We start from the raw sequence: 57,671 nt of genomic DNA, 5'->3' as shown, positions 1-57,671 counted from the left end.
CCGACGTCCCCGGCGCGGCGGGCCGCGTCCTGCGCCAGCTCGTGGGTGGTCCGCCAGGCCTCCCACTGGGAGCGTTCCTCCAGGAACCGGGTCAACGACCGGGCCAGACGCCAGGTGACCGGCCAGACGCCGGCCCGGTGCGCCTGTTGGACGGCGGCCACCAGGTCGGCCTGCTCGGCGGTGAACCAGCACCGCGCCTGCTCGGCGTCCGGGCCGGTCAGCGCCGCGGCGGCGCGTTCCGCCGGCGTCAACCAGGCCCGCAGCGCCGAGCCGACGGCCGACCGCCGCGCCGGTTCGGGCTCGGCGGCGGCCATCTCCGCGGCGTAGACCCGAAGCAGGTCGTGCAGGCGGTACCGGTCACCGGCGGACGACTCCAGGAGTTGGGCGTCGACAAGCGACTCCAGCAGCCGTTCCGCGCCGGTCGGCGTGGTGCCGAGCAGGGCGGCGGCCAGCCACGCGGTGACGGTCGGCTGGTCCAGCAGGGCCAGCAGGCGGAACGCGCGACGGGTGTCCGGGTCCAGGCCGTCATAGCTGAGCTGGAAGCTGGCCCGTACGTCGAGGTCCCCGGCGCGCAGCTCGTCCAGCCGCCGTCGGCTGTCGGCCAGGCGCCCGGCGAACGCGGCGAGCGTCCAGTGCGGACGGGTGGCCAGTCGGGCGCCGGCCACCCGCACGGCCAGCGGCAGCCGACCGCAGAGCCGCACCACCGCCGCGGCGTCGGCCGGATCGACCCGCGCCCGGTCCCGGCCGGCGGCGGCCAGCAGCAGCGTCACCGCCGCCTCCGCGTCGAGCACGTCCAGCGGCAGGTGGCGGGCGCCGACCAGGCCGGCCAGCGGGGTGCGGCTGGTCACCAGCGCCGCGCAGCCGGCGCCGCTGGGCAGCAGCGGGCGGACCTGCCCCTCCCCGGCCGCGTCGTCGAGCAGCACGAGCACCCGGCGGTCGGCCAGCGCGCTGCGGTAGAGGTGGACGCGCTCGTCGAGGTCGCCGCCGGGCGGCGGGGCCGGCCGGCCCAGGGCGCGCAGGAACTGCGCCAGCACGTCGGCCGGATCGACGGGCCGTTCCCCGTGGCCGTGCAGCCGCACGTGGAGCTGCCCGTCCGGGTAGTGCGGTCGGAGCAGGTGCGCGGCGTGCACCGCCAGGCTGCTCTTGCCCACCCCGCCGGTCCCGGACACGGCGTGGATGCGCAGCGCGCCCGCCGTACCGCTGAGGTGGTGGGTGATCTCCGCTACCTGCGCGGCCCGCCCGGTGAAGTCGGCCAGGTCGGCGGGGAGCTGGGCCGGGCCCGGCTCGGCCGCGCGGTGCCAGGGCAGCCGGGCCCCGAGGGCCCGCAGCGCCGGACCTGGCGCGACCCCGACCTCGGCGGCGAGCAGCCGACGGAACTCCCGGTACGCGGTCGCCGCGTCGGCGTGGCGGCCGGCGGCGAGCAGCCCGCGCAGCTCGTGCTCCCGCAACGGCTCGTGCAGCGGGTGGTCGACGATCAGCCGCCGGGCCCGGGGCAGGACGGCGACCGGCCCGTACAGGCGGGCCTCCACCGCCAGGGACTCGTCGAGTGTGACGAGGTGCCGGCGCTCCAGCAGGGTGGCCTCCTCCCGCAGCAGGCCCCGGTCGACCAGGTCGGCCAGCGCGCGCCCCCGCCACGTCGACAGCCCTCGCCGGTAGGCGTCGTGGGCCGTCGGCAGGTCGTCGGCGGCGGCGGCCCGCCGGGCGGCGTCCACCAGGTCGTCGAACTCGGCGGCGTCCAGCCGGTAGGCCGCCCGGTCGAGCCGGTAGCCGCCGTTGCGGTGGCTGAGCGCCGTGCCGAGCAGCTTGCGGAGCTGGTGCACGTAGAGCTGGAGGTTCTTGACCGCCGACCGTGGCGGGTCGTCCGGCCAGAGCGTGTCGACGAGTTCGGTGACGGTCGCCGCCCGCCCGGCGCGCAGCACCAGCGCGGCAAGCAGCGCCCGCTGCTTGGGCGGGCCGAGCGGCACCGCGTCGCCCCGGTCGGTCTCGGCGGTGCAGGGTCCGAGGACGCGGACAAGCATGCTGATCACCCCGTCGGAGGCGGTCACCGACCACTCACGGTGCTCCGCGACGCAGTTTAGATCGCCCGTCGCCGATGCGTCCGGGTCCGCCCGGTCACCGGCGCAGGGCGGCGGCGAGCGCGGCCAGGTACGCGCCGGCCCGCGCCCCGTTGACCAGCCGGTGGTCGTAGGCCAGGCCGAGGTCGGCGGTGGTCCGCTCGCGCAGCCCGCCGTCGGCGTCGAGCACGACCTCGCGGTGCACGTCGGGCACCGACAGCGCGCAGGTGACACCGGGCGGGATGATCGGCCGGGCGTGGGTCACGCCCGGGGTGTCGTTGAGCGCGACCAGGAAGTTCATGCCGGCCATGTCGTCCTCGCCGAGCCGGTTGCGCAGCGCCCGCATGCGCAGCGCGACCACGGTGTCGGCGAGGTCGCCCAGGTCCAGCTTCGCGGCGTCCCGGATCACCGGCAGGAACAGCCCGGTGCCGACGTCCACGGTCAGCCCGACCGCCGGCTGCGCCGCGTCGCGCACCCGGCCGTCACCGGTGAGCGTGGCGTACAGGTCGGGGAACCGGTCGTGCAGCGCGGCCACGGCGGCGATGACGAGTTCGGTGAGGCCGACGTCGGCGCCGGTCTCCTCGGCGGTCCGGCGGGCGTACCCGAGGGCGGCCGTCACGTCGACGCGCACCACGGTGAACGCGGTCGGGATCTCCCGGTGCGAGGTCGCCACCACCTCGGCGACGCGGCGTTGCGCCGGTGACAACGGCCGTCCGACCGGCGACACCACCGGCGGCCGGACCGCGGCGGCCGACCGTGACGTCGACTCCGGGGACGGCGGCGGTTCCGGGGACGGCGGCGGTTCCAGGCCCGACGTCGATTGCGGGGGCGGCGGCGGTTCCGGGGACAGCGCTGGCTCCGGGGGCGGCGCGGTCGGGGCGGGCGCGGCCCCGACCGGCAGGACGCGGCCGATGACGCCGCCCGGAACGCAGTCCGCCCCGGCGGCCACGTCGTGCCGCAACTCGCCGGCGTGCGTCGCGGCCAACTCCTCGATCGCCTTGGCGGTCTCCACCGCCGCGATCGGCTCCCCGACACCGACGGTGGCGCCGGCCGGCACCAGCCACTCCAGCAGCAGGTAGCTCTCGTCGGTCGGGTTGAGCGTGGGCACCCGCACCGGGACACCCGGCTCGGCGGTCCCCACCGGACGCGACCCGGCCGGCGGCGGGTCGACGCCGGCCGCCCGCGGCGCGGCGGGCCCGCCGGCCGGAACCCGCATGATCCGCTCCAGGATGGTGTCCGCGCCGAGCAGGACCGCGCGTTCCAGGTGCGGGGCGGACGGGATGACCCGGTCGGCGGAGCTGACCAGCTCGACCGGCCGGCGCAGCAGCGGCCACGCCTCGGCGTGCAGCCGGGCGGCGACCTCGCCGCCCCAGGTGCCGCCCGCCGTGCTCTCCTCGGCGACGATCACCCCGGCCGCGCCGTCGAGCACGCCGCGCAGCCCGTCCACGTCGACCGGGTAGAGCCGGGCCGGCACCAGCACCTCGACGGCGCGGCCCCGCCCGGCGGCGTCCCGCGCGGCGGCGATGGCCCGGTCGGCGACCCCGCCGGGCGCGATGACGAGCGTCGGCGCGGTGTCGGCGGCCGGGTCGTGCACGCGGGCCCAGTTGCGGTCCGCGCCCCGCATCTCGACGGCGAAGCGGTCGTCGACGCGGCCGTCGACGTACCGGCGGCGGGTGTAGAGGGTCTTGTCCTCGAACAGCATCGCCGGTTCGCCCCGGCGCAGCGCGGCGGCGAGCACGTCGGCCGCGTCGTGCAGGGGCGACAGTTCGAAGAGCGCGAGGTGCGGGATGCCGATGAAGTGCTTCTGCACGCTCTGGCTGTGCGTCGCGCCGTAGCCCCGCCCGCCGCCCACCGGGCAGCGGACCACCACCCGCATCGGGACGCGCTCGCCGTACATGCTGACGGACTTGGTGAGGAGGTTGAGGATCGGGTCGAACGCGAGACCGACGAAGTCGCCGAACATGATCTCGACGATCACGGTGTCACCGCAGAGCGCCAGGCCACCCGCGACGCCGGTGATGCCGTTCTCGCTCAGCGGCGTCGACAGCACCCGGTCCGGGTAGGCGGTGGACAGCCCTCGGGTGACCTTGAACGCGCCGCCGTACGGGTCGGCGACGTCCTCACCCAGCAGCCAGACCCGGTCGTCGGCGGCGAACAGCTCGTGCAGGGCGCGGTTGAGGTTCTCGCTCACCCGTTCGGCGCGGGTCACGCCACGCCGCCGCTCACCAACGGCCGGGACAGCACCTCGGCCGAGACGTCCGCGACCCGCCGCCGGGCCCGCGCGTCCGCCGCCGAGAACTGCTCCGGGTACGCGGTGGCGTAGCGCTCCAGCCAGTCGAGCCGCCGCACCTCGCGCAGCTCGTCGGCGGCGCGGGAGTCGTCGCCCTTGCTGTGCGGGCCGAGCCGGACCGTGTGCTGCACCAGCACGTGCGGTTGCCGGGTGGCGCGGACCCGCGCGACGTGCGGCGCGGCGCCGGCCCGCACCTCGTTGAGGTCGAGCGAGTCCGACTCGCTGACGGTGATCCCGAACCCGGCCACCCGGCCGGCGATGGTGCCGGCCAACTGCGCGGTGGTCGGGGTGGACTGGGCGATCCGGTTGTGTTCCACCACCACCAGCAGCGGCACCCGCCAGAGCTGCGCCATGTTGAGCGCCTCGTAGACCGCGCCCTCGCCCCAGGTGCCGTCGCCGACGTAGGCCGCCACGATCCGGTCCTGCCCGGTGCGGTTGAGGTGCAGCCCGACGCCGACCGCGGCGGGCAGGCTCTCCCCCTGCACCCCGGTGGACAGGAACCCGTCCCGGCGCAGGTGCTGGCTGCCGCCGTGCCCGTGGCACACCCCGCCGTCCCGGCCGAGCAGTTCCGCCAGCAGGCCGTGCGGGTCGGCGCGGTGGGCCAGGTAGTGCCCGTGCCCCCGGTGGTTGCTGAACACGAAGTCCCCGGTCAGCAACGGGGCCAGCGCGACCGGGATGTGCTCCTGGCCCAGGCAGGTGTGGGTGGTGCCGGCGAGGTGGCCGTCGGCGTACAGGCGGAGCAGCTCCTCCTCGAAGCGGCGGATGAGCAGCCCGGCGTCGAGGTCGGCGTCGCCGAGCGGGGACGGCGCGACGGCCGTCATTCCTCGACGCCCCGCCGCGCCAGCAACGCGCGCAGGTCCGCCACCGACCGTACGGCCCGGATCTCCCGCGGGGTGATGGTCACCCGGTAGGCGTCCTCGACCGCCGCGACGATCTGGAGGTGACGCAGACTCACCCAGGCGGCCGTGGTGGCCGGCCCGGTCTGCGCGTCGACCTCGTCGACCGGCAGCTCCAGCACGTCGGCGACGAGCCGCACCAGCCGACTGGACATGCCGTGTCCCTTCCGGAACGGGTCCTCCGGCGGCAGCGGCGGCGCGCTGGCACACCGACCGGATGATCGATGCCTATACCGCGACGATGGTACAGGCCCAGTGCATGCCCCGGCCCAGCGAGATCAACGCGACCCGGTCGCCCTCGACCAGCTCCCCGGCGGCCAGCAGGCGACTCAACCCGAAGAGCTGGTCCGCGGCCCCGAGATGCCCGTGCTCGGCGGCCAGCTCCCGGTTGGTCCGGGCCAGCGGCACCCCGTGCGCCTCGGCCAGCGACGTCATGGCCCGCTCGTTGTCGCCGACCAGGATCAGCCGCGCCAGGTCGGCGACCGCGACACCGGCCCGGGCGCAGGCCCGCTCGGTGACCCGCACGGCCCGTTCGTCGAGTTCGCGGGCGAACTGCGCGAACTGCTCGGCGTCGTAGTCGAAGAACTCCATCACGTGCCACCCGTCGAGGGCGGCGGGTGGATCGCCGCCGGGCCCGAAGGGCGTGGCCGCGCCGCCGCTGTCGAGCCGGTGGAACCCGGCGTAGCGACCGTCGGTCACGGCCTCGGTGGCCAGCCAGCACAGCCGCGGGTGCCCCCGCCGGGCCACCGTGGCGACCGCGCCGTCGGAGAACACCATCGGCTGGGTGTCCATCCGGTTCCAGTACGCCTCACAGGTCCGGTTCGCGGCCACCACCAGCGCGGTGGCGTACCCCGGGTGGGTGGCGAACCGGCCCGCGACGGTGTCGAGGCTGAGCACGCCGGTGGTGCACGCCTGGGTGAGCAGCACCGCCTCGGCGTCCACCAGGCCGAGCCGGTGCGCCAAGTCGGCGGCGGCGTCCCAGTAGAGGTGTTCGGTGACGTCGGTGACGGCCAGCACCAGCAGGTCCAGCTCGGCGGCGGGCAGCGCGGCGGCGTCGAGCGCCCGGCGGGCGGCCCGTTCGGCGAGGTCGGTCAGGCCGACCGCCGGCGCGGCGCGGTGCACCTGCCGGTAGCCGTAGCCGAGGACCCGTTGCACGTCGTCGGTGTACTCCCCCACCACGTCCGCCACCGGCGCCGGGTCGCCGAGCGCCTCCCCGAAGGACACCAGCCCGAAGCTCATGTTCGCCCGTCCCGCCGTGGATCCCGTCGATGCCTACCATTGCCGGGTGCCCCGAGAGCATCTCACGCCCCTGACCGGAACCCCGTGGCACGTCTGGCGTTCCGCGCTGCTGCGCTCGGCCGGCTTCCCGGCCGCCGGGATGCGCCGGTTCGCCGCGCCCGCGCTCGCCGCCGTCGCCGACGCCCACCTCGCCGGGGCCTGCGACGAGGCCACGTTCGACGCCGCGTTCGACGCCGCCGCCGCCGAGCTGGGCCGGGCGGTTCACGACGTCGCCGGGGACGACGCGTTCCGCACGGCGCTCACCTGGCAGAACCCGGCGGTGCTGGTGGCCGTCGACGCGATCCGGCGGGACGGCCCGCACGCCCCGCGCAACCTGCGCCGGCGCCACCGGGAGGAGGTAATGGCGAAGTACTGGCAGCGCTACTGCCTCAAGAACGACACGGTCGGCTTCTTCGGCCCGATCTGCTGGACCGAGCTGGGCGGCCCGGGTCCGGTCGTCACCGTACGGCCGGGTCCGGCCCTGACCCGGGACCGCCGGGTCTTCCTGGAACGGTGGGGGCTGGACGCGCTCGGCGCGGCGTTCGCCCGCGCGGCCGGCGTCCGCGACTGGCTGCCGGTGCGCCTGTCCCCGGAGCTGACACTGCGGGACCGGGTGCTGCGGCACCCGCACCGCGCGCCGCAGGCGCTGCCGGCGGGGACGGCCGCGCTGCTGGCGCTGGCCCGGCGGCGACCGCGGGTCGGGGACCTCGTCGCCGGGCTGCTCGCGGACCCGGCCAGCGGTTTCCGTCGCGCCGCCGACGTGCACGCGCAACTCGACGCGCTCGCCGGCAGCGGCGTGCTGCGGATCGGCTTCGACCTGCCGGTCGACCTCACCGCCGAGGACGCGCTGCGCGACCAGCTCGCCGCGATCGGCGACGACGCGCTCCGCGCCCGGCTGCTCGGCGAGCTGGCCGAGGTCGGCGCGCTGCGCGACGCGGTGGCCGCCGCCGCCGACCCCGACACCCTGGCCGCGGCGATGTCCACGCTGGAGCGCCGGTTCGTCGAGCTGACCGGCCGGCCCGCGCGGCACCAGCCCGGCGAGGTGTACGCCGGGCGCACCCTGTGCCACCTGGAGACCGTACGCGACCTCGACATCCGCTTCGGCGACGCGCTGCTGCGCCGGCTCGCCCCGCTGGAACCGCTGCTGCTGTCGGCGCGGTGGCTGACGGCGGCGATCGGCGACGCGTACGCCGACGCGCTGGCCGCGCTGCACCGCGACCTGTCGGCCGACGCGGGGAGCCCGGACGTGCCCCTGGCCGACCTGTGGTTCCACGCCCAGGCGGTGGTGTTCGGGGCGGACCCGCCCAGCGCCGCCGTCACCGCCGACTTCCTGGCCCGCTGGGCGACCGTGCTCGGGCTGGCCGACGCCGATCCCGACGCCCGCGAGTTGCGCTTCGACGCCGCCGAGCTGACCGCGCGGGTCGCCGCCGCGTTCCCCGCCACCGCGCCCGGCTGGGCCGCCGCCCGGATCCACAGCCCGGACGTGCACCTGTGCGCCCCGGACGAGGCGGCGCTGCGACGCGGCGACGTCACCGTCGTGCTCGGCGAGCTGCACGTGGCCCTGGCCGCGTTCGACACGCACTTCTTCGCCCACGGCCACCCGGACCCGCAGCGGCTGCGCGACGCCATGCGCGCCGACCTGCCCGAGGGCCGGGTGCGGCTGCTGGCCCCGGTGGACTGGCCCCGGCACACCGCCCGCATCGCGGAGTGGCTGCACGGGCCCGCCGACGCGCAGCTCGGCTTCACCGGCGCCCCCGGCGCCGACCCGGACCGCCTCGTGCCGATCACCGACCTCACGGTGCGACCCGATGCCGACGGCGGCCTGCGGGCGTACGCCGGGGACGGGCGGCAGTGGCCGCTGCTGGAGGTGTTCGCGCCGCTCGTCGACCACCAGGTGTTCGACACGTGGAAGCTGGCCGGGAACGCCGGGCACACGCCCCGGGTCACCGTCGACGATCTGGTGCTGGTGCGGGAGACGTGGCGCACCACGGTCGGCGCGACCGGGCTGCACACGGTGAAGGGCGAGCGGGCGCGCTACCTCGCGGTGCGGCGCTGGCGGCGGGCGCTCGGCCTGCCCGAGCAGGTCTTCGTCCGGGTCGACACCGAACTCAAGCCCACCTTCGTGGACCTGACCAGCGGCGTCTACACCCGGCTGCTGTGCACGCTGCTGCGCGGCGCGCACGAGCGGGGCGGGGACCGGGTCGGGTTGACCGTCACCGAGCTGCTGCCCGGCCCCGGCGACGCCTGGCTGACCGACGCGGCCGGCCGGGCGTACGCCTCGGAGCTGCGGCTACAGATCGTCGACCCGGCGCCCGCGCGGTAGCCACCGCGTCGCGTCCGCCGGGGCGTCCGGGGTCTCGGTGTCGAAGTGGCGTAGCCGGCGCATGCCGTAGGCGCCCGCCGCCACCACGGCCAGCGCCAGGCCGGACACCACGAACGCGAACCCGAGCCCCCGGCCGGGGCCGGTCCCGATCAGCGCGCCGACGCTGCCGGCCAGGGCGCCGCCCGGGGCGAACATCGGTTCGAGCACGGCGCCGCTCAGTGGCACCAGCACGGCGAAGCCCAGCGGCAACGTCGCCCAGGTCAGCGTCTGGATGATCGCCAGCACCCGGCCGTGGAACCGCTGCGGCACCTTCACCTGGATGAGCGACAGGTAGATGCCGTTGTGCAGGCCCAGACCGAGGCCCACGCCGAAGCTGCCGAGCGCGATCAGCCACAGGCTCGGGCGTACGCCGCTGAGCACCAGGCTGATCGCGACCCCGAACGCGATGGCGATCAGCGCGGGCATCCGGCGTCGGGTCGGTCCACCCCAGACCGCGACCGCCAGCCCGCCCAGGACCGCGCCCAGCGCCTCGGCGAACGCCACGGTGCCGACCTGGCCCATGGTGCCGAACGCCAGCACCATCGGCGGCACCAGCAGCAGGCTGGCCAGGCAGAGGTTGTAGAGCGAGAAGAAGCCGAGCATGGCCCGGAAGCCCGGCTCCGCCCACGCCATCCGCGCCCCGCCGACCAGTTCGGCCAGGAACGGCTCCTTGCGGCGGCGGCCGAGCAGCCGGGGGAAGCGGACCACCGCGAGCACGCCGATGGCGACCGTGTAGCTCACCATGTCGATCACCAGCACCCCGGTCAGGCCGACGGCCGCGAGCAGGCCCGCCGCCAGCAGCGGCACCGCCAGCGAGCTGAGCCCCACGGCGAGCTGGGCGATGCCGTTGGCGTGGCCCAGGTAGCGCTTCGGCACGACCTGCGGGATCGCGGCCAGGTAGGTGATGCGTTGGAACACCGACGCCGCGCCGAGCACGCAGACCAGCGTGTAGACGGCGGCCAGCCCCAGCCGGTCGGTCCACAGCAGCGTGGCCAGCAGCGCCTCCGCCGTCACCGCGACCGCGCAGGCGGCGATCAGCACCCGACGCCTGTCGAACCGGTCCGCGACGGTGCCGGCGACCGGCAGCGCCAGCAGCGCCGGCAGGTAGGCGATCACCCCGGACAGGCCGAACCACAGCATCGAGCCGGTGCTCAGGTAGACCCAGACCGGCACCGCCCACTGGGTCAGCGCCGAGCCGGTGGCCGAGACGAGCTGGCTCGCGGTGAGCGCCAGGAACCGGCGTACGCCGGGTTGCACCCCGGCCTCGACGGCGGCCGGGTCGGCGCTGGTCGCGGCGAGTTCCCAGCCGTCACCGGCGACCGGGGCGGGCGCGGTGCCCGGCGCGGACAGACCCGGGTGGGTGAGCACCTCGGCGAGCGCCCGGGCCCGCTGCTTGACGAAGTAGTGCCCGGCCTGGTCGAGCACCACCAGCGCGGTGGAACCGCCGAGGAAGTCCCACTCGCGGTAGCGCTCCTCGTAGTACTCGGTGAGCACGTCGTGGGTGCCCACGACGGAGATCACCGGCGCGGGGACCCGGACCGGCTCGGCGTCCAGCCAGGCGGTGAACCGCTCCTGCGCCTCGGCCGCCTCGCGCCGCACGTGGTGGACGAACCGGTCGACCTGGGCCGGGTCCAGGTCGGCCAGCTCGGCGCCGATCGACCGCAGGAACGTCTCGTAGCGCCGGTCCGCGCCCCGCGCGTCGACCCAGTCGACCAGCCGGCCGAGCATGTTGTCCGGCCGGGCGGTGGGGAACACGCCACCGGCGTAGATCGCCTCGATCGGCCGGCCCCGCTCGTGCAGCCGCCGGGCGATGCCGGTCAGCAGCGCGCCGCCGACGCAGTGGCCGTAGAGGACCAGCGGGCCGTCCACCCGGTCCTCGATCTCGGCCACGCACCGCTCGACCAGCTCGTCGAAGGGCAGCTCGGTGTCGTCGACCCCGACGTCGTGCCCGGGGACGGCCAGCGAGTAGAGCGTGTGCCCGGGCGGCAGTTCGTCGGCCAGCGGCTGGTAGATGCTGGCCAGCCCGCCGCCGTAGGGCACGCACACGTAGGACCGCACCCGCTGCTCCGCCGGCACCGGCCGGGTCAGCTCGTAGAGCAGTGGACGCCGGCGGTCGTCGGCCGGAGCGTCGATCAGCGCGGCCAGCCCCGCCACGGTGGGGTGCTGGAACAGGTCCATCACGCCGACGTCGACCGGCCCGTACGCCGCGCGCAGCGTGGCCAGCATCCGGATCGCCAGCAGCGAGTGCCCGCCGAGGGCGAAGAAGTCGTCGTCGAGGCCGACGTCGGCGACCCCGAGCGCGTCCTGCCAGGCGGCGGCGACGGCCCGTTCGACAGGGGTGACCGGTGGGCGGTGCGCGGCGGTCCCGCCGCCGTCGGGCACCGGGTCGGGCAGCGCGGCGGTGTCCAGTTTCCCGTTGGCGGACAGGGGCAGCGCGTCCAGCGGCACGAACGCCGACGGCACCATGTAGTCCGGCAGCCGCCGCCGCAGCGCCTCCCGCAGCGCCGCCGGGTCCACCGCCCCGGCGCCCGCCGCCGGTGTCACGTACGCGACCAGGCGCTGGCCGGCGGGCGCGGCGCCGCGGACCGCGACGGCGGCGGCGCCGACGCCCGGCTGCTCGCGCAGCACGGCGGCGATCTCCCCCGGTTCGATCCGCAGTCCCCGCAGCTTCACCTGGTCGTCGAGGCGGCCGAGGTACTCCAGGGTCCCGTCGGCCCGCCAGCGGGCCCGGTCGCCGGTGGCGTAGAGCCGCCCGCCGGCCGCGCCGAACGGGTCGGGGCGGAACGCGTCGGCGGTGAGCCCGGGCCGGCGCAGGTAGCCCCGGGCCACCTGCACCCCGCCGAGGTGGAGCTGCCCGGCCACCCCGACCGGCACCGGCCGCATGGCCCGGTCGAGCACGTGGACGCGCACGTTGCGGATCGGCGCACCGATCGGCACCCGGGTGACGGCGGCCAGCGCGGCGGGCGTGGCCGCCCAGGCGGTCACGTCGATCGCCGCCTCGGTGGGCCCGTAGAGGTTGTGCAGCGACGCCGCCGGGAGCGCGGCCACGGCCCGGCGGGCGAGGTCCAGCGGCAGTTCCTCACCGCTGCACACGATCCGCCGCAGCGAGCCGCACCGGGCCAGGTCGGCGGCGTCGGCGGTGGCCAGGAACGCGTCCAGCATCGACGGCACGAAGTGGACGGTGGTGATCCGCTCGCGGGCGATCAACTCCCGCAGGTACGCCGGGTCGCGGTGCCCGCCCGGCGCGGCCAGCACCAGCCGCGCGCCCACCACGAGCGGCCAGAACACCTCCCACACCGACACGTCGAACCCGATCGGCGTCTTGTGCAGCACCGCGTCGTCCGGCCCCAACGCGAAGGCGTCCTGCATCCAGTCGAGCCGGTTGACCACGCCGTCGTGCGCGTTGACCACGCCCTTCGGTCGCCCGGTGGACCCGGAGGTGTAGATCACGTAGGCCGCGTTGCCCGGCCCGGCGGCCCGGCCCGGCACCGGTCCCGGCCGGTCCGGACCGGTCCGCGGCACCGGCCGATCCGGTCCGCCCGCCGGCACCGGCCGGTCCGGACCGGTCAACGGCAGCACCACGCCCGCCCCGGTGAGGCCGGTCGGCACCTCGTCGGCGAGCAGCACCTCCGCGCCGGCGTCGGTCAGCATGAACGCCAGCCGCTCCGGCGGATGGTCCGGGTCCAGCGGCAGGTACGCCGCGCCGGCCCGGTGGACGCCGAGCAGCCCGGCGACGAGACGGGTGGAGCGGGGCTCGTGGACGGCGACGACCGACTCGGGCCCCACCCCGTGGGCGGTCAGCCGCCGGGCCACCCGGTCGGCGGCGGCGGACAACTCGGCGTAGGTCAGCCGGGTGTCGCCGTCGACAAGCGCCACCGCGTCCGGCGTGCGCCGGACCTGGGCGTCGAACAACTCGGCCAGGGTGCTCCGGCGCACCGGGGCGGCGGTGTCGTTCCAGCCGGCCACCACCCGGTCCCGTTCGGCGTCCGACATGACCGGCAGCGCGCCCACCCGGGTCTGCGGCGACGCGACGGCGGTGGCGAGCAGCAGCAGGTATCGGTCCGCGAACGCGGCCATGCCGGCCGGCTCGAACAGCGCGGTGTCGTACTCCAGCCGCAGCTCGTCGCCGGCGATCTCCAGCGACAGGTCGTCCATCGCGCCGCCGAACGCCGCGCCGCGCCCGGTCGGCAGGTGGTGGAACGTCACCTGGTAGAGCGGCGGCAGACCGGGGTCGCGGCGCACCGCCAGGTCCTCGACCAGCTTCTGGAACGGCATGTCCTGGTGGTCCCACGCGTCGAGCACCACCCGGCGGACCCGGCGGACCAGCGTCCGGAACGGCGGATCACCGGAGACGTCGACGCGCAGCGCCAGCATGTTCATGAACATGCCGAGCAGCGGTTCCAGCTCGGCGCGGTCCCGGCCGGCCACCGGCATGCCGACCACGACGTCGTCGCTGCCCGACAGCCGGTGCAGCAACGCCACGAACGCGGCGAGCTGCACCATGAACGGGGTGGCGGCGGTCTGCCGGGACAGCTCGGGCAACGCCTCCGCCACGCCGTCGGGCAGGGCGCGGCGCACGTCGGCGCCGTGGAACGCACGCGTCGACGGGCGCGGGCGGTCGGTGGTCAGCCCGTGCACGGCGGGCAGGCCGGCCAGCGTCTCCCGCCAGTACGCGCGCAGCTCGCCCCGGCGGGGCCCGTCGAGACGGTCGCGTTCCCAGGCCGCGTAGTCGGCGTACTGGACTGGCAGGTCGGGCAGGTCCGGCGCGCGGCCCGCCACCGCGGCGGCGCACAGTTCGGTCAGCTCCGCGCGCAGGTTGAGCAGCGACGTGCCGTCGAGGATCACGTGGTGACCGGCGAAGAGCAGCCACCAGGTGTCCGCGTCGAGCCGCAGCAGCCGCGCCCGCCACAGCGGCAGGCCGTCCATCGGCAGGTCGAGGCGGGCGTACTCGGCGACGATCCCGACGCGGGCACGCTCCCGCTCCGGCGGCGGCAGCCCGGACAGGTCGGTCACCGGCAGCTCCACCGGCACGGTCGGGTGGATGTCCTGCCGGAGCTCGCCGTCCACCAGGCACAGCGTGGTGCGCAGCGCCTCGTGCCGTTCGGTGACCGTCCGCAGCGCGGCGAGCGCCTGCTCCGGGCCCGCCCCGGCCGGCAGGGTGACCGCGTCGGTCATCGTGAACAGCGGCTGCCCCGGGCTGAGCTGGGCGGTGAACCAGACCCGCTCCTGGGCGTACGAGGCGGCGGTGCGGTAGACGCCGTCGACCGGGGTGAGGTCCGGCGGCGACTCGGTCACGCCGGCCGCCCCGGCCGGCGCAGGCGCGGGATCGGTGCCTCCGCCGCCGTGGCCGGCGGGGAGGCGCGCAGCGCCTCGATCCGGGCGGCCATCGCGGCGACCGTCGGCGCGTCGAACAGCACCCGCATGGACAGCCGGGCGCCGACGGCCTGGCGGATGCGCAGCACCAGGTGCGCCGCCACCAACGAGGTGCCGCCGAGCCGGAAGAAGTCGTCGTAGGGGCCGACCTCGGCGACGCCCAGGACGTCGCGGAAGATCCCGGCGACGGTGGCGGTCAGGTCGCCGTCGACGGCGGTCGCGGTGGCGGTGGTCGCGGCGGTGACCGAGGCGAGCCGCCGCTCGTGGCCGGCGACCGCGGCCACGGTGTACGCGCCGATCGCGACCGAGCCGGCGCGGCCCTCGGCGAGGACCCGCCGCGCCGCCGCCGTCGCCGCCGCGGCGGGTAGCCCGTCGTGGTCGGGCACGCCGTCCTCCCGCCACGCGCCCCAGGCCAGCGCCACCACCCGGGTCGGCCAGCCGTGCGGGGCGCGGGCGTACGCGTCGAGGAACGCGTTGGCCGCCGTGTCGTCGACCCGGCCCAGGCCACCGGCGAGCGCGGTCACCGAGGCGCTGAGCGCCACGAAGTCCAGCGGCAGGTCACCGAAGACCTCGCGCAGCACCAGCGCGCCGGTGAGCTTCGGCCGCAGCTCCGCGGCGGCCTCCGCCAGCCGTGACCCGGCGGCCGGGCCGGTGTCCGGCCGCCGCGCGGCGTGGATGATGCCGTCGAGACCGCCGAGGTCGCGCAGCACCTCGGCGCGGACCGCCCGCATCGCGTCCGGGTCGGCCACGTCGGCGGTGAGGTGCCGCACCCGGGCGCCCGCCCGCTCCAACGCCTCGATCCGGGCGGCCGGCGGCGCGGTGGCGCGGCTCACCAGCACCAGCCGCGCGCCGGGCCGGGCCAGCTCGGCGGCGAACGCGCCGCCGACCAGGCCCGCGCCGCCCGTGATCAGATACCGCCCGCCGTCCCGGACGACCGGCCCGGAACCGGCCCGACCGCCGGCCGGCACCGCCGCGAACTCGCGCATCCAGCGACGCCCACCGAGCCGCAGCGCGACCGCCTCGGCCCGGTCGGCGCCGAGCAGCTCGTCGGCCAGCGGGTCGACCGCGGATTCGCCCGGGTCGGCGTCGATCCAGTGAGCACGCAGCCGCGGGCGTTCCAGCGGCGCCGAACGCACCACCCCGGCGACCGTCGCGTGTTCCGGGCGCAGCAGGTCGGCGCCGGTCACGTCGGCCACTCCGGCGGTCACCACGTCCAGCTCCACGTCGGTGTCCGACAGCGCCTCCAGCAGCGTCAGCAGCGCGAGGTAGCCGTGGTCCTGGGCCGCCGACACGGCCGCCACGTCGGAGCCGGCCGGATCCCCGTCGAGCGGCCAGGCGTGCACGACCCGGCCGGCGCGCTCGTCGTCGGCGCACTCGTCGAGCAGCCGGCGGTGGTCGGCGACGCTTGTCGGCCGCACCTGGTAACCGTCCGGGCGGACCGCGAAGGCCGGCCCGGGGCGGACCACCGTGACGTCGACGCCGCGTTCCCGCAGCCGCTCCGCCAGTGCCGTGCCCCGCCGGCCGGAGGCGAACAACAGCAGCGCGGCCGGCACGTCGGCGGACGCCGGGGCGGGCAGCTCACGCCAGAGGGGAACCTCGACGACGCCGTCGTCGTGGCGGCGGTCGGCGGCCGGCGCGGCGGGCGCCGCGGCCACCGGCGCCGGGTCGATCCAGTGCCGGGTCCGCTGGTACGGGTAGCCGGGCAGGGACACCCGGCGCGGCCGGCCGGGCGTGGGCAGGTGGACCGGCACCCCGGCGGTCCACAACCGGCCGGCCGCCTCGTGGGCGGTCTGCCGGTCGGTCAGCCGCTCCCCCGGCGCGGGCAGCGTGCGCAGCGGCGCGCGGGCCCCCGGCGGCAGGCTGAGCCGGGCCAGCCCGGCGAGCTGGCGGCCGGGGCCGCACTCCAGCAGCAGCCACCCGTCGGGCGGGCCGGTCGCCGCGAGGGCCGCCACCGTGGCCCCGAAGCGCACCGGCCGGCACAGTTGCTCCGCCCAGTACGCCGGGTCGGCGAGCTGCGCGGCGGTGAACGGCGCGGCGGTCGCCGCCGACCACACCGGACTCGCCGGCGCCCGGCGCGGCACCGCCGCCACCAGCGCCGCGAACTCGTCGCGCACCGGCTCCAGCAGCGGCACGTGCATCGCGTACGGCGTCCGCAGCGGGGTGCAGCCGATGCCGCGCCCGCGCAGCGTGTCGGCGAACGCGGTCACCGGCTCCGGCGCGCCGGCCAGCACGCAGGTCTGCGGCCCGTTGCTGATCGCCACCGCGACGCCGGCCGGCAGCAGCGGCGTGATCTCGTCGGCGCCGCGCTGCACGGCGAGCATCCGGCCCCCCGGCGCGGCCCGGACCAGCCGGCCCCGGGCGGCGGCGAGGCGCACCGCGTCGGGCAGGTCGAAGACCCCGGCGACGGTGGCCGCCACCAGCTCGCCGATGGAGTGGCCGAGCATCGCGGCGGGCGTGACGCCCCAGTGCCGCCACAGCGTCGCCAGCGCGTACCCGACCGTGAACAGCGCGGGTTGCAGCACCTCCGGCTCGGCCAGTCGCTCGTCGGCCCCGGGTCCCGCGCCGACGAGCAGCTCGTGCGGGTCCCGGCCGAGGACCCGGGCGCACTCCTCGACCGCGGCGGCGAAGACCGGCTCGGTCGCGGCCAGGTGCGCGCCCATGCCCGGGTGCGCCGAGCCCTGGCCGGAGAAGAGCAGACCCACCCGGGGCGGGTGCGCCGCGTCCCCGTCGCCCCGGCGTCGCGGATCGGTCAGGGCAGCCGCCGCCCGGGTCCGGTCCACCGCGACCACCGCGGCCCGGTGCCGGTAGGCCGGCCGTCCCTCCCGCAGCGTGTACGCCACGTCGCGCAACTCCAGCTCCGGCCGGTCGGTGAGGTGGGCGGCCAGCCCGGCGCACGCCGCCGCCAGCGCGGCCGGGGTCGCGGCGGACACCTGGAGCAGCTCCCCGCCGCCGTCGTCCGGTTCGGTGGGGGCGAGCGGTGGGGCCTCCTGGAGCACCAGGTGCGCGTTGGTGCCGCCGAGGCCGAGCGAGCTGACCCCGGCCCGCAGCGGGCGCTGCTCCGCCGGCTCCCACTTGGTCAGCGTCGACACCACGTAGAACGGGCTCGCCGCGAAGTCGATCTCCGGGTGGGGCCGGTCGTGGTTGATGCTGGGCGGGATCAGCCGGTGCCGCATCGACAGCACGGTCTTGATCAGGCCGACCACGCCGCCGGCCGCGCTGAGGTGACCGATGTTGGCCTTCGTCGAGCCGACCCCGCACCAGCCCCGCTCGGCGGTGCGCCGCCCGTACGCCGCGCTCAACGCCGCGATCTCGATCGAGTCGCCCAGGACCGTGCCGGTGCCGTGCGCCTCCACGTAGCTGACCGAGCGCGGGGCGACGCCGGCCACCGCGAGGGCCTGCACGACGACCTCCACCTGGCCGGTGACGCTGGGCGCGGTGAAGCCGGCCTTGGTCGCGCCGTCGTTGTTGACCGCGTTGCCGATGATCAGCGCCCGGATGTCGTCCCCGTCGGCCCGCGCGTCGGACAGCCGCTTGAGCACGACGACACCGACGCCGCTGCCGTAGACGGTGCCGTCGGCGCGTGCGTCGAACGGGCGACAGTGCCCGTCGGCGGAGGTGTAGCCCTCGTCCGCGACGTACCCGACGGCGTGCGGCAGCTCCACGCAGACGCCGCCCGCGAGCGCCGTGTCGCACTCGCCGTTGCGCAGCGCCTCGCTGGCCAGGTGCACCGCGACAAGCGACGACGAACAGGCGGTCTGCACGGTCATCGCCGGGCCGCGCAGACCGAGCCGGAACGACACGGTGCTGGCCAGGTAGTCCGGCTTGTTGCCCAACGACACCCGCAGCTCACCGGCGTCGGCCAGCGCGCGCGGGTTCCGCCGGACGTTGAGCCACTGGTAGAGGTCGGCGTTGCCGCCCGCGTACACGCCGATCTCGCCGTCGTAGCGGGCCGGGTCGCAGCCGGCGTCGGTCAGCGCGGCGTGCGCGTGTTCCAGGAACAGCCGCTGCTGCGGGTCGGCCAGCTCCGCGTCGCGCGGGCTCATCCCGAACAGGCCGGCGTCGAACTGGTCGACCTGGTCGAGCACGGCGGCCACCGGCACGTACGCCGGATCGTCGAGTTCGTCGGCGGCGACGCCCCGGGCCAGCAGTTCCGCGCGGCTGAACCGGGTGAACGACTCGGCGCCGTCGACCAGGTTGCGCCAGAACCGCTCCGCCGAGGCCGCGCCCGGCACGCGCAGGCTGAGCCCGACGATCGCGATCGGCTCCACTGTCTCGTTCGTCACGGCATGACCTCCGGCTCGGCGGCATCGCGGATGTGCAGGCGCAGCTCGCTGACGTAGTGGCGGTCCCGGCCGTCGGGCAGCCACGCCTGCGCCGGCGTGGGCAGCACCTCGGTCACCGTCACCGGCACGTCCGCGCCGCCCGCCCGCCGGGCCGCCCGCAGCATCAGGCAGAGCCGGTTGGCGTAGAGCGGGCTGGTCAGGTCGACGTACTCGGGTTTCAGCTCGGTGGCCACCCGGACGAAGACCCGCTCCGGCAGGCCCAGCGCGGCCCGCCACCGGCGTACCGCGAGGTAACGGCGCGCCGGGTCGACGGCGTCGGTCAGGCCGGTCGCCCCGACGGTGACGCGCCACGTCTCCCGGGCCAGCACCAGCCGGTCCACGGTGACCCGGGGGCTGTGCGGGCGTTCGGTGATGAGCTTGAACGCGTCGCCGGCGTGCACCGCGATCAGGTCGGAGAACACCTCGACAAGCGGCCAGCGGGTGCCGTCGGGGCCGGTCGCCACCAGCACGCCGGCCACCTCGGAGACCACCGCGGCGTTGGCCGGCACCAGCCGGTCCCGGCCCGCGCCGGGGGCGTCGGCGAACGCGAGCCGGTGGTCGTCCGGCCCGAACAGGGACGCCGACAGCCGGCCGCCGACCCGGGGGAAGTCGACCGGGTAGACCGGACGCAGCCGCGCCGGGCCCAGGTCCGCCGCGTACGCCCGGCGCAGCCGCGCCAGGTCGGGATGGCAGTGGGTGAACAGCTCGGCGTTGAACGTCGGGTACGCGGCGTGCAGCTCGCCGAGCACCGCGACGAACTCGGCGTCGGGCGACTCCGTCACGAGCTGGAGGTCCGGGCTGTGGATCCGGCCCGCGCTCCAGCCGGGGCGGGTCGCCGGGAACTCGGCCGCGACCCGGGGCGCCAGCTCGGCCGCGTCGACGGTCAGCCGCGCGGTGCCGGCGGGCAGGTCGGCGAGCCGGAGCACCCGTTCCCAGCGGGCGGCGAACTCGCGCGCGACCCGGTCGGCGGGCCGGTCGTCGGGACCGAACAACGGGCCCTGGGCGACGAACCACAGGTCCCCGAGCCGGACCGGCCCGTCAACGCTCAGGTCGTCGTGGAGGTCACGCAGCGCGTCGCCGTACGCCGTGGCCAGCTCGGCGGTGAGCCAGCGCGCGGCCCGCAACGGCAGGTCCAGCGCCGGGGCGAGGGCGTCGAGCAGGTCACGGCCGACGGTGAACTCGACGTCGCGGACGGTCTCCTCGTGGCACAGCGCCCGCCCGGCGTAGTTCTGCCCGGCCCGGCGGCGCGGCGGGCGGCCGGTCAGTCCGGTGAACTCGGTGTCCAGGGCGGCCAGCGCGGCGGCCAGCGCGGCGGGGTCACCGGCGGCGTCGGCGACGCGGTCGCGGGCGGCGGCGAGCCGGTCCAGTCCGGCGCGGGCCGGCTCCCGGGCCGCCGGATCGCCGACGGCGTCGATCCGCTCGCGCAGGCCCGCCTCCGCGGCGAAGCCCGGCGGCAGGTCGAAGTCCCAGCGCAGCAACCCCCGCTCGGCCAGGTGGGCGAGGAGCAGGAAGCCCTCCTCGGGCCGGCGCACGCCGGCCTGTTCGTCGCGGACCAGGTCGTCGACGATCTCCCGGGCGGGGCGGCGTCCGTCGCAGCGGGCCAGCGCGATCGACTCGGTGAGCGACACCGGGGCGGGACGCTGGGCGGGCCGGTGCACGACCCGCCCGTCCAGGTGGGCGTGCGGCGCCAGCCTGGGGGCCAGCCACGACCGCAGCAGCGGGTCCGCCACCAGCCGGTCGGCGTACGCGGACAGCGCCCAGTGTTCCAGGTGGACGACGCGCCGACGGAGCAGGTCGGGGCCGGGCCGGGCGGTGACGGCAGCCGGACCCGGCGCCACCACGCCCCAGCACACCGGGCCGAAGAAGCCGATGGTCTCGCACTTGGCGACGTAGCGCTGCCAGTAGCCGGCGACGACGTTCTCCCGGCCCCGGCGGCGGACGTTGCGTGGCCCGTCCGGGCCGTCGCGGACCAGCCCGTCCAGCGCCACCAGCACGTCCGGGTTCTGCCAGGTGACGGCCTCGCGGAACAGCGGGTCGGCGGCGATCCCGCACACCGCCGCCGACGCCGCCCGGGTGGCGTCGGCGTACGCGGCCGGGAACGCGGCGTCGTCCGCCTGGCCGGCGAGGTGCCGGTCGGCGGCGGCGGCGCACTCCGGGGCGGCGAAGCGGTCCAGGCCGTCGGCCGGGAACCCGGCGCCGCGCAGCAGCGCGTCCCGCCAGACCGACCAGCCGGTGTCGCCGAGGGGCACCAGGTGCGTCATTCCGGTTCACCCACCCCGGCCGGCCCGTCGGCGGCCCGGCGCAGCACCCGCTGGCGGCGCACCGCGCCCCGGCGGGCGGCCCGTTCCACCGCCGCGTCCTCGGCGCTGTCGCCGGGCGACCCGGCGGCGTGGCCGTTGTCCAGGTGCGCGGCGAGCGCGCGGACGGTCGGGTGGTGGAACAGGTCCACCACCCGCAGGTCGGTGCCGAGCAGCCGGTTGAGCTGCCGCTGCACGACGGCGACGGCCAGCGAGCCGCCGCCGACGTCGAAGAAGCTGTCCGTCGCGGCCACCTCGGGCACGCCGAGCACGTCGCACCAGACCGACGCGATCCGCCGTTCGGTGGCGGTGGCCGGGCGGGCGGCGGTCGCTCCCGGCCGGCTCGTGGCGCGGGTCACCGGCGCGGCCCGGGGCACCTCGCCCGGGCTCCCGGCGGGAACGGCCATCCAGGCGGGCAGCTCGGAGACCGGCCGCCCGGGATCGGCGGCCCCGGCGCGCAGCACCCGCTCCACCTCGCCCAGCACGGCCGCCATCAGCTCGCGGCCGTAGACGTCGGGGTTGAACACGATCTCCACCCGGAGCTGCCCGTCCCGGGTCACGCCGTACAGGGTGAGGTCGAACGGGGACCCGGGCGCGGCCACCGGCACCGGCTCGCTGGTCAGGCCGGCCAGCTCCAGTTTCGGCTCGTCGAACGTGTACATGTTGAACAGCACCTGCACCAGCGGGCTGCGGTCCAGCAGGCCGCCCAGGCCGAACCCGCCGACGACGCGTTCCACAGGCGCCTCCGGGTGGGCGAGCGCGGCGAGCAGCTCCGCCCAGGCGGCGCGGACGTGCGCGGCGAAGCCGGCCTCCGGGAGCGGACGCAGCCGCAGCGGCGCGATCTCGATGAAGAACCCGACCATCGGCGCGAAGTCGGCCGCGCGCCGGTCCACCGTCGGGGTGCCCACGAGCAGGTCGGGCAGGCCGGTACGGCGGGCCAGGACCAGCGCGAACGCGGCCAGCACGGTGGCGGCCGGGGTCGCGCCGAGCCCGGCGGCGAGGTCGGTCAGGGCGGTGGTGGCGGCCCGGTCCAGCCGGGTGCCGGCCGTCGCGCTGGCGTACGTCTGCTCGGCCGGCCGCTGCCGTCCCCCGGGCAGCTCCACCACCACGGGCGCGCCGGTCAGGTGCGCCAGCCACCAGTCCAGGTCGGACGCGCCGCGGCGTCGGGAGCGCTCCTCGCGCCACGCGACGTAGTCGCCGTAGGTGGCGGCCAGCGGCGGCAGCGGCGGCCCCTGCCCGAGCGCGGCGCGGTAGGCGGTGGCCAGGTCGGCGTGGAACAGCGACTGGGACCAGCCGTCGAACACGGCGTGGTGGGCGTAGACGGCCAGCACGTGCTCGTCGACGCCGGTCCGGATCAGCTCGGCCCGCCACAGCGCGTCGGTGGCCAGCGTGAACGGCCTCGCCGCGCCGGCCGCGAGGTGCGTGGCGAGGTCCGTGCCCGGCGGCAGGTCACGTACCGGCAGCGGCACCGGCGCGGGCGGGTCGACCACGGCGTAGGGCACGCCGTCGGTGTCGGGGATGCGCCACCGCAGGATCTGCTGGCGGTCCGCGACGGCGGTCAGCGCGGTGGCGAGGGCCGCGACGTCGAGTCCGCCGGTGAGCCGTTCGGCGAAGGCGACGTTGTAGGCGGACGCGGCGGCCGGGAAGTAGCGGTCGAGGAACCACAGCCGGCGCTGCGCCGGGGACAGGGCGGGCGGGCGCCCCTGGACGGCGGCGGTCGGGCCGGTCCCGGCGGCGGCGTCGACGCGGGCGGCGATGCCGCGCAGCGTCCGCCCGAGCAGCACGTCCTCGACCGCGACGTCCCGGCCCAGCCGCTCCCGCAGGTCGGCGACGAGCCGCATCGCAGCGATCGAGTGTCCACCGTGGTGGAAGAAGTCCGCGTCGCGGTCGACGGCCGGCGCGTTCAGCAGCGCCGACCACGCCCGCGCGACGAGGCGTTCGGTGTCGGTCGCCGGCGCCTCGCCGGTCGGCGCCGGCTCCGGCGCGGCGGCGGTGAGCGCGGCCAGCCGGTCGACGTCGATCTTGCCGTTGATGGTGACCGGCAGCGCGGGCATGGTGTGCATCCGCGCCGGCACGGCCGTCGCCGGCAGCAGCCGCGCGCAGTGGGCGCGCAGCTCGGCCACGTCCAGGCGGGTCGCCACGTACGCGACGAGTTCCGGCCCGCCGGGGCCGCCGCCCGCCTGGACGCTGGCCAGGTCGACGTCGGGGTGGCGGCGCAGCACCGCCTCCACCTCGCCCAACTCGATGCGCTGCCCGCGGATCTTGACCTGCCGGTCGGCCCGGCCGAGGAACTCCAGGTTCCCGTCCGGCAGCCGGCGGGCCAGGTCACCGGTGCGGTAGAGGCGCTGCCCGGGCCGGTCGGTGAACGGGTCCGGGACGAACCGCTCGGCGGTGCGCGCGGCGTCGAACAGGTAGCCCCGGCCGAGACCGGGCCCGCCGGCCAGCACCTCACCGATCTCGCCGGGACCGACCTCGCGGAACCGGTCGTCGACGAGGTGGATGCGGTGGTTGGCGGCCGGCCGGCCGATCGGGATGGGCCGGGTCCACACGCCGCTGCCCTCGAACCAGGTCACCAGCACGGTCGCCTCGGTCGGGCCGTAGACGCTGACGAACCGCCGGCCGCCCTCGGTCCACCGGCCGACCTGCTCCGGGCCGGTCGCCTCCCCGCCGGTCATCACCAGCCGTACGCCGGGCAGCCGGGCCGGGTCCAGCAGCGGCAGGACCGGCGGCGGCAGCACCACCACGTCGACGTCCTGCTCGGCACAGATGCGGTACAGCCGGGTCGGGTCGGCCCGCTCGGCGTCACCGGCCAGCACGACGGTGCCACCGGCGGCGAGCGGGGCGAGCAGGTCGGCCACCGACGCGTCGAACCCGATCGAGGCGAAGGCCAGGCAGCGGGTCGAGGGGCCGAAGCCGGAGAACTCCGCGATGCCGGTGACCGCCTCGGTCAGCGCCCGGTGCTCGATCACCGCCCCCTTGGGCCGCCCGGTCGACCCCGACGTGAACATCACGTACGCGGTGGTGGCCGGCGTGGCGGGCGTCGGCCGCCAGCGAACCGTCGACGCGGGTATGTCCCGCACGGTGTCATCGGCGAAGACGCCGGGCGCGACGGCCGGCGCGCCCACCACGACGCGCAGGCGGGCCTCGGCGGCCAGCTCGCGCAGTCGCGGCGCCGGCAGCGCCGGGTCGAGCGGAACGTAGCCGGCGCCGGCCGCCTGCACGCCCAGCAGCGCCACCACCAGGTCCGGGCGGCGGTCCACGCAGACGCCCACCAGGTCGTCCGGGGCGACGCCGTCCGCGCGCAGCGACGCGGCGAGGGCGGCGGCGCGGCCGACCAGGTCGGCGTAGCTCAGCGTCCGGCCGCCCTGCGTCACGGCCGGCGCGTCGGGTCGCCGGGCGGCGTGTCCGGCGACCAGGTCGGGCAGGCACATGTCGGGATACGGCAGGTGGGGGCCGGTCATCGCACCGCCTCGACCCAGTGCCGGGTCCGCTGGAACGGATAGCCGGGCAGCGGCACCCGCCGTCCCCGCGCCACCGGCAGGTCGCCACCGTCGCGCCAGGACCGGGTCGCGACGTCCTCGGCCACCGGCCCACCCCCGGCGAACGCGGTGAGCTGCGCGACCGCCTCCGGCACGTCGGCGCACCCGACCGCGCCCCGGTAAGCCAGCCGCCGCCGGCCCACCGCCAGCGTGTACGCCACGTCGGCGACCGCGACGTCGCCCTCGGTCAGCCGCGTGGCCAGTCGCCCGGCCAGCTCCCGCAACGCGGTCGGGCTGCCCGCCGACAGGCCGAGCACCACCCGTTCGCCGGCGGCGGCCGGACCGTCCCGGTCGCCCGCGGCATCCGCCTGCTCCACCAGCACGTGCGCGTTGGTGCCGCCGAGGCCGAACGAGCTGACCCCGGCCCGCCGCGGCCCGTCCCACGACCGGGTCCGCGCGGTCACCTCGATGCCCGCCGCGGCCGGGTCGACGTCGCGGTGCGCGCCGGTGAAGTGCGCCGTGCCCGGCACCTGCCCGGTCCGGACCGCGTACGCGGCCTTGATCAGTGAGATCACGCCGGCGGCGGCGTCCAGGTTGCCGACGTTGCCCTTCACCGAGCCGAGCAGCAGCGGGGCCCGGCTCCCCCGCCGGGCCCGGGCCAGCGCCTCGACCTCGATCGCGTCACCGACCGGCGTGCCGGTGCCGTGGCCCTCCAGGTAGCCCACGTCGGCCGGATCCCAGCCCACCGACGCCAACGCCTCCGCCAGCACCGCCGCCTGCCCGGCCACGCCCGGCACGGTGAAGCCGGGCCGGTCCGCGCCGTCGTTGTTCACCGCCCAACCGGCCAGGACGGCGTGCACGTGGTCGCCGTCGGCGCGCGCGTCGGCGAGCCGTTTGAGCACCACCGCGCCCGCGCCGTTGCCGAACACCTGCCCGGTGGCCGCCGCGTCGTAGGGGCGGCACACCCCGTCGGTGGCCAGCAGGCCGCCCGGCCGCAGGCGGTAGCCGGCCTGCCGGGTCGACACCACCGCCGCCCCACCGGCGACCACCACGTCGCAGCGGTAGTCCAGCAGGCTCTGCGCGGCCTGGCAGACCGCGACCAGCGAGGTCGAGCAGGCGGTCCGGACCGCCACCGCCGGCCCGGTCAGGCCCAGCGCGAACGCGGCACGGGTCGGCAGGTAGTCGCCGTCGGCGCCGGTCAGCACGTCGTCCCAGTCCTCGGCCAGGTCCCCGGCGGCGGGCCGCAGGGCCGGGCTGCCCAGCAGGTGGTGACGCAGGTAGCGGTTGGGGCCGCAGCCGGCGAACACGCCGATCTGGGCCGGGTCGCGGTCGGGGTCGATGCCGGCGTCCTCCAGCGCGTGCCAGGCCACCTCCAGGAACAGCCGGTGCTGCGGGTCGAGCAGCGCCGCCGCCCCGGCCGGGTAGCCGAACAGGTCCGCGTCGAAACCCGCCAGGTCGTCGAGCCGGCCGAACACCGGCACCCAGTCGGGGTCGGTGGGCGCGCCGGCGGCGGCGGTCAGCCGGCGTACCGACACCGTGCCGGCCAGCAGGTTGCGCCACAGGGTGACCGCGTCGTCCGCGCCGGGCACCCGGCAGGCCAGCCCCACCACCGCGATCCGGTCGTCCTCACTCACGGCGCCTGCCTCTCGTTCGCGACTGCGGGACTCCGCTGCGCTGCGTTCCTCGCGCTCACGGTGCCCGCCTTTCGTTCGCGACTGCGGGACTCCGCTGCGCTGCGTTCCTCGCGCTCACGGCGCCCGCCTCTCGTTCGCGACTGCGGGACTCCGCTGCGCTGCGTTCCTCGCGCTCACGGTTCGCCCTTCCCCGGGTCGCCGCCCCGCGCGGCCCGGCGCCGCGCCATCCGGCGGCCGACCGCCGCCAGGCGACCGTCCTCCGGCACGCCGTTCGCGCTGCCCGCCGCCAGGTGCGCGGCCAGCGACGCCACCGTCGGGAACTCCACCAGCCGGGCCAGCGGCACCCGCCGCCCGAGCTGTTCCTCCAGGTGCTTCTGCACCAGGGCGAGTTGGAGCGAGTGGCCGCCCGCGGCGAAGAAGTTCACCCGCCGGTCCACGGTGGACAGTCCCAGCACCGCGCGCCAGCCCGCCGCGATGGTCTCCTCGACCGGCCCCGACGGCGGCCCACCGGTCGGGCCGTCGGCCTCCGCGTCCGGGTCGGGCAGGGCGGCCGGGTCGAGCTTGCCGGTCGGGCCGGTCGGCAGGTCCGGCACCGGCACCACGGCCCGGGGCACCATGAAGTCCGGCAGCACCGCCGCCAGCCGCCCCCGCAGCTCCGCCGGCCGCAGGTCCGCCCCGCCGGCCGGCACGACGTACCCGATGATCTCCTGCTCGCCGGCGCCGGCCGCGTCGCGTCGCGCCACCACGGCCGCCCGGCCCACCCCGGGCAGCCCGGCCAGGTGGGCCTCGACCTCACCCAGTTCCACCCGGTAACCGCGGATCTTCACCATCCGGTCGCTGCGGCTGAGAAAGACCAGCGTCCCGTCGGGCAGCCGCCGGGCGACATCCCCGGTCCGGTACGCCCGCACCCCGTCGTGCTCGGTGAACCGGGCTGCCGTCAGCTCCGCGAGCCCCAGGTAACCGAGCGCGACGTGCGGGGTGCGCACGACGACCTCGCCGGTCCGGCAGGTGGGGCGCCCGGCCGGGTCGGTCAGCACCACCTCGACGCCCGGCAGCGGGTGCCCGATCGGTACCACGGCCCGCTCCGGGCGGGCGTCGGGCGGCAGGTGGTGCTGCGTGGCGAAGCTGATCTCGGTGGTGCCGTACCCGTTGACGAACACCACGCCCGGCGCGAACGACCGCCGGGCCAGCGTCACGTCGTGCCGGGTGACCTCCTCGCCGCCGAGCAGGATCGCCCGGACCGACGGCAGCCGCCCACCGTCGCCCAGGCTCGCCACCAGGTAGCGGTAGACGGTGGGGGTGGAGTGGTAGACCGTGACGCCCCGGTCGGCGAGCGCGCCGGCCAGGTGACCGAGGCCGTGCGCCCGCACGTCGACGGGGACGGCGGCGGCGCCGGACAGCAGCGCGGCGAACGTGTCGGTGACCGCCATGTCGTAGCCGAACGAGGTGAGCACGCTGGTGCGGTCGTCCGGCCGGACGGCGAAGTTGCGCACGTGGTTACGGATGCCGAACAGCACGTTGCGGTGGCTCTGCACCACCCCCTTGGGCTGTCCGGTCGACCCGGAGGTGTAGAGCACGTACGCCGGGTCGTCCGGCCGCGCCGGGCCGGGCGGCACCGGCGGGCCGGACCCGGGACCGCCCGGTCGCAGCGGCACCACGGGCAGCGCCGGCAGCCCGGCGTCGGCGGCCAGCGTGGCGGCGAGCCGCGCGTGTGCGGAGTCGGCGACGACGGCCCGTACCCCGGCGTCGCGCATCATGCCGGCCAGCCGGATGGCCGGGAACCCGGGGTCCAGCGGCACGTACGCCGACCCGGACGCCAGCGCCGCGAGGATCCCGGTGATCGTGGCGACCCCGTGGCGGCACAACACCGCCACCGGCGCGGGCGGCGTCGCGGGGTCGCCCGGCCCGGTCAGCGCCGCCGCGGTCGCGGTCACCGCCGCGCCGAGGTCGCGGTAGGTCACCGTCGCGTCGTCGGCCAGCACCGCCACCCGGTCCGGGTGCGCGGCGACCACCGCGGCGAACGCGGCGGGGATCGTCTCCCCGCGTACGGCGTCGACCTCGGTGCCGTCGCCGCCGTGCAGCCGGCCCAGGTCGGGCGCCGGACGCCGCTCGTAGCGGGCCACGCGCAGCACGTCGGCCGACGACGCGTCCGGGTCGAGCGCGGACAGCACGTCGGTCAGGTCGGCGCACAGGTCGTCGGCATAGTCGTCGGGCAGGCCGGTCAGCGTGCCGGCGCGCAGGTCGGGGTCGATCCGGACGACCGCGTCGGCTGTGACGCCGGGCGACGCCGGGCGCAGCGCGTGCCACAGTTCCCGGATCGGGGCGTCGACGGTCAGGTCCAGCGTCACCGGCTCGTCGCCGTGGCCCAGCGTCACCACCTGGACGCCGGTGTACCGGCGGACCAGCAGCGCGGTCGCGGTGAGCACCACAGTGGCCGGCTCGACCCCGGCGGTCCGGGCCCGCGCGACGAGCCGCTCGGCCGGCCCGGCGGGCAGGCCGAGCGGGTGGGCGGCCGGCGTCGGGCTCACCGCCGGCCCACGACTGCCGCCGCGACGTCGGCGACGGTGGACACCTCGGCGTCCGCGTCGGCGACCGTGAAGTCGTCGGCGTAGCTGCCGGTGCCGTGCACCACGATGTCGTGTCCGGCCGGCACCAGGCCCCGGTCGACGGCGTTGCAGACGCCGGTCAACGCCATCACGATGGACCACTCCCGCAGCCGTCCCGGCTCGGCCGGCAGCACGAGCCCGGCGTCGGCCAGCCGCGCCCGGGCCGCCGGGTAGTGCTTGACGCACTCGCGCCGCGACACCACGATGCCGTCGCCGCCGTGCCTGTCGATCAGCGCGTTCATCGCCGGGGAGGTCACCGGGCGGTGGGTGTAGAAGGTCGGGTCGAGCACCTCGGCCGGGTCGTCGGTGACGGCCGGGAAGCGCGGGTCCTTGTCCTGCGTCCAGGCGTCCAGGCTCTCGTCGCGGGTCCAGGTCGGGACGTTGTCCCGCGCGAACGAGCCGTGGCGCAGGCTGAGCACCATGTCGGGCGTGCCGAGGTGCTGCACGAGCAGGAAACCGGGACGGTCGTCCGGGTCGGCCCGGCCGGCCGCCTCCAGCACGTCGCGGCCGAGGTTGTAGCCGAGCAGACCGAACGCGCTGGACACGGCGTGGGCGTGCCAGCGGGCGGGGGCCCCGCCGGTCGGGGCGACCTCGGCCTCGAACGCGGCCCGGGCCGCGTCGGCCACCAGGTAGTTCCTCAGGTCCAGGGTGTACCAGAGCGTGACGCCGTGCTCGTCGTGCAGCCGGGCGGCGTACGCGTCGACGAACGCGCGGCCGAGCGCCTTCACGCCCTCCGGGTCGTCGCCGGTGTAGCGCAGCAGCGGGTTGAGCCGGCGGGCGACCGGGTCGGCGGCGAGCGCGTCGTGGCGGAACTTGTGCCGGGTCGCCCGCGGCGCGAGCACCACGATGGCGAGTTGCTCGGGCGTGACCAGCCCGGCCGCGTACGCGCGGGCCACCGCGTCGCGCAGCGCGACACCCTTGTTGGCGGAGGTCGGGGTGACGATGCGCAGCCGGGCGCCGGTACGCCGGATGTGTTCCACCGCGCGGGCGACGATCACCAGGGACGCGAACGTCTTGGTGGTCCGGGTGTCCGGGTTGCCGGTCAGGTCGAGCAGGTGGAGGCGGTGGCCGCCGTACTCACCGAGCGGGGCCCAGCGCACCGTGGCCGCGGCGTAGAAGTCGCGCACGGCCGGGGTCAGCTCGGGCAGGTCGAAGCCGGGCGCGAAGCCGGGCGTGCCGGCGGCGTCGCCGGGGCCCGCGCCGCACCGCCGCACCGCCGAGGCGATGACGTCCTGGTAGTCGGTGATCAGGTTGCGGGTGGTCGGGGCGGTCACGGACATCGGGCTTCCTCCCACACACTCCGGACACGGGCAGGCGCCGGCGGCACCGCTCGCAGGTGGTCACGCAGGGCGGTGAACCGGGCGAAGACGTCCGGCAGCTCGCCGGCGTGCCAACCGCCGGCCAGGTCCGGCCGGTACGCCGCCAGCGCCGCCCGGGCCCGCTCCGGGTAGCGCACGTGGCCGTCGTCGACCTCGACGCCGTCCCGGCGCCCGGCGGCGGTGTTCCAGGCCGACGCGTGCGCCACGTCGACGCCGGCCGGCAGGCGCAGTTCGGCCCGGCCGGCGCGCAGTCGGACCGGATAGCCGCCCGGCAGGCCCAGCGGACCGGGCAGGTTCGCCACCACCTCGTCCACCCCGGCGGCCAGCGCCGCCACCACGGCGGCCCCGGCGTGCCCGGCCAGCGCGTTCAGCTCCGGGCGGGGCAGGGCGCGGTAGCCGGCGAGCAGCGTCGTGACGTCCGGGACCTCCCGGCCGTCCAGCCAGGCGCGCACCTCGGCGGTGTCGTCGGTGGCGGCCGGGTCGGGTGCCGCGAGGTGGGCGTGGTGGCCGAGCACGGCCAACCGTCGAGGTCCGGGGCCGCCCAGCGCGGCGTCCAGGCAGGCGGCCAGCGTCGCCACGTTGCCGATGCCGCAGAGCACCGGCCGGCCCGCCGCGGCCAGCAGCGGGTTGACCGCGTCCGGGAAGGCGGCGTTCACCAGCGACGCGTCCGGCGCGCCGGCGGCCAGCGCGGCGGCCAGCCGGGACACCAGCTCGGCCTGCAACGCCAGCGTCACCCCGAACCCGGCGGCGGTGACCAGCTCCGTCCAGGCCGACGGCGCGTGCGTCCGCTCGTACGGCGACTGGGCCGACGCGGCGCAGACCAGCACGTCGGGCCGGAGCTGGGCCATCGACGCGGCGTCGGCGGCGTAGCCGGCCCCGGGGTCGGTGGTGGACGGGGTGAACGGCCGGGCGGCGAACCCGACGGCGGTGCCGGCGACAGTGGCCCGCACCTGCGCGCCCCGGGCCAGCCGGTCCGCCGCGCCCGGGTCGCGGGCCAGCACGGTCACCCGGAGCCGGACCGGGGTGGGGATCGCGGCCAGGGAGTCGCAGAGCGCGCGGGCGAGCCGGCCGCCGCCCACCACGACGACGTGCCGGGACGCGTCACCGGGCGGCGCGGACATCGTGTCCCCCGTCGGTGACCCGGGTCAGCCAGTCGGCGAACGACCCGGCGCGCAGGCAGCCCGCCGGGCTGACCTCCAGGCCGGCCATCTCGCGCACCCGCACCGCCACCCGCAGCGCGGTCAGCGAGTGCCCGCCGAGGGCGAGGAAGTTGTCGTCGTCGTGGACCGCGTCGACGCCGAGCGTGACCCGCCACGCCTCGCGCAGCCGGTCGGTGAGCACGCCGCCCGGTTCGGCGGCGAGGTCCGCCCGCGGTCGGGGTGGCGGCGGCAGCTCCCGCCGCGCCACCTTGCCGTTGGGCAGCCGGGGCAGGTGGTCGACGAGGACGATCTGGTCCGGGCGCATCGCCGACGGGAGCGTCGACGCCAGGTAGCCCTGGAGCTGGGCGGTGGTCAGCATCTGGTCGGCGGGCTCGGCCCAGGGCGAGCCGGCCGGCGGCTGCTCCCCCGACCGCACCGCGTAGAGGTAGCTGACGTCGGCGTCGGCGCCGACGTTCCAGTCGCCGATCTCGTGCACCGTGAACCCGGCCGCCGACAGCAGCTCCCGCGCCGGTGGCGCGGTGACGCTGCTGCGCTCGACCTCCAGGCACACCTGGCGGACGCGGGGCCAGTGCTCCGGGCGCACCCCGCGCAGCACGCTCAGCTCGGCGCCCTCCACGTTGACCTTCAGCAGGTCGACCCGGTCGAGCGCGAAGCGGTCCAGCAGCTCGGACAGGGTCACCGTCGGCACGACGTGCGCCACCGGGGTCAGCCGGCGGCGCGCGTCCGCCAGCAGCGCGGCCCGTTCGGCGTCGTCGGCGGCGCCGCCGCCGTGCCGGTAGTGCGACCGGACCAGCTCCGACGCCGCCCCGGCCCGGTCGGCGCCGAGGCCGGACAGGTAGCTCAGCTCCGGAAACGAGATCAGCTCGGCGGTGCCGGCGACGTCGGTCACCGCCGCCTCGACGACGGACGCCGACGCGGCGTAGAGGCCGAGGTTGGCCCGCAGGTACGGCAGCGTGTCCGGGTTCGGTTCGACCGCGACCAGGCGTACGTCGCGGGCCTGCCGGGTCGCCCAGAGCGCGAACAGGCCGATGTTGGCGCCCACGTCGACGACGACCGCGCCGTCACCGAGGCGGACGCCGAACCGGGAGTACTCCGCGTGGTCGAAGATCTGCCGGAAGAGGAAGACCGCCTCGTCGGGCGAGGCGGCGGTCACCGCCATGCCGTTGGGCAGCCGGAACCGGGGCAGCCCACCGACCGTCGGGGCGCGTCTCGGCCGGGGCACGACGTAGCCGACCAGGCGCGGCCCGGCGTCGGCGTCGGCGTCGGGCACGGTCACCACCACCGCGTCGTGCACCGCGGGATGCTCGCGCAGCACGGCCGCGACCTCGCCCGGTTCCACCCGCACGCCCCGGACCTTGACCTGGTCGTCGACCCGGCCCCGGAACTCCAGGAACCCCTGCGGCGCGACCCGCACCAGGTCGCCGGTGCGGTAGAGCCGGCCGCCCGGCCGCTCCGGGTCGGGCCGGAAGCGTTCCGCGGTGAGCGCGTCGTCGCCCAGATAGCCCAGGCCGACCGCCACCCCGCCGAGCCACAGCTCACCGGTGTCCCCGTCGGCGACCGGCCGGCCCTCCTCGTCGCGCACGTGGGCGACCACGCCGTCGACGAGCCGGCCGATCGGGGCGATGCTGCCCGCGTACGGCTCGGCGCAGTCCCAGTAGGACACGTTGATCGAGGTCTCGCTCGGGCCGTACCCGTTGAACAGCCCGCACGGCAGCACCTCCCGCAGCCGCCGGACCAGCCGCATGTCAAGCGCCTCGCCGCCGCACAGCACCCGCCGCAGCGTCCCGCAGCCGGCGAACTCCGGCTCGTCCAGCACGTGCCGCAGCATGGTCGGCACGAAGTGCGCGGTGGTGACCGCCTCCCGCCGGATCAGCCGGACCAGGCCGAGGCTGTCGAACGGCAGCCCCGGACCGGCGACGACCACGACGCCGCCCGCGACCAGCGGGGCGAAGATCTCGTGCACCGACGCGTCGAACCCGATCGACGCCTTGTGCAGCACCCGGTCCTCGGCGGTGAAGCCGAACCGGTCGTGGCCCCAGGCCAGTCGGTTGACCAGCCCGGCGTGGTGCAGCACCACCCCCTTCGGCCGGCCGGTGGAACCCGAGGTGAACAACACCAGCGCGGCCTGTTCCGCGGGCGGCGCCCAGCCCGCGCGGTCCGGCGGGTCGAGGCCCACCCCCACCCCGGCGGTACGCACGTCGCGCCAGAGGGTGTCCGCCGGTGCGGCCACCGTGGCGGGCCGGTCCGCGTGGAGCACGACGCGCGGGGCGGCCAGGGCGAGCATCTGCTCGGCCCGGCCGGAGGGCAGCTCGGGATCGACCGGGACCGCGACCGCGCCCGACCCGAGCGTCCCCAGCAGCGCCGTCACGTAGTCGGCGGACCGGTGCAGGTGCAGGCCGACCCGGTCGCCCGGCCGGACGCCGGCCCGGCGCAGCAGCTCCGTCGTCGCGTCGGCCCGCTCCCACAGTCGCGCGTAGCTCAGCTCGCCGTCCGGGGCGACGACCGCGATCCGGTCGGCGTCCGGGCCGGTGGGCCGGTGCACCAGATCGGGCAGGTAGCGCGGATCGGACATGGTGGTCACGCCGTCCTGGTCGCGGTCGCGACGATCGCCATCCGGGGCACCTCGGCGACGAACTGCCCGTCGGCCCGGTAGACCACCGGCCGGACCGGGATGCCGTCCCGGCCGCCGGTCGCGGCCAGGTAGCCGGCGTGGTCGAAGTGGTGGGTGAGCAACCGCCACACCGCGTCGTCGCCGATCGTCGCGAAGAAGTCCCGGACGCCGTACATGTCGCCGACGTAGTCGCGCATCCCGGCGTACGCGGCCCGCTCGGTGTCGGCGCGCACGATCAGCGGGTCGTACAGGTCGACGACGCGCACCGGCAGGTCGGCGTCGGCGAACAGGCCGGCCAGCTCCGCGCGGGTGAAGTGCCGGTAGTCGTGGCCGCCGGCCGCGTGCGGATGCACCACCTCGGCGAAGAACCCGGCCATCGGGCTGGACTCGTCGAAGTCGTGCAGCACGATCCGGCCGCCGGGGCGGACCACCCGGGCCGCCTCCGCCACCGCCGGTGGCCGCCGGTGCGCCGGGATGTGGTGGGTGCCGTACGCCAGCAGCACCGCGTCCACGCTGCCGTCGCGCAGGAAGAGGAAGTGCGCGGCCTGGCGGACGGCGGGCAGGCCGTGCGCGAGCGCCCGGTCGACCATGTGGCCGGACACGTCACCGGTGACGAACGCCAGTTTGGACTCGAAGCAGGCGGACTGGCTGCTCGCGGCGCGGGCCACGGTGCCGTCGCCGCCGAGCACGTCCAGGATCACGGTGACCGGCTCGGCGTCCGCCGGGGTGGCCAGCTCCAGCAGGCGCCGCATCCCGGTCCAGCGCACCAGCGTGTCGCGCTGGGCCCGGCGGTACGAGTCGCCCCGGCCGGTGGAGTCGGTGTCGAACTCGCTCACCGTGGCGGCCAGTTCGGCCAGCGCCTCGGCCGCGCCCGGCCGCCCGAAGTCGAGCATCCCGCGCAGCTGGGGGTGGAGTGTCGCCACCGCGTGCAGGTAGTCGCGCAGGACCAGGGACGGCAGGTACGGCCGGCTCATCAACACCTCGGCGCGCTACGGTGTGCCGCCTCGGCAGCGGCGTTCCTCGACGAAGGAATGGCGAACTCTAGCACCGCGTCTCGTCGATCCACCATGTCCCACGGCCGCCATCGTGGAAGCCCCCGCGCGCCGGTGGGTCCTTACCTGTCCTTTGTCGCGGAATGCGCCGGAGCGGTGTGACAGGTGACGATGCGTCGCATCAGGTCCAGGATCTCCGACCGGTGCTCGGCCAGGAAGAAGTGCCCCCCGGCGTACACGTGGACCCGCGGCGGTGCCGCGCAGTCCCGCGCCCACCCGGCCGCCCGGTCCGGGTCGACGTGCTCGTCGCGGTCGCCGAGCAGCACGTGCACCGGCAGCTCCAGCGGCGGTCCGGGACGGTAGGCGTACCGCTCGGACAGGGCGAAGTCGGCCCGGATCCCCGGCAGGATCAGCTCCATCAGCTCCCGGTCGGCCAGCAGCGCGGCCGACGTGACCCCGAAGTCGCGCAGCGCCTCGATCAGGTCGGTGTCGTCGAGCTCGTGGCAGCGCCGCGCGACCCGCCGGGTCTGCGGCCCCTCGGCGCCGCTGACCAGCAACGCCAGCGGATCGGGGCCGCCCCGGCGACGCAGCTCCCGGGCCACCTCGAACGCCACCAGCGCGCCCAGGCTGTGCCCGAACAGCAGGAACGGGCCCGACGCCCGCTCGGTGACCGCCGTCGTCAGCTCCGCCACCAGCTCGGTCAGATCGTCGACGGGCGGTTCGTGCAACCGGACCCCCCGGGCCGGCAACCGCGCGACCCGCACCGACAGCTCCGGCGGGGCCGCCTCCTGCCAGGGCGTGAACGACGCGGCGATGCCACCGGCGTACGGGAAGAGGAACACCTCGGCCCCGCCGGCCGTCCCGGTCGCCGACTCGAACCAGCGGTCCGCGCCGCCCGCGCTCCCCAGGGACATGACCACGAGCATAGACACGACCGCGTCGCCGCCGGGGTGTGCCGCCGCGAACGGCCCTGCCCTCGCCCATGTTTCGCCGGAGCCGCTACGGGTGAATGTCGGCGCATGTCATCGCTGTCCTCGCGGGCTCGCGGCACCGTCTCCCGCGCCGCCGACAATCCCACGCTGGAGCGTCTCACCCGGGCCGGCTTCGTCGGCTACGGCATTCTGCACCTGCTCTTCGCCTGGGTGGTCGTCCGGGTGGCCTCGGGCGGCCCGGCCGCCGACGGCGACCAGTCGGGCGCCATGCAGGAGATCGCCGACGAGCCGTTCGGCCTGGTGCTGGTCGTGGCGATCGTCGTCGGGCTGGTGGCCATGGCGGTCTGGCAGGTGCTGGAGATGCTCCGGGAGCGTCGGCCGACCGAGCGGCTGGCGTCGGCCGGCCGGGCCGCGTTCTACCTCTACCTCGCGTTCAGCGGGGTGAAGGTGGCGCGCGGCAAGAAGTCGTCAAGCGCCGACACCCAGCAGGACACCGCCGAGGGTCTGCTCGCGTCGAGCGGTGGACGGCTCACCGTCCTCGTGGCGGGACTGGTCCTGGCCGGGCTCGGGGGATGGTTGGCGTTCGTCGGAGTCACCGGGCGGTTCGAGAAGCACCTGCGGGTCGGCGAGATGGCGGCGGCGACCCGGCGGCTGGTGCGCCGGCTCGGTACGGCGGGCTTCGTGGCCAAGGGGCTGGCGTACGGGATCGCCGGGGTGCTGTTCGTCCTGGCGGCGTGGCGGTACGAGCCGGACCGGGCGCGCGGGCTCGACGCGGCGCTGCGGACGCTGGCCGGCGAGCCCTACGGCACCGCGCTGCTGCTCGTGGTCGCGGCCGGGTTCGCGGCGTACGGGCTGTTCGCGGTGACCGAGGCGCGCTTCCGCAAGGTGTGAGCGGGGGCGCGCGCCCCCGCCCGTGCGCTCAGAAGCCGGTCAGCCCGGCGCCGTAGGGGTAGAGCGGACTACCGTAGGTCGTCGCGGGTGGCTGGCCCGCGTCGATCGCGGCCCGGATCTGGGCCCGCTCGGTCGCGGTCGCGCCCAGGTCGTACGGCAGGTCCCACGACTCGACCGCGTCGGTCGGGGTGTCGGTGCCGCCCGGACGCAGCACGTCGGAGAGGTTGCGGGGCAGTTGCCAGGGCAGCTTGCCGCGCGGCTGGTAGTCGCCGAAGAGCAGGCCGGCCAGGGCCGGGCCCATCTCCTCGCCACCCCGGTAGGTGACCACGACGGCGCTGGCCAGGTCCCGCCACTCGGTGATGACGTAGGGCCGGGGCAGCACCAGCGCCACCACCACCGGGATGCCCCGGGCGCGGAACTTCTGGATCACCGCGAGCTGGTCCGGCGGCAGGTACGGCTGTTCCTTGGGCCAGTTGGTCGCGTGGGTGTAGGAGGCCTCGCCGACCGCGACCACCGCCAGCTTCGGGTTCGGGCTGTCGTCCTGGTGCACGGTCACCCCGGCCTCGGCGGCCCGGGCCCGGATGGCGTCCAGGATGGTCCGCGAGCCGTACTCGGCGTGGAAGAAGCTGGTCCACACGCAGCAGGAGCCGCCGTCGGCCGCCCGCGGACCGGCGACCACGATGTCGTCGCCGGCGGCGAGCCGCACCGGCAGCGTGCCGGCGTCGTTCTTCAGCAGGGTCATCGCCTCGCGGGCGGCCTGGTCGGCCAGCGCCGCGTACGCCGGCTGGTGGAAGCGGTACGGGCCGTTGACCGGGTCGCCGTACGGGGCCTCGAAGATGCCGAGCTGGAACTTCAGCCGTAGCACCCGCCGGACCGCGTCGTCGATGCGCGACGCCGGCACGTTGGCCACGAAGTCGGCGATCGAGAAGCCGGCCGCGCCCGGGTCGGCGCCGCCCATCACGTCGGAGCCGGCCTTCGCCGCGCCGATCCAGGAGCCCGAGGGCAGCCAGTCGGTGGTGATCAGGCCCTGGTAGCCGAGGTTCTGCCGCAGGTAGGCGAGGATCTTGGCGCTGTCGCCGGCGCCGGGGCCGCCCGGGTCGAGCAGTGAGCTGCCCGCGTATCCGGGCATGATGTTGACCGCGCCGGCCTCCATGGCCGCGCGGAACGGGATCATGTGGTATTTGATCGTCACGTTGTCGTAGACGATCAGGGCCTCGCCGCCGGCACCCTCGCCGGGCCAGTGCTTGACCGTCGCCAGCACCGAGTGCGGGTTCAGCTCCGGGCCGCCCTGGAGGCCGGCCACCAGGGCGCGGACCTGGGCCGCGGCGACCTGTGCGTTCTCGCCGTTGCCCTCCTGGATCCGGGGGTAGATCACCTTGGTGCCGACCTCGGCCAGCGGACCGAGGACGCCGCGGGTGCCGACCTCCAACTGTTCCCGCCGCTGCATGTCGCCGAGCCGGTAGTCGAGGGGGTAGTTCCTCGCCGCGGCCAGCGCGCTCTGCATCGGGTACGTCGTCTGGTAGCCGTGGATCGTGTCGCCCGCCGAGACGAACGGGATGCCCAGCCGGGTGCCGGCCGAGGCGAGCAGTTGGCTGTGCAGGTCCGCCGCCTGCGCGGGCCCGAAGTGCCAACCCGATCGGGGGTACGCCTGGGCGTTGTAGAACAGCTGGTACGCCTTCTCTTCGGGCGTCATCCGGGCGAGCAGGTCGTCCACCCGGCTCGACACCGGCAGCCGCCAGTTCTCGTACGGTTCGATGGCGCCGTTGCGGTTGAGGTCGCGGGCGCCGGCGACGACGCCGATCCCGTCGGCGACGTTCTCCAGCACCGGCAGGTAGACGCTGAAGCGCCGGATGGTCGAGGTGACCGGGGTGCCGCCGACGGTGGTGACGTACCACTGGTAGGTCCAGCGGTCCGGCAGGTCCCAGGTGGGCGTGTAGGTCGTGCCGGTCGGCTCGGCGACCTTGGTGTAGAGGTCGAGCAGGTTGCCGGCGGCGGTGAAGTCGTAGTCGGTGCGACTGATGTTGATCCACACCTGGTAGCGGGTCGCGCCGGCGACCGCCGTCCAGCTCAGCGCGGGCCGGCGGGTGGTGGTGACCATCGCCGCGTCGGCCGGCGCGGTCAGCGCGAACTGGTCGCGGGTCGCCGGCGGGCGGGTGGGGCCGGAGAGCAGCGGCGCGGTGGTGGCGGTGTCGTCGACGCCGCCGTACGCCTGCACCTCCCACAGCGAGTAGCCGTAGCCGGTGGCCCGGGCGGTGCCGTAGAGGCGCAGGTAGCGACCGGTGCCGGTGACGGTGAGCTGTTCGGTGCCGCCCCGGCCGGTGGTGGTGGCGTAGATCATGGTCCAGGTGGCACCGTCGGCGGACGTCTCCAGGCGGTAGCCGGTGGCGTAGGCGGCCTCCCAGGCGAGCACCACCCGGTTGATGGTGGCGACGCCGCCGAAGTCGATGCTCAGCCACTGCGGGTCGCTGCCGAACTGGCTCGACCAGCGGGTGGTGCTCCGCCCGTCGAGCGCGGCGGCGGGCGCGTTGCCACCCTCCCACGAGGACGCGGCGACCTTCCGGAACTCCGAGATGGGCCGGCCGGTGGGCGGCGGGGTGGTGCCGATGCTGCCGAAGACCCTGAACTCCCAGAGCGAGTAGCCGTAGCCGGTGGCCCGGGCGGTGCCGTACATCCGCACGTAGCGACCGGTGCCGGTGACCGCGAGGGTCTGCGTGCCGCCGGTGCCCGCGGTGGTGGTGTGCACGGTGGTCCAAGGTCCGGTCGGCGCGGCGGCCACCTGGATCTGGAACGCGGTCGCGTAGGCCGCCTCCCAGACGAGCTGCACCTGGTCGATGGTGGCGGTGGCCCCGAGGTCGACCTGGAGCCACTGCGGGTCGGCGAACGCGCTCGACCAGCGGGTGCCGGCGTCGCCGTCGGTGGCGGCGGCGGCCGGGGTGGCGGCGCCCTCGGACGACGAGGCGGTGGTGGGGCGTCCCTGCGAGATCAGCGGCCCGGCCGCGACGGCGGCCGGGCCGGGCACGACGAGGTACGTGGCGAGGAGGGCGAGCAGCGCCAGCGCCACGCCGGCCGGGCGGTGCCGGCGGCGTACGGGTGCGGGCAGCGGTGGTGTCGCGGGCATGCGTGGCTCCCAGACGGTGGTGGTGGGGACCTTGCGGAGAGAGCGCCCTCGCACCCAGCGTCATCGACACTCTTCACTGAGTCAACGATGCGCGGAAAGTCCGGAAAAGATCATGGAGCGCCGGTTGTTCCTTGACAGCGACCGCGATCCGGGTCCACCCTCGGTGACCGAGAGAGCGCCCTCCGTCGGATCCACCGAAGGAGGCGTTCATGTCCCCCACCCCACCCGTCCCGCACCGGCTCGTGCCGGCCCGTCCCGCCCCCGGCCGTCCCGGGCGTCGGCTGCTCGCCGCCGCCGTCACCGCGCTCACCCTGCTCGCCGGCGGCATGCTCGCCGCCGCCCCCTCGGCGGGCGCCGCCCCGGGCCTCGCCGCCTGCGGCGGCAACGTGGCCGCCGGCCGTCCGGCGGTCGCCTCGTCCACCGAGAGCGCCGCCTTCCCGGCCTCGGCCGCGGTCGACGGCAACACCGGCACCCGGTGGTCGAGCGCGTTCGCCGACCCGCAGTGGCTACGCGTCGACCTCGGCGCCACCCGGAACATCTGCCAGGTCACGCTCCGGTGGGAGGCCGCGTACGCGGTGGCCTACCAACTCCAGGTGGCCGCCGCACCGGACGGGCCGTGGACCACCGTCTCCTCGACCACCTCGGGCACCGGCGGCACGCAGACCCTCGCGGTCACCGGCACCGGCCGCTACCTGCGGATGTACGGCACGACCCGGGCCACGCCCTACGGCTACTCGCTCTGGGAGGTGGCGGTCGCCACCACCGACGACTCGACGACGCCGCCGACCACCCCACCGCCGACCGGCGGGTTCTGGGGTGACACGACAAGCATTCCGCCGGCCCGCAACGTGCTCACCGTCAAGGTGCTCAACCGGACCAACGGCCGCTACCCCGACAGCCAGGTCTACTGGAGCTTCAACGGGCAGACCCACTCCATCGCCGAGCAGCCCTACCTGGACATGCCGGTCAACTCCGCGGGCCGGATGTACTTCCGCCTCGGCTCGCCGACCAGTCAGTACAGCGACTTCATCGAGTTCACCGTGGGTACGAACCAGTTCAACGGCAACACCACCCGGGTCGACGCGTTCGTGCTCAAGCTGGCGATGCGGCTGCACGCGCGCGACGGCTACGACGTCGCGGTCGGCGAGAACGAGGCGACCTTCGCCGAGGACCGCTCGGTGACGTTCCAGCGCTTCGCCGACGCGGTGCCGGCGGAGTTCAAGCATCTCGCCAGCATCGAGTCGCCCTACCGGATCCCGGCGCCGGGCAGCTCGCCGCAGTTCCGGGCCGGCGGCCAGTACGCCGGCTACTTCACCGCGTACGCCGACTCGGTCGGGCTGTCGGCGGCCACGTCGGACATCTTCGGCTGCGCCGGCCGGTTCGCCGGTGACCCGACCGGCTGCGCCGCGCTGAACCGGCACACCGCGCAGCTGCCCCGGACGCAGTGGGAGGACCCGACCCGCTTCTACCAGCAGTCGCCGGCCAACTGGTACGCGAAGTTCTGGCACGACCGCGCCATCAACGGCCGCGCCTACGGCTTCCCGTACGACGACGTCGCCGACCAGTCGTCGTTCGTCTCGCACGGCGACCCGCAGTGGTTGATCGTCGCCGTCGGCTGGTGAACGCGTGACGGTTCCGGAGCCGCCCGGGGCGGCTCCGGAACCGACGCGAACGACCCGGCGCCGATGGCGCCGGCGCTCCCGCTCCGTGGTCTTTCTTCCTCCACCCCGTTGACGTGCCGGTCATCCGTCTGAAACATTGACGGCCATCCTTGCAAAAACTCGCTAGAGAGACGCAAGAACGTAACGGCACCACGGAAGAAGCCAAGAATCGCATCAGTGTGATGCGAGCGGCCCGCCCCCGCACCCACGGATCGAAGGACCCGATGACACCGAAGAATCACCGCCGACGGCTCGTCAGTGGGCTCACCGCAGCCCTGCTGACCGGCCTGTCGGCCCTCGTACCCACCCCGGCGGCGGCAGCCGGCGGCGCGAACCTCGCCGCAGGCAGGGCCGTGTCCACGAGCGGCTCGGTCGAGAGCTACGTCGGAGGCAACGTCACCGACGGCAACCAGCAGACGTACTGGGAGAGCCCCGCCCAGGCCTTCCCGCAGTGGGTGCAGGTCGACCTCGGCAGCAGCGTCGCGGTGGACCAGGTCAAACTCAAACTGCCGGCGTCGACGGCCTGGGCGACCCGGACCCAGACGCTGGCCGTGCAGGGCAGCGGCGACGGCGGCACCTTCAGCACCCTCTCCCCCTCGGCGGGGCGGGTCTTCGACCCGGCCTCGGGGAACACGGTGACGATCGACTTCACCGCCGCGACCGTCCGCTACCTGCGGTTGACCATCACCGGCAACACCGGATGGCCCGCCGCCCAGATCGCCGAGCTGGAGATCTACGGCGTCGCCGGGCAGGGCGGCGGCGACCCGGGCACACCGTCCGGCACCAACCTGTCCGCCGGCAAGCCGGTCGACGCGTCCTCCTCGGTGTTCACGTTCGTGGCCGCCAACGCCACCGACAACAGCCCCACCTCGTACTGGGAGTCGAACGGCCTCCCGGCGACCCTGACGGTCAAGCTGGGCACCGACGCCGACATCACCGGGATCGTGGTCAAACTCAACCCGGACCCGGTCTGGGGCGCCCGCACCCAGACCATCGAGGTGCGGGGACGCGCCCAGGGCGCCACCACGTTCACCACCCTGAAGGCCGCCGCGGCCTACGGCTTCGATCCGTCCGGCAACCGGAACTCGGTGACCATCCCGGTCACCGCTCGGGTGGCCGAGGTGCAGCTCAGGTTCACCGGCAACACCGGAGCGCCCGGCGCGCAGGTCGCCGACCTCCAGGTCTTCGGCGGCTGGGCGCCGAACCCGGACCTGGTCGTGACGGCGGCGAGCTGGACCCCCACCGCGCCGAGTGAGGCCACGCCGGTCAACCTGAGCGCGACGGTCCGGAACAGCGGCAGCGCGACCGCGGCCGGCACCAAGGTCGACTTCAGGCTCAACGGCGGCGTCGTCGCCAGCGGCGTGGTCGGTTCCCTGGCCGCCGGCGCCACTGCCACCGTGTCGGCGACCGCGCCGGCGCAGGCCATCGGCAGCTACACCCTCGTCGTGGTCGTCGACCCGGCGGGCACCGTCGCCGAGCAGAACAACGACAACAACAGCTTCACCGCGTCCGCGCCGCTGGTCGTCGGCCAGGCCCCCGGCCCGGACCTCCAGGTCGTCGCCATCACCAGCAACCCGCCGAGTCCCGCCGTCGGCGCCACCGTGACGTTCTCCGTCAGCGTCCGCAACCGTGGCACCAGCGCCGCCGCCGCCAGCGTCACCCGACTCGTGGTCGGCGGCACCACCCTGAACACCGCCACCGGGGCATTGGCCGCCGGAGCGACCGCCACCGTGGCCGTGACCGGCAGTTGGACCGCGACCGCCGGCGGCGTGACGCTGACCGCGACCGCCGACGCCACCGGCGTCGTCACCGAGACCAACGAGACGAACAACTCGCTGTCACGGTCCATGGTGGTGGGACGCGGCGCGGCGGTGCCGTGGACGGAGTACGAGGCCGAGGCGGCCCGCTACCAGGGCACCCTGCTGGAGGCCGACCCGCTGCGCACCTTCGGCCACACCAACTTCGCCACCGAGTCGTCCGGCCGCAAGTCGGTCCGGCTGACCAGCACCGGCCAGTTCGTCGAGGTCACCTCCACCAGCCCGGCCAACTCGATAGTCGTCCGCAACTCCATCCCCGACGCGCCCAACGGGGGCGGGCTGACCGCCAGCCTCAGCCTCTACGTCAACGACACGTTCGTCCAGAAGCTGACGCTCTCCTCCCGCAACAGCTGGCTGTACGGCACCACCGACGACACCGAGTCGCTCTCGAACACCCCACAGGCGGACGCCCGGCGGCTGTTCGACGAGTCGCACGCCCTGCTCGCCCAGTCGTACCCCGCCGGCACCCGGTTCCGGCTGCAACGCGACGCGACCGACACCGCGTCGTTCTACGTCGTCGACCTGATCGACCTGGAGCAGGTGGCGCCGCCGGCCAGCAAGCCGGCGGAGTGCACCTCGATCACCGCCTACGGCGCCGTCCCCAACGACGGGATCGACGACACCGCCGCCATCCAGCGGGCCGTGACGGACGACCAGAACGGCGTCATCGGATGCGTCTGGATCCCGGCCGGCCAGTGGCGGCAGGAACAGAAGATCCTCTCCCCCGACCCCAACCGCGGGCAGTACAACCAGCGAGGAATCCGCAACGCGACGATCCGGGGCGCGGGCATGTGGCACTCGCAGCTCTACACCGAGACCGAGCCGCAGAACGTGGTGGGCAACATCAACCACCCGCACGAGGGCAACGTCGGCTTCGACATCGACGACAACACCACCATCTCGGACCTGGCCATCTTCGGCATGACCACCAACCGCGCCAACCGCGGGCACGGCCTGAACGGACGGTTCGGGAAGAACACGAAGATCAGCAACGTCTGGATCGAGCACGTCAACGTGGGCGCCTGGGTGGGCCGCGACTACTCCGACACCCCGGCCTACTGGAACCCCGGCGACGGCCTGGAGTTCACCGGGATGCGTATCCGCGACACCTACGCCGACGGCGTCAACTTCTCCAACGGCACCCGCAACTCGCGGGTGTTCAACTCCTCCTTCCGCACCACCGGGGACGACTCGCTCGCGGTGTGGGCCAACCCCCGCGTCAAGGACACCACCGTGGACGTGGCCCACGACAACCGCTTCCTCAACAACACCGTGCAACTGCCCTGGCGGGCGAACGGCGTCGCGATCTACGGCGGTTACGGGAACACGGTGGAGAACAACCTGATTTCCGACACCATGAACTACCCCGGGATCATGCTGGCGACCGACCACAGTCCGCTGCCGTTCTCCGGCACGACGCTGGTGGCCAACAACGGCCTCTACCGGTGCGGTGGCGTGTTCTGGAACGAGGACCAGGAGTTCGGGGCCATCACCCTGTTCCCCGCCAGCGGCGACATCACCGGCGTCACCATCCGCGACACCGACGTCATCGACTCCACCTACGACGGCATCCAGTTCAAGAACGGCGGCGGCAGCATGCCGAACGTCACGATCAGCAACGTCCGCATCGACCGGTCGAACAACGGCGCGGGCATCCTCGCCATGAGCGGCGCCCGGGGCAACGCCACGCTGACCAACGTCACCATCAGCAACTCCGCCGACGGTGACATCGTCCGGCAGCCCGGCACCACGTTCACCATCAGCGGCGGCTGACGCCTGTCACACCGCCGACGGGTGGCGGGGTGGTCCGGGCGCCGGTCGGCGCGCGGGCCACCCCGTTCCGTACCCCGTCCGGCCCCCGCGGCTCACAGCGCCCGCTGGTACTCCTCCCAGGTGCGCTTCGGGCTGACCACCGGACCGTCGTCGGGTGCCCGGTTGGCCAGTCCGTTACGGCCCAGGTAGTAGTCGCCGGCCTGGTTCTGAGCACCGGTCGACTGGTCGGTGTCGGCCAACGCGATCGCGTGGATGTGGTATCCCCAGTCGCCCTGGTCCGGGGTTCGGTACCAGGCGGCGAAGCCCACCGTGCGCAGCCGGCGCAGCACGTCGGTCCGGGTCGCCGACGACAGCCCGCTGACCGAGATGTCCAGCGCCCCGCCGCCGTCGTGGGTGCCGGCGGAGGCGCCGACGCCCGTGTTGTAGGAGCCCTGGGTGAGGCCGAGCTGACGCCCGAGCAGACGTTCCGCCTCCAGCAGCATCGACCGGGTACGGGTGTTGACCTGCACCCCGCGCATCGTCACGATGCTGCCGGGTGAGATCGACCGGACCACGGTGTAGCGTCCGTCCCCCAGCGACCGCAGCGAGGACGGGCCCGGCAGGCCGGTCGCGTCGAGGCCGGTGTAGCCGAGCGAGCGCTGGTACGCCGCGTACGCGGCGACGGTGCTGGTGCCGAAGTGCCCGTCCACGTACGTCGAGGCAAGCAGCCCTCGGGCCTGCAACGCGCGCTCCACCAGCAGGACGCTGTCCCGGGCGCCCTCGGTGAGCGCGGTGTCCGCCCGGCGCGGATCGATCTGCGCTGCCTTGATCAGGGCCTCCATGTCGACCTCGGGCAGTGCGGCGCCGGCACGCAACGGTGCGCCGGCACCGACCGCCACCGCTGCCGCCGCCGAGACGAGCAGGCTCCTTCTCGTGATCACGTGACCTCCGTACGGTGTCGGGATCGGGCTACCCGGCCGGGCGGCCCGGAAGGCACGGCGAGGCCCGGGGGCTCCCGCCCCACGAGCGGCCTCACCCGTGCCGACGATCAGGCGATCTCCAGGTAGTCGAGTTCCGCCCAGCGGCTGCGCCGGGTCAGGCGCAGCGTGTTCCACCCGGCGTTCAGCACCACGTCCGCGCGGGCCTGCCGCCAGGTCTCCCAGCCGGTGTCCGGGTACGCGACCACCTGCGCACCGCCGCCGTTGACGGTCAGCGTGTGCTCGGCGTCGCCGTAGCCGGCGGAGTAGCCGACGTACGCGGTGTAGCCGCCGGCGCGCGGCGCGAAGACGCTGACCTCGACCCAGCTGTCGGCGTAGTCGAGGTAGGCCGCCACCTGTCCCTGCGAGGCGGTCGCGGTGCTCCGGGCGGCGCAGTGGTTGAGCGTGCCCCGCTCGGCCTCGTAGCGCACCCGGCTGCCCCGCACCACCGGGTTGTCCCCGGCCCAGCCGAGGTCGGCGACGTACATGCCGCGCGCCGAGTAGTCGTTCACCCAGCCGTGGAAGACCAGCCGGTCGCCGCCGGCCTCGCGCACCACGTCCGCGCCGCCCGGCCCGCGTACGGCGCCGTCGAGGCTGGCGGTGGTCAGCAGCGACCGGTACGCCTTGGTGTACGGGCCGGTCAGCGACGTGGCGCTGGCGTAGCTGGTCTGGTAGCCGTCGCCGCCGTACCCGCCGAGGGAGTAGAAGAGCACGTAGTGCGCGCCCACCCGGGTCAGCACCGGCGCCTCGATGACGCCCGCCTCCTCGGCGCGGCCACTGCGCAGCAGTTCGACCCGGCCGCCCTGGAGCGTCACGCCGTCGGCGGCGACCGCCTGCGCCCACAGGCTCGTCGGCTGCCCGACGGCGTTGCCGTCGTCCTTGTAGAGCAGGTAGCGCCGGCCGTCGGTGTCGACGAAGCTGGACGGGTCGATGTCACCGCCCTCGGCGGCGTCGCAGACCAGCGGACCGGACCCGACCGGGGCGAAGGGGCCGAGCGGCGAGGTCGAGGTGGCCGCGCCGATGCACTGGCGGCCGGCGGCACGGCTGCGGGCGGTGTAGTAGAGCAGGTAGGTGCCGTCGGCCCGGCGGGACACGTCCGGGGCCCAGGTGAGGCCGCCGGAGGCCCAGGCGCCGAGCGTCGGCAGCGCGTCGGCGCGTCGGGTCCACGGGCCGGTGAGCGCCGACGCGGTGGCGACCGGCACGTTGCCGTTGCCGTTGTTCGTCGAGTAGGCGTGGTAGGTGCCGCCGACCTTGAGGATGTCGGGGTCCGGGAAGTCGGTGCCGAGCACCAGGGACGGCGCGGTGGTCGCCGCGCCGGCCGGCGCGGCGACGAGCACGCACGACGCGGCGACGAGCACGGCCAGCAGGTGGGCGAGAGTGCGACGCATGCCCACATGCAACCACAGATGTCGATGCCATGGCGCGGCGGCGGCGTGGTTCCGGAACCGCCGGATTTCCTTGACACGCGCCTGTCGCGCGCCGAACCTGGTCACCAGGGAGCGCTCTCCATCGCTGGTCACGGCCGACCGGCGAGCCATTCTCCGGCCACCGCCCGCTCCTGGAGACGCCCATGAACCGCCAACCCGTCCGCACCGTCGACCCGCCGACACGTACCCGTCGCCGCCTCACCGCCGCCGCCCTCGCGGCGACGCTCGTCGCCACCCTGACCGGCCTCGCCACCGGTCCGGCCCAGGGCGCCGACCCGCTGCTGTCCCAGGGCCGCCCGGTCACCGCCTCGTCCACGCAGAGCGCCGCCTTCCCCGCCTCGGCGGCGGTGGACGGCGACTCCGGCACCCGGTGGTCCAGCGCCGCCGCCGACCCGCAGTGGCTCAGCGTCGACCTGGGCGCCGCCGCGACCGTCAGCCAGGTGGTGCTCGCCTGGGAGGCCGCGTACGCCACCGCCTACCAGGTGCAGGTCTCCGCCGACGGCGCGACCTGGACGACGCTGCGCGCCGTCACCGGCGGCGACGGCGGCGTCGACACGCTCGCGGTCGCCGGCACCGGACGGTACGTGCGGGTCACCACCACCGCCCGGGGCACCGCGTACGGGGTCTCGCTCTGGGAGTTCCAGGTGCACGGCACGCGCGCCGCCACCGGGTGCGACACCACGGGCAACGCCGCGTTGAACCGCCCGGCCACCGCCTCGTCGACCGAGAACGCCGCGCTGCCCGCCTCGGCGGCGGTGGACGGCAACCCGGGCACCCGCTGGTCCAGCGCCGCCGCCGACCCGCAGTGGCTACGCGTCGACCTCGGCGTCGAGCGCGCCGTCTGCCGGGTCGACCTCACCTGGGAGGCGGCCTACGCGACGGCGTACCAGATCCAGCTCTCCACCGACGGCGTCACCTGGACCACCGTCTACGCCACCACCACCGGCGCCGGCGGCGGCCAACAACTCACCGTGACCGGTTCCGGCCGCTACCTGCGGGTCCTCGGCACCGCGCGGGCCACGACCTACGGCTACTCGCTCTGGGAACTCGCGGTCCGCACCACCGGAGCGACCCCGACGACACCGACGACGCCGCCACCGTCCGGCGGCGACGTGCTGCTGTCCTACGGCAGGCCGGCGGTCGCCTCGTCCCAGCAGGACGACGGCGCCTGCTGGCAGTGTTCGCCGGCGCGGGCGTTCGACCTGGACCCGGCCTCGCGCTGGGCGACGAGCCCCACCACCGGCTGGGTGGACCCGGGTTGGATCTACGTCGACCTCGGGGCCACCGCGACCGTGCACCGGGTGGTCCTCCAGTGGGACGCGGCCTACGCCACCGCGTACCAGATCCAGACCTCGACGGACGCGACCACCTGGACCACCGTCTACCGCACCACGAGCAACCCGGGCTTCCGGCAGGACCTCACCGTCAGCGGCACCGGCCGCTACGTGCGGATGTACGGCACCGCGCGCAGCAACGGCTACGGGTACTCGCTGTGGGAGTTCCAGGTGTACGGCACCGGAGGCGCCCCGACCGCTCCCCCGGCCCGGCCCGCCGACCCCACGTTCCCGGCCACCACCCTCGTCTTCGCCGACGAGTTCGACGGACCGGCCGGCGCCCGGCCGGACGCGGCGAAGTGGACCGTCGACCCGGGCACCGGGCAGAACAACGAGTCGCAGTACTACACCGACAACGCCAACGCGGCGATGAACGGCACCGGCCAACTCGTCATGGAGGCCCGGCGGGAGAACGCCGGCGGACGCGCCTACACCTCGCACCGGATGAACACCGGCGCCAGGTTCCAGGTGCAGTACGGCCGGATCGAGGCGCGGATCAGGGTGCCCAAAGGCAACGGCCTCTGGCCGGCGTTCTGGATGATGGGCGGCGACTTCCTCACCGGCCGGCCGTGGCCGTACAACGGCGAGATCGACATCATGGAGATTCTCGGCCGAGACACCTACCGCAGTTACACCACGCTGCACGCGCCCGCCTACAACGGCGGGGGCGGCTACGGCCAGGAGCACGTCTGGGCGGTCGACCTGTCCGCCGACTTCCACGTCTACGCGGTCGAGTGGGACAGCCGGGGCATGCGGTTCCTCGTCGACGGCACGCAGGTCTTCTACGCCAGCAAGGAGACGGTGGAGGCGACCCGCGGCCCGTGGGTGTTCGACCACCCCTTCTATCTGATCCTCAACCTGGCCGTGGGCGGCGACTGGCCCGGCCCGCCGGACGTATCGACGCCGTTCCCGGCGCGGATGCTCGTCGACTACGTGCGCGTCTACAAGTGACCGGCGGGGGCGCGGGCCGGCCGGGCCGGCCCGCGTCCCCGTCGCGTCGCGGCTAGCCGTGGGCCGGCTGGACGGCGACGTGGAAGTTGAACACCGCGCCGTTGCGGGTGAGGACGAGATTCCACTTCCCGCCGTTCTTGAGCACGACGGGGTGGGAGTTCGGATAGCGCTGCACGAACCACGTCTCCAACCGTTGCGCCTCGGCGTCGGAGAGCACCCCCACCTCACCCACCTGCGCCGCGTGGTGCGGCTGCGGGTTGCAGCCGGCGTTGAACCGGTAGCTGGTGTCCCGGTTCCACCGGCCACAGCCGAGCATCGTGACCGTGACCGGACCGGACTGCTGGAAGGCCAACTGCGGGACCGGCGGATCGGCGACGACCACGTCGGGTGGCGTCTCCAGGGACGGGAACGGCACCGCCACCGTCTCGATGACGGCCTGCGATGCCCAGTTGAAGTCGACCTCGAACGACATGTCCATCTCCCTGTCCGGAGTGCCACGCCCGCCGGCCCGTCGCGGCGGCACGTCGACGGCCCCATCATCGACCGGCCCGGACGCCGGAACGCGCGCACTGTCCGTGCCCGGACACTGGCGGTCAGGCGACAGCGACGGCAACGGCTCCCGGGGGCGACCGGTGCGACGGTCGTCCCCGGGAGCCGGTCAGCCGGGCCTGGACCCGGACGGGGCGGCTAGTCGCCGCAGCCGACCCACACGCTGTACGTGCTGTAATCCCGGCAGTAGAAGTAACTGAAGGTGCTGGTGGGCGCCTCGGGCGCGGGCTCCTGCTCGACAGTGACGCCCTGCAGGTTCAACAGAAAGTTCATCTCATCACCCCCCTCCGCTCTCGTCGCGGCACCGTCCCGCCGAGGAACGGCAGGACGGGGACAGGTGCGCGCTGCGCGGCGGCCCAGAGCACGAGGAGGACGCCCGCCGCGCCGGTGGCCAGATCGGTGGACAGCCGTTCGAGCTGGTCCCCGGGGAAGGCGAGACCACCGCGATAGGCCACGGCGTGCCAGGAGAGCGCGGCCACGTGCCGGCGTACGAGGTCGGCGACGGTCATGCCGCCGCCGTCCGCGGCGACGACGGGAACGTCGGACCGGTCCAGGCCGAGCAACAGGGCGAGCAGTCCGGCCCGCCCGTTGAACAGGCCGGACTGGACCGTGAACTCGGCACACGCCGCACGGGTCAGCTCGCCGAGCACCGTCCCCAGCTCGTCACCGGGACGGTGCCGAAGAAACTCCCGCAGCACCATCGCCATGCCGGCGCTGCCGGCGGCGAGGTAGGGCAACACGCGCCACCCGTCGTCCACCTGACGCGACCCGTCCGGCATCAGGACACAGCGGCCCAGGTCGTGCCGCAACCAGCGCTCCGCCGACTCCAGGTGGGCGCGGTCACCGGTCGCCTCGAACAGCCGGACCGACAACAGCGCGACGCCGCTGGCTCCCCGCAGGAGGCCGGCGGCCCGACGGTTGCCGGCGGCGGCCCGGCCCGCGTCGCGGTCGTCGAGCCGCGACGCGATGTCCAGCGCGGCGGTCGTCCAGCTCCGGTCACCGGTCGTGGTGGCGAAGTGCAGATAGTTGAGACCGATGCCGGCGAGCCCGTCGAACAGGTGACTGGACAGCCGATCCAGCCCGGCGGCCCGGGGCGCGCGGTCGAGCAGGGTCAACGCCTCCTCGTGCCGGCCCAGCCCGTCGAGGGCGTGGCACACGCCGTGCAGACCGTCGTAGAAGCCCGGCGCCAGCGCGCTCCGCTCGTCCCGCACCCGGCGTACGAGCCACTCCTCGTGCTCGGGGAACCGTCCGACCCCCGTCCGGTGCAGGACGTGCAGCACACCCGCCGCGCCGTAGGCCAGCCCGAGACCGCCGACCTGGAACTGCTCGATGTCCCCCGGGAACAGCCGGTCCCGCCGCCCGGGGGTGGCGGTGGCGAGAATGCCCGTCGCCAGGGCGGCGCGGACGCGGGTGAACGGCACCTCCGGCGTGTCCAGGTCACCGGGGACCAGGTCCGGCGACGCCGCGGACACCGCACCCTGGCCGTTCCCGGCCAGGCCGAGGTTGGCCACCACCTCGGGCCCGAACCCGGCGGGAAGGTCGAAGCGCCGCATCGCCGCGGCGACGAGTTGCGCGGCCTTGCCCGGCGCGAGCGGCAACACGGCGGTCAGCGGAAGGAACATCGACAGTTGCAGGCACCCCAACGCGTACCGGTCCGCGGCGACTCCGGTGCGGCCGTCCGCGGCGACGTAGCCGGGCGCGCCCATCGCGGGCCGGGCGCTGTCGTCCACCCCGGTGGCGAGCTCGAAGTCGATGAGCCGGACCGCGCCGTCCGGCTGCACCATGACGTTGTGCGGATGCAGGTCGCCGAAGACGACCCCGCGACCGTGCAGGTCCGTGAGGACGTCACCCACCTTCCCCAGCACGTCGAGCGCCCACCGGACGTAGTCCCGGATCTCGTCCGGACCGGCGCCCGCCCGGGTGAGCGGGTACCGCGCGCTGAACTCGCGGCCGAGCGTCCGCCCCTCGATGAACTCCTCGGCGAGGAACACGTGCTCCCAGCAGGTGAACGTCTCGTACAGGGCCGGGACGCAGGGCAGCCCGCGCAGCCGGGCCAACATGTCGGCCTCGCAGTCGAGTCGGTGCACCGCGTCCCGGCCGAGGCCGTCGATGCCGGCGTGCGGTCGGCCCTCCCGCAGCACGACCACCCGGTCCGTTCTGACGTCCCGGGCCCGATAGACGCCGCCGCCGTTGGAGAAGTGCAGCACGCCCTCGATCTCGTACGGGAACTCCTCGGGTCGCGTCTCCTGCCGGCCGCGCTCGGCCACCGCCGGCCGGAGGAAGGCCGGGACGTCGACCCAGGCGGGCACCGAGAAGGCGGGTTCCCGCCGGTCGGGCACGAGCGAGCCGTCCGGCTGTCGCACCGCGAGAACCCGCGAGCCGTCGGCCGTCGTGACCCGGCGGGGCGCGAACCCGCCGAAGCGCACGAACAGTGGGCCCCGGTCCCACCGCAGATCGCTGAGGATGTACGGGCCGGCTTCCCCGTCGAGCCGCGCGCCGAGCCGGCGGAGCGCGGCCTCCAGCTCGTCGGTGTCCTCGGGGTAGATCGTGATGAACTTGCCGCTGGCCGCCCGGTCCGCGTACTTCGAGTTGCGCAGGGTCAGATCGAGTTCGGTGCTGAGGAATTTGTACGCGAGTTGCGCCTGCTGGCAGTACGTCCAGACGGTGTCGAGAATCCGTGCGGCGTTGTCCAGCGTCGCGGACACGTGGATCTTCCACCCCTGCGTCGCGACGAGGCCCCGTGGCGGCGTCACCATCGTCCACCCGTCCCGGGTCGACAGGTTCCATCCCGGCCCGGCCCGCAGGTCCGTCCCGAAGCGGTCCCGCCGGGGGCCGCCGTCCGCACCGGGTCGGTCGTAGAAAGTCGGATCAGCGATACGGTAGTACTGATACCGGTTGTCCATCAGCCCTTCACTACGTCAGCCACGGCTCGCACCACCATCGTGAGACCTGCGCGGCGCCCTGAGCGGGTTCGACAGCGATCGTGGCACACGGTCACACGCTTCGATACCCCAGAAAAGTGACGCCGCTGGTCGGAGTCGGTGGTCCCCGCACCGGGGTCCGCAACCGGCGGATGAGGTCTCCGGTTTCGGGTTCCGCCTGGTCGCGGAACCGTCCACCGGAGACCTCCGGGTTTAGAAGCCGGCGGAGATGCGGCTGAACTCCCAGTCGCTCTGGGCGATGCCGCTACAGGTGGAGACCACGCCCCCGCCGGCGCAGCCACGATCGCGGTTCACCGCCCAGAAGGTGAATCGGGCGAGGCCGCTGCTCCTGGCGTAGTCGCGGATCCGCGTCCAGGTCTCCGGGGTGGTCACCTCCTGCTGGTCGGACAGACCGTTCATGCCGGAGATGCCCATGTGGGCGTAGGCGGTCTGGTCGTTCCAGCCGAACGTGGACTTCAGCTGGTTCTTCAGACCCTCCGCGGCGTTGCGGGTGCTGGTGTACATGTCACTGCCGCCGCCGAAGTCGAACGGCATGATGGTGAAGACGTCCACGTTGGCGTTCAGCGCCCGGGCCTGGTTGATCAGCCGGACGCCGTGCGCGTTGGGGCCACTCGTGGTCGTCCCGAAGGTGAGGATCGTGGTGACGCCCGGGTTGTTGCGCTTGATGATGCCCAGCGCGCTCACGATGCGGTCGGCGACCACGTAGTTCTCGAACTCGTCGTAGTTCTCGATGTCGATGTCGATGGCCTTGAGACCGAAGGTGTTGATGACCTTCTGGTACGCCCCGGCGAGGGCCTCCGGGGTGGCGCAGTTCGGGCCGAGCTTGTTGCCCTGCCAGCCGCCGATCGACGGGACGATCGTCGCGCCGGCCGCCTTGGCCTGGTTGATCCAGGACTCGTGGACGCCGCCGGTCAGGCCGCCCTCACCGTCCCAGACCGGGTTGCAGCCGTTGGCCAGCACGAACGCGACGGTGAACGCGCGGACGCCCTGAGCGGTGATGGTCGAGGGTGCCGGCGGGTTGCCCCAGCCGGGGTAGACGTAGGGCGACGCGGCCATCTTGCCGGCCGGCGGCGGGTTGGTCGGGCCGGTGGGCGGCGGGGTGGTCGGGGTGGTGCCGCCGCCGCAGGCGCCCTGGTTGGCCCAGACGTCCCACTGGCCGCTGTGCGTGGCCGGGTTCTCGTTCTGGGTCCACCACTTGGCCTGGTAGTTGACGCCCTGGTAGGACGCCTGACCGCCGCCGACGTACACGGCGGACGACGACCAGGCCGGGTAGCAGGCCACGGCCGCGCTCGACGTGGACATGGGGACGATCGCGATCGCGGTGGCGGTGACCGTGACGGCGGCCAGGGCCAGGATCTTCTGCCTGAGTTTCATGACACGCTCCTGCGGGGGTTCAGGGCAAGGTGGTGAGGTGCGGGCGGACGGTGTTGGCGAATCCGTTGCCGTTGGTGACGTCCCAGTTGATCGACCAGGTCATGGCGCCACGGATTCCGGGGTAGGTGCGCGGCGGCTTGACGGAGCCGCAGTTGGTGCCGCGGGCGAGGCAGTCGAGGGCCTGGTTGACCACGGAGGGGTTGACGTAGCCGCCACCGGCGGCGCTCGGCGCGGCCGGCAGTCCGAGGGACACCTGGTCCGGCCGGAGCCCGTTCTCGAGCTGGATGCAGGCGAGCGCCACGAGGAAGTTGACCGATCCCTGGCCGTACGCGGCGGAGTTGTCGCAGCCGAGCATCGCGCCGGAGTTGTAGAACTGGGTGTGGACGACGGTCAGGATGTCCTTGATGTTCAGCGCCAGCTGGAAGTACTGGCCGCCGGTGCTCTGCATGTCGATCGTCTGCGGCGCCATCGTGATGATCAGGTTGGCGCTCGTCCGGTTGCGGATGTCGCGCAGCGCCTGGGCCATGTACGTCGCGTTGACGCCGTTCTCCAGGTCGATGTCGACGCCGTCGAACCCGTAGGTTCCGATGAGGCCGACGATCGAGTTGGCGAAGTTCGTGGCGGCACTGGAACTGGCGACCGAGATGGTGCCGCGCTCGCCGCCGACCGAGATGACGACCTTCTTGCCCCGCGCGTGCAGAGTGGCGACGTCGTTCTTGAAGTCGGCGTTGGTGTAGCCGCCGAGCGAGGCGCTCAGCCCCGCGTCGATGCCGAAGGACACCGCGCCCGGTGTGCTCGTCGCGTCGGCGAACGCGACCGCCACCAGGTCGTAGGAGGCCGGCACGTCACGGAGCCGGATCTCCTGGGCCGGGTTGTCGAAGTTCTGCCAGTACCCGGTGAGGAAGTGCTTCGGGAGCTGACCGTTGCCGGTCGGCGGAGGCGTGGTGGGTGGCGGGGTGGTCGTGGGCGGCGGGGTGGTCGGGGGTCGCGTGGTGGGCGGCGGTGTCGTGGTCGGGGGTGACGTGGTCGGCGGCGTGGTGCCGCCGCAGGCGCCCTGGTTGGCCCAGACGTCCCACTGGCCGCTGTGCGTGGCCGGGTTCTCGTTCTGGGTCCACCACTTGGCCTGGTAGTTGACGCCCTGGTAGGAGGCCTGACCGCCGCCGACGTACACGGCGGACGACGACCAGGTGGGGTAGCACGCGGCGGCCGCGGAGGCGGACGACGCCAGATAGACGGTGGTGGCGCCGGCGGCCAGGACGGCGGCCAGGGCGAGGACGGCGGGGCGGCGCATGGGGGTGGGCCTTCCGGAGGGGACGGAACCGAGGAGCTAATTATTAGGAGTGTTAACAGTGAAGGTCCAGAGGTAGACCACCTTGAATTTTTCGTCGAGAGGTGCCAGGGTCGTCGACCCTCTTCGTCACCGCGGGCGCCGCGGGCGCGTTGACCGGATCATTACCACCGGTTAATAAGATCCCGGTCGATATCAGGCAGGCTCGCCCCCATGTCGACCACTCTCCGGAGCCGCCTCGCCGCGATGTCCGTCGTGACGCTGGCCGCCGTCGCCGCCTGGACACCCGCACGGGGCGCCGAGCCCGCGCCCGAGCCCGCCGCCGCCCCGCCCAACATCGTCTTCGTGCTCACCGACGATCTGGCCTGGAACCTCGTGCCGTACCTGTCGCAGGTACGGCAGTTGCAGGCAGAGGGCGTGACGTTCACCAACTACACCGTGACGGACTCGCTCTGCTGCCCCTCCCGCTCGTCCATCCTGACCGGCAACTTCCCCCACGACACCGGCGTGTTCACCAACGGCGGCAGCGACGGCGGATTCGCGGTCTTCAAGAGCCGGGGGAACGAGAACCGCACCTTCGCCACCGCCGTCCAGGGCCGGGGCTACTCCACGGCGTTCATGGGCAAGTACCTCAACGGCTACCAACCGGCCGACACCCAGGGCGGGACCCAGCCCTACGTCCCGCCGGGCTGGTCCGAGTGGTACGGAGCGGGGAACGGCTACCCCGAGTACAACTACGACCTCAACGAGAACCAGGTGATCAGGCACTACGGCGACGCACCCGCCGACTACCTCACCAACGTGCTGGCCCGGAAGGGCAGATCCTTCATCCAGCGCGCCGCGGCAGCCGGGACTCCGTTCCTGCTGGAGGTCTCGACGTTCGCACCACACAGCCCGTTCACCCCGGCCGACCAGGATCTCGACAAGTTCCCCGGCCTCACCGCCCCACGCGGCCCGGCCTACGACCGCCTGCCCCGCCAGGCGCCCTCCTGGCTGGCCGGCAACGGACCCCTGACCGCCACCGAGAAGGACAACCTGGATCGCAACTTCCGCAAGCGTGCGCAGGCGGTGCAGGCGGTGGACCGGCTCATCGCCAACCTCCGCGAGCAGTTGACGGCCAGCGGCGTCGCCGACAACACCTACCTGGTGTTCAGCTCCGACAACGGCTTCCACATGGGCGAGTACCGGCTCACCGGCGGCAAGCAGACCGCCTTCGACACCGACGTACGCGTACCGCTCGTCATCGTCGGTCCCGGCGTCAGCCGGGGCCGGACCCGGCCGGAGATCGTCCAGAACATCGACCTGGCGCCGACCTTCCAGCGGATCGCCGGCGCGGACGTCGGCGCGGACGTCGACGGCCGCAGCCTGCTCGGTCTCGTCCAGGGCGACGCGGCCCCGAACTGGCGCGGCGGAGCGCTCGTCGAGCACCACGGACCCCAGCAGGCCGCCGACGACCCGGACGCCCAGGACCAACGCAACGGGAGCCCGACCACCTACAACGCGCTGCGGACCGCGACCTACACCTACGTGGAGTACGCGAACGGTGAGCGCGAGTACTACGACCGCACGACCGACCCCGACCAGCTCACCAACCTCGCCGGCGACCTTCCCGCCACGCGGCTGGCCGCGCTGCACCAGGCGCTCGCCGGTTACACCGGCTGCCACGGCCACTCGTCCTGCTGGACGGCCGGCGACGTGCCGGCCTGACCGACGACCCGCTCGTCGAGGAACGCGTGAAGCCGGGTCCGCTCGTCGCCACCCCGCGCCGGCGGCTTCGCCCGGACGAGGGCACGGCTGCGGATCTGGCACACCGGCAGACCCGGCCCACCGGGTCGTGGGGGGGGGGGGGGGGGGGGGGGGGGGGGGGCGGGGCGCCCGGGGGGGGCGGCCGGGGGGGGGGGGGGGGGGGGGGGGGGGGGGGCGGGCGGGGGGGGGGCGGCGGGCGGGGGGGGGGGGGGCGGGGCGGCGGGGGGGGGGGGGGGGTG

Annotated in this window: 29 protein-coding genes and 1 pseudogene (1 of these 30 running past the window's edge); 6 read left to right on the top strand and 24 right to left on the bottom strand. The window is 75.1% G+C overall.

The window, feature by feature from the left end; genetic code table 11:
• The 5 genes from ACZ6O5_RS29945 to ACZ6O5_RS29925 form a co-directional block, all read right to left on the bottom strand.
• Positions 1-2,045, bottom strand: the 5' portion of a protein-coding gene (locus tag ACZ6O5_RS29945) for an ATP-binding protein (RefSeq protein WP_465981517.1). 901 nt of this gene lie to the left of the window's left edge; 2,045 of the gene's 2,946 nt are visible here — the first part of the coding sequence; the start codon lies at positions 2,043-2,045; its stop codon lies off the left edge, out of view.
• Between the two features lie 67 nt (positions 2,046-2,112).
• Positions 2,113-4,263, bottom strand: coding sequence for a 2-oxo acid dehydrogenase subunit E2 (locus ACZ6O5_RS29940; RefSeq protein ID WP_465981515.1), 2,151 nt, complete (start codon positions 4,261-4,263; stop codon positions 2,113-2,115).
• Entirely contained in the window at positions 4,260-5,165 is a 906-nt protein-coding gene (locus ACZ6O5_RS29935) for a thiamine pyrophosphate-dependent dehydrogenase E1 component subunit alpha (RefSeq protein ID WP_465981514.1), read from the bottom strand. The genes ACZ6O5_RS29940 and ACZ6O5_RS29935 overlap by 4 nt, the downstream gene beginning before the upstream one ends.
• Positions 5,162-5,395: an acyl carrier protein gene (locus ACZ6O5_RS29930; RefSeq protein WP_281939165.1), complete on the bottom strand. Its 234-nt coding sequence runs from the start codon at positions 5,393-5,395 to the stop codon at positions 5,162-5,164. Before ACZ6O5_RS29930 ends, ACZ6O5_RS29935 begins: the two co-directional genes overlap by 4 nt.
• Positions 5,396-5,468: 73 nt before the next feature.
• Positions 5,469-6,479 carry a 3-oxoacyl-[acyl-carrier-protein] synthase III C-terminal domain-containing protein gene (locus ACZ6O5_RS29925; protein ID WP_465981512.1) on the bottom strand — a complete coding sequence of 337 codons (1,011 nt, stop codon included), beginning with the start codon at positions 6,477-6,479 and terminating at the stop codon, positions 5,469-5,471.
• A 46-nt stretch (positions 6,480-6,525) separates the two neighbouring features.
• Here ACZ6O5_RS29925 and ACZ6O5_RS29920 point away from each other — a divergent pair, with 46 nt between their 5' ends.
• Complete coding sequence (locus ACZ6O5_RS29920) at positions 6,526-8,841, top strand: lantibiotic dehydratase (RefSeq protein ID WP_465981510.1); 2,316 nt, start codon at positions 6,526-6,528, stop codon at positions 8,839-8,841.
• On the opposite strand, the gene ACZ6O5_RS29915 is transcribed toward ACZ6O5_RS29920, so the two are convergent.
• The 11 genes from ACZ6O5_RS29915 to ACZ6O5_RS29865 all read right to left on the bottom strand — a co-directional run bounded on the left by ACZ6O5_RS29915 (position 8,809) and on the right by ACZ6O5_RS29865 (position 35,587).
• Entirely contained in the window at positions 8,809-14,175 is a 5,367-nt protein-coding gene (locus ACZ6O5_RS29915) for a non-ribosomal peptide synthetase/MFS transporter (RefSeq protein WP_465981508.1), read from the bottom strand. The genes ACZ6O5_RS29920 and ACZ6O5_RS29915 overlap by 33 nt on opposite strands.
• A complete protein-coding gene (locus ACZ6O5_RS29910; RefSeq protein ID WP_465981506.1) occupies positions 14,172-18,536 on the bottom strand; it encodes a type I polyketide synthase in 4,365 nt (1,454 codons plus the stop codon). Before ACZ6O5_RS29910 ends, ACZ6O5_RS29915 begins: the two co-directional genes overlap by 4 nt.
• Positions 18,533-20,836 carry a lantibiotic dehydratase gene (locus ACZ6O5_RS29905; RefSeq protein WP_465981504.1) on the bottom strand — a complete coding sequence of 768 codons (2,304 nt, stop codon included), beginning with the start codon at positions 20,834-20,836 and terminating at the stop codon, positions 18,533-18,535. Before ACZ6O5_RS29905 ends, ACZ6O5_RS29910 begins: the two co-directional genes overlap by 4 nt.
• The gene (locus tag ACZ6O5_RS29900) at positions 20,833-24,333 is read right to left on the bottom strand and encodes an acyl carrier protein (RefSeq protein ID WP_465981502.1); all 3,501 of its coding nucleotides are present in this window, start codon (positions 24,331-24,333) and stop codon (positions 20,833-20,835) included. Before ACZ6O5_RS29900 ends, ACZ6O5_RS29905 begins: the two co-directional genes overlap by 4 nt.
• On the bottom strand, positions 24,330-25,985 hold the full coding sequence (locus ACZ6O5_RS29895; protein ID WP_465981500.1) for a beta-ketoacyl synthase N-terminal-like domain-containing protein: 1,656 nt from the start codon (positions 25,983-25,985) through the stop codon (positions 24,330-24,332). The genes ACZ6O5_RS29900 and ACZ6O5_RS29895 overlap by 4 nt, the downstream gene beginning before the upstream one ends.
• A gap of 173 nt (positions 25,986-26,158) precedes the next feature.
• On the bottom strand, positions 26,159-28,513 hold the full coding sequence (locus ACZ6O5_RS29890) for a non-ribosomal peptide synthetase (protein ID WP_465981498.1): 2,355 nt from the start codon (positions 28,511-28,513) through the stop codon (positions 26,159-26,161).
• On the bottom strand, positions 28,510-29,871 hold the full coding sequence (locus ACZ6O5_RS29885; protein WP_465981496.1) for a DUF6002 family protein: 1,362 nt from the start codon (positions 29,869-29,871) through the stop codon (positions 28,510-28,512). The genes ACZ6O5_RS29890 and ACZ6O5_RS29885 overlap by 4 nt, the downstream gene beginning before the upstream one ends.
• Complete coding sequence (locus ACZ6O5_RS29880) at positions 29,862-31,031, bottom strand: potassium transporter TrkA (protein ID WP_465981494.1); 1,170 nt, start codon at positions 31,029-31,031, stop codon at positions 29,862-29,864. The genes ACZ6O5_RS29885 and ACZ6O5_RS29880 overlap by 10 nt, the downstream gene beginning before the upstream one ends.
• Complete coding sequence (locus tag ACZ6O5_RS29875) at positions 31,012-33,642, bottom strand: amino acid adenylation domain-containing protein (RefSeq protein WP_465981539.1); 2,631 nt, start codon at positions 33,640-33,642, stop codon at positions 31,012-31,014. Before ACZ6O5_RS29875 ends, ACZ6O5_RS29880 begins: the two co-directional genes overlap by 20 nt.
• Before the next feature lie 5 nt (positions 33,643-33,647).
• Positions 33,648-34,655: a class I SAM-dependent methyltransferase gene (locus ACZ6O5_RS29870; protein WP_465981492.1), complete on the bottom strand. Its 1,008-nt coding sequence runs from the start codon at positions 34,653-34,655 to the stop codon at positions 33,648-33,650.
• A 140-nt stretch (positions 34,656-34,795) separates the two neighbouring features.
• Entirely contained in the window at positions 34,796-35,587 is a 792-nt protein-coding gene (locus tag ACZ6O5_RS29865; RefSeq protein ID WP_465981490.1) for a thioesterase II family protein, read from the bottom strand.
• Between the two features lie 105 nt (positions 35,588-35,692).
• On the opposite strand from ACZ6O5_RS29865, the gene ACZ6O5_RS29860 reads away from it, so the two are divergent.
• On the top strand, positions 35,693-36,496 hold the full coding sequence (locus tag ACZ6O5_RS29860; RefSeq protein WP_281939143.1) for a DUF1206 domain-containing protein: 804 nt from the start codon (positions 35,693-35,695) through the stop codon (positions 36,494-36,496).
• 28 nt (positions 36,497-36,524) lie between these two features.
• Here ACZ6O5_RS29860 and ACZ6O5_RS29855 read toward each other — a convergent pair whose 3' ends face one another.
• Entirely contained in the window at positions 36,525-39,614 is a 3,090-nt protein-coding gene (locus tag ACZ6O5_RS29855; protein WP_465981488.1) for a discoidin domain-containing protein, read from the bottom strand.
• A 209-nt stretch (positions 39,615-39,823) separates the two neighbouring features.
• Here ACZ6O5_RS29855 and ACZ6O5_RS29850 point away from each other — a divergent pair.
• Together ACZ6O5_RS29850 and ACZ6O5_RS29845 are read left to right on the top strand one after the other, a co-directional pair.
• A pseudogene (locus ACZ6O5_RS29850) lies at positions 39,824-41,167 on the top strand (beta-1,3-glucanase family protein); the annotation flags it as partial.
• 332 nt (positions 41,168-41,499) lie between these two features.
• A complete protein-coding gene (locus tag ACZ6O5_RS29845) occupies positions 41,500-44,865 on the top strand; it encodes a CARDB domain-containing protein (RefSeq protein WP_465981486.1) in 3,366 nt (1,121 codons plus the stop codon).
• Positions 44,866-44,957: 92 nt separating this feature from the next.
• Here the strand turns inward: ACZ6O5_RS29845 and ACZ6O5_RS29840 are convergent, their stop codons facing one another.
• Both ACZ6O5_RS29840 and ACZ6O5_RS29835 read right to left on the bottom strand, forming a co-directional pair.
• Positions 44,958-45,785: a peptidoglycan-binding domain-containing protein gene (locus tag ACZ6O5_RS29840; RefSeq protein WP_281939137.1), complete on the bottom strand. Its 828-nt coding sequence runs from the start codon at positions 45,783-45,785 to the stop codon at positions 44,958-44,960.
• Positions 45,786-45,892: 107 nt separating this feature from the next.
• Positions 45,893-47,209 (bottom strand): family 43 glycosylhydrolase, encoded by a 1,317-nt coding sequence (locus tag ACZ6O5_RS29835; protein WP_465981485.1) that lies wholly within the window; start codon positions 47,207-47,209, stop codon positions 45,893-45,895.
• Between the two features lie 182 nt (positions 47,210-47,391).
• On the opposite strand from ACZ6O5_RS29835, the gene ACZ6O5_RS29830 reads away from it, so the two are divergent.
• Positions 47,392-49,533 (top strand): discoidin domain-containing protein, encoded by a 2,142-nt coding sequence (locus ACZ6O5_RS29830; protein ID WP_465981483.1) that lies wholly within the window; start codon positions 47,392-47,394, stop codon positions 49,531-49,533.
• A gap of 52 nt (positions 49,534-49,585) precedes the next feature.
• On the opposite strand, the gene ACZ6O5_RS29825 is transcribed toward ACZ6O5_RS29830, so the two are convergent.
• The 5 genes from ACZ6O5_RS29825 to ACZ6O5_RS29805 form a co-directional block, all read right to left on the bottom strand.
• The gene (locus ACZ6O5_RS29825) at positions 49,586-50,005 is read right to left on the bottom strand and encodes a hypothetical protein (protein ID WP_465981481.1); all 420 of its coding nucleotides are present in this window, start codon (positions 50,003-50,005) and stop codon (positions 49,586-49,588) included.
• A gap of 215 nt (positions 50,006-50,220) precedes the next feature.
• Entirely contained in the window at positions 50,221-50,355 is a 135-nt protein-coding gene (locus ACZ6O5_RS29820; RefSeq protein WP_255562982.1) for a hypothetical protein, read from the bottom strand.
• Positions 50,352-52,985, bottom strand: coding sequence for a class III lanthionine synthetase LanKC (lanKC, locus tag ACZ6O5_RS29815; RefSeq protein WP_465981479.1), 2,634 nt, complete (start codon positions 52,983-52,985; stop codon positions 50,352-50,354). The genes ACZ6O5_RS29820 and lanKC overlap by 4 nt, the downstream gene beginning before the upstream one ends.
• Positions 52,986-53,216: 231 nt before the next feature.
• Positions 53,217-54,398: a carbohydrate-binding protein gene (locus tag ACZ6O5_RS29810; protein ID WP_107156267.1), complete on the bottom strand. Its 1,182-nt coding sequence runs from the start codon at positions 54,396-54,398 to the stop codon at positions 53,217-53,219.
• A 19-nt stretch (positions 54,399-54,417) separates the two neighbouring features.
• Positions 54,418-55,689: a chitinase gene (locus ACZ6O5_RS29805; RefSeq protein ID WP_465981477.1), complete on the bottom strand. Its 1,272-nt coding sequence runs from the start codon at positions 55,687-55,689 to the stop codon at positions 54,418-54,420.
• A 210-nt stretch (positions 55,690-55,899) separates the two neighbouring features.
• Here ACZ6O5_RS29805 and ACZ6O5_RS29800 point away from each other — a divergent pair, with 210 nt between their 5' ends.
• On the top strand, positions 55,900-57,393 hold the full coding sequence (locus ACZ6O5_RS29800) for a sulfatase family protein (RefSeq protein WP_465981475.1): 1,494 nt from the start codon (positions 55,900-55,902) through the stop codon (positions 57,391-57,393).
• Positions 57,394-57,671: the final 278 nt, after the last annotated feature.

Source organism: Micromonospora sp. NPDC049201, assembly GCF_055586805.1.
Note: the sequence above shows the minus strand (reverse complement) of the source record. Positions and strands in the feature narration are given on the sequence as shown.

Excerpts from the sequence above, each read along its gene's own strand:
- ACZ6O5_RS29935 (WP_465981514.1), bottom strand. The coding sequence starts at position 5,165 with ATGACGGCCGTCGCGCCGTCCCCGCTCGGCGACGCCGACCTCGACGCC.
- ACZ6O5_RS29930 (WP_281939165.1), bottom strand. The coding sequence starts at position 5,395 with ATGTCCAGTCGGCTGGTGCGGCTCGTCGCCGACGTGCTGGAGCTGCCG.
- ACZ6O5_RS29925 (WP_465981512.1), bottom strand. The coding sequence starts at position 6,479 with ATGAGCTTCGGGCTGGTGTCCTTCGGGGAGGCGCTCGGCGACCCGGCG.
- ACZ6O5_RS29905 (WP_465981504.1), bottom strand. The coding sequence starts at position 20,836 with ATGACGCACCTGGTGCCCCTCGGCGACACCGGCTGGTCGGTCTGGCGG.
- ACZ6O5_RS29900 (WP_465981502.1), bottom strand. The coding sequence starts at position 24,333 with ATGACCGGCCCCCACCTGCCGTATCCCGACATGTGCCTGCCCGACCTG.
- ACZ6O5_RS29885 (WP_465981496.1), bottom strand. The coding sequence starts at position 29,871 with ATGTCCGTGACCGCCCCGACCACCCGCAACCTGATCACCGACTACCAG.
- ACZ6O5_RS29880 (WP_465981494.1), bottom strand. The coding sequence starts at position 31,031 with ATGTCCGCGCCGCCCGGTGACGCGTCCCGGCACGTCGTCGTGGTGGGC.
- ACZ6O5_RS29875 (WP_465981539.1), bottom strand. The coding sequence starts at position 33,642 with ATGTCCGATCCGCGCTACCTGCCCGATCTGGTGCACCGGCCCACCGGC.
- ACZ6O5_RS29870 (WP_465981492.1), bottom strand. The coding sequence starts at position 34,655 with ATGAGCCGGCCGTACCTGCCGTCCCTGGTCCTGCGCGACTACCTGCAC.
- ACZ6O5_RS29865 (WP_465981490.1), bottom strand. The coding sequence starts at position 35,587 with ATGTCCCTGGGGAGCGCGGGCGGCGCGGACCGCTGGTTCGAGTCGGCG.
- ACZ6O5_RS29860 (WP_281939143.1), top strand. The coding sequence starts at position 35,693 with ATGTCATCGCTGTCCTCGCGGGCTCGCGGCACCGTCTCCCGCGCCGCC.
- ACZ6O5_RS29855 (WP_465981488.1), bottom strand. The coding sequence starts at position 39,614 with ATGCCCGCGACACCACCGCTGCCCGCACCCGTACGCCGCCGGCACCGC.
- ACZ6O5_RS29845 (WP_465981486.1), top strand. The coding sequence starts at position 41,500 with ATGACACCGAAGAATCACCGCCGACGGCTCGTCAGTGGGCTCACCGCA.
- ACZ6O5_RS29835 (WP_465981485.1), bottom strand. The coding sequence starts at position 47,209 with ATGCGTCGCACTCTCGCCCACCTGCTGGCCGTGCTCGTCGCCGCGTCG.
- ACZ6O5_RS29830 (WP_465981483.1), top strand. The coding sequence starts at position 47,392 with ATGAACCGCCAACCCGTCCGCACCGTCGACCCGCCGACACGTACCCGT.
- ACZ6O5_RS29825 (WP_465981481.1), bottom strand. The coding sequence starts at position 50,005 with ATGTCGTTCGAGGTCGACTTCAACTGGGCATCGCAGGCCGTCATCGAG.
- ACZ6O5_RS29820 (WP_255562982.1), bottom strand. The coding sequence starts at position 50,355 with ATGAACTTTCTGTTGAACCTGCAGGGCGTCACTGTCGAGCAGGAGCCC.
- lanKC (WP_465981479.1), bottom strand. The coding sequence starts at position 52,985 with ATGGACAACCGGTATCAGTACTACCGTATCGCTGATCCGACTTTCTAC.
- ACZ6O5_RS29810 (WP_107156267.1), bottom strand. The coding sequence starts at position 54,398 with ATGAAACTCAGGCAGAAGATCCTGGCCCTGGCCGCCGTCACGGTCACC.
- ACZ6O5_RS29805 (WP_465981477.1), bottom strand. The coding sequence starts at position 55,689 with ATGCGCCGCCCCGCCGTCCTCGCCCTGGCCGCCGTCCTGGCCGCCGGC.
- ACZ6O5_RS29800 (WP_465981475.1), top strand. The coding sequence starts at position 55,900 with ATGTCGACCACTCTCCGGAGCCGCCTCGCCGCGATGTCCGTCGTGACG.